The organism is Erwinia sp. JH02 (genome assembly GCF_013074405.1).
GTDB lineage: Bacteria > Pseudomonadota > Gammaproteobacteria > Enterobacterales > Enterobacteriaceae > Erwinia > Erwinia rhapontici.
This window is the reverse complement of the sequence record NZ_JABANZ010000004.1, coordinates 1-55786: the sequence shown is the minus strand read 5'-3', so window position 1 is coordinate 55786 and position 55786 is coordinate 1. Positions and strand designations below refer to the sequence as shown.

At 54.1% G+C, this 55786-nt stretch carries 58 protein-coding genes and 1 tRNA gene (1 of these 59 cut by a window edge); 25 read left to right on the top strand and 34 right to left on the bottom strand.

Annotated features, from left to right (window positions below; translation table 11 throughout):
- Together HHI26_RS12315 and HHI26_RS12310 are read left to right on the top strand one after the other, a co-directional pair.
- Nucleotides 1–109, top strand: the 3' end of a protein-coding gene (locus HHI26_RS12315) for a type IV secretion protein Rhs (protein WP_234472423.1). Its footprint begins 425 nt before the window's first position; 109 of the gene's 534 nt are visible here — the last part of the coding sequence; its start codon lies beyond the left edge, outside the window; its stop codon occupies nucleotides 107–109.
- A complete protein-coding gene (locus tag HHI26_RS12310) occupies nucleotides 109–564 on the top strand; it encodes a putative T6SS immunity periplasmic lipoprotein (RefSeq protein ID WP_171149182.1) in 456 nt (151 codons plus the stop codon). The genes HHI26_RS12315 and HHI26_RS12310 overlap by 1 nt, the downstream gene beginning before the upstream one ends.
- Nucleotides 565–811: 247 nt before the next feature.
- Here the strand turns inward: HHI26_RS12310 and fepB are convergent, their stop codons facing one another.
- Nucleotides 812–1858 carry a Fe2+-enterobactin ABC transporter substrate-binding protein gene (gene fepB, locus HHI26_RS12305; protein ID WP_171149181.1) on the bottom strand — a complete coding sequence of 349 codons (1047 nt, stop codon included), beginning with the start codon at nucleotides 1856–1858 and terminating at the stop codon, nucleotides 812–814.
- A gap of 139 nt (nucleotides 1859–1997) precedes the next feature.
- Entirely contained in the window at nucleotides 1998–3119 is a 1122-nt protein-coding gene (locus HHI26_RS12300; protein ID WP_171149180.1) for a Gfo/Idh/MocA family oxidoreductase, read from the bottom strand.
- A gap of 306 nt (nucleotides 3120–3425) precedes the next feature.
- Between HHI26_RS12300 and HHI26_RS12295 the strand changes: the two genes are divergently transcribed.
- Nucleotides 3426–3501: transfer RNA gene (locus tag HHI26_RS12295), tRNA-Asn, on the top strand.
- Nucleotides 3502–3681: 180 nt separating this feature from the next.
- On the opposite strand, the gene HHI26_RS12290 is transcribed toward HHI26_RS12295, so the two are convergent.
- Nucleotides 3682–4164: a cold shock domain-containing protein gene (locus HHI26_RS12290; protein ID WP_133841625.1), complete on the bottom strand. Its 483-nt coding sequence runs from the start codon at nucleotides 4162–4164 to the stop codon at nucleotides 3682–3684.
- A gap of 422 nt (nucleotides 4165–4586) precedes the next feature.
- On the opposite strand from HHI26_RS12290, the gene HHI26_RS12285 reads away from it, so the two are divergent.
- The 4 genes from HHI26_RS12285 (at nucleotide 4587) to HHI26_RS12270 (ending at nucleotide 7688) form a co-directional block, all read left to right on the top strand.
- Nucleotides 4587–5570 (top strand): DUF1852 domain-containing protein, encoded by a 984-nt coding sequence (locus HHI26_RS12285; protein WP_133841624.1) that lies wholly within the window; start codon nucleotides 4587–4589, stop codon nucleotides 5568–5570.
- A gap of 24 nt (nucleotides 5571–5594) precedes the next feature.
- Nucleotides 5595–6626: a methionine synthase gene (locus tag HHI26_RS12280; protein WP_133841623.1), complete on the top strand. Its 1032-nt coding sequence runs from the start codon at nucleotides 5595–5597 to the stop codon at nucleotides 6624–6626.
- A gap of 184 nt (nucleotides 6627–6810) precedes the next feature.
- The gene (gene yajD, locus HHI26_RS12275) at nucleotides 6811–7158 is read left to right on the top strand and encodes an HNH nuclease YajD (RefSeq protein WP_133841622.1); all 348 of its coding nucleotides are present in this window, start codon (nucleotides 6811–6813) and stop codon (nucleotides 7156–7158) included.
- Between the two features lie 92 nt (nucleotides 7159–7250).
- Nucleotides 7251–7688: a GNAT family N-acetyltransferase gene (locus HHI26_RS12270; protein WP_133841621.1), complete on the top strand. Its 438-nt coding sequence runs from the start codon at nucleotides 7251–7253 to the stop codon at nucleotides 7686–7688.
- Between the two features lie 7 nt (nucleotides 7689–7695).
- Here HHI26_RS12270 and HHI26_RS12265 read toward each other — a convergent pair whose 3' ends face one another.
- A complete protein-coding gene (locus HHI26_RS12265) occupies nucleotides 7696–8646 on the bottom strand; it encodes an AraC family transcriptional regulator (protein WP_133841620.1) in 951 nt (316 codons plus the stop codon).
- A gap of 107 nt (nucleotides 8647–8753) precedes the next feature.
- Between HHI26_RS12265 and HHI26_RS12260 the strand changes: the two genes are divergently transcribed.
- Nucleotides 8754–9989, top strand: coding sequence for an MFS transporter (locus HHI26_RS12260; protein WP_133841619.1), 1236 nt, complete (start codon nucleotides 8754–8756; stop codon nucleotides 9987–9989).
- 149 nt (nucleotides 9990–10138) lie between these two features.
- Here HHI26_RS12260 and HHI26_RS12255 read toward each other — a convergent pair whose 3' ends face one another.
- A complete protein-coding gene (locus HHI26_RS12255; RefSeq protein ID WP_171149179.1) occupies nucleotides 10139–11113 on the bottom strand; it encodes a quinone oxidoreductase in 975 nt (324 codons plus the stop codon).
- Between the two features lie 109 nt (nucleotides 11114–11222).
- Here HHI26_RS12255 and HHI26_RS12250 point away from each other — a divergent pair, with 109 nt between their 5' ends.
- Nucleotides 11223–12089, top strand: coding sequence for a LysR family transcriptional regulator (locus HHI26_RS12250; protein ID WP_133841617.1), 867 nt, complete (start codon nucleotides 11223–11225; stop codon nucleotides 12087–12089).
- Nucleotides 12090–12386: 297 nt separating this feature from the next.
- Here the strand turns inward: HHI26_RS12250 and HHI26_RS12245 are convergent, their stop codons facing one another.
- The 3 genes from HHI26_RS12245 to HHI26_RS12235 form a co-directional block, all read right to left on the bottom strand.
- Nucleotides 12387–12719, bottom strand: a complete 333-nt coding sequence (locus HHI26_RS12245; protein WP_171149178.1) for a hypothetical protein — start codon at nucleotides 12717–12719, stop codon at nucleotides 12387–12389.
- Between the two features lie 48 nt (nucleotides 12720–12767).
- On the bottom strand, nucleotides 12768–13304 hold the full coding sequence (locus tag HHI26_RS12240; protein WP_171149177.1) for a hypothetical protein: 537 nt from the start codon (nucleotides 13302–13304) through the stop codon (nucleotides 12768–12770).
- Nucleotides 13305–13547: 243 nt separating this feature from the next.
- The gene (locus HHI26_RS12235) at nucleotides 13548–14018 is read right to left on the bottom strand and encodes a DUF1203 domain-containing protein (protein ID WP_133842121.1); all 471 of its coding nucleotides are present in this window, start codon (nucleotides 14016–14018) and stop codon (nucleotides 13548–13550) included.
- A gap of 223 nt (nucleotides 14019–14241) precedes the next feature.
- Here HHI26_RS12235 and HHI26_RS12230 point away from each other — a divergent pair, with 223 nt between their 5' ends.
- Nucleotides 14242–15075: a hypothetical protein gene (locus tag HHI26_RS12230; RefSeq protein ID WP_171149176.1), complete on the top strand. Its 834-nt coding sequence runs from the start codon at nucleotides 14242–14244 to the stop codon at nucleotides 15073–15075.
- Nucleotides 15076–15157: 82 nt separating this feature from the next.
- Here HHI26_RS12230 and HHI26_RS12225 read toward each other — a convergent pair whose 3' ends face one another.
- The 4 genes from HHI26_RS12225 to HHI26_RS12210 form a co-directional block, all read right to left on the bottom strand.
- Nucleotides 15158–15640, bottom strand: a complete 483-nt coding sequence (locus tag HHI26_RS12225) for a glutathione peroxidase (protein WP_171149175.1) — start codon at nucleotides 15638–15640, stop codon at nucleotides 15158–15160.
- Nucleotides 15641–15650: 10 nt separating this feature from the next.
- Nucleotides 15651–16871: an MFS transporter gene (locus tag HHI26_RS12220; protein WP_171149174.1), complete on the bottom strand. Its 1221-nt coding sequence runs from the start codon at nucleotides 16869–16871 to the stop codon at nucleotides 15651–15653.
- 387 nt (nucleotides 16872–17258) lie between these two features.
- Nucleotides 17259–17609, bottom strand: a complete 351-nt coding sequence (locus HHI26_RS12215) for a DUF3147 family protein (RefSeq protein WP_133841612.1) — start codon at nucleotides 17607–17609, stop codon at nucleotides 17259–17261.
- A 132-nt stretch (nucleotides 17610–17741) separates the two neighbouring features.
- Nucleotides 17742–18098: a hypothetical protein gene (locus tag HHI26_RS12210; RefSeq protein ID WP_171149173.1), complete on the bottom strand. Its 357-nt coding sequence runs from the start codon at nucleotides 18096–18098 to the stop codon at nucleotides 17742–17744.
- Between the two features lie 152 nt (nucleotides 18099–18250).
- On the opposite strand from HHI26_RS12210, the gene HHI26_RS12205 reads away from it, so the two are divergent.
- Nucleotides 18251–18580: an NIPSNAP family protein gene (locus HHI26_RS12205; protein ID WP_133841610.1), complete on the top strand. Its 330-nt coding sequence runs from the start codon at nucleotides 18251–18253 to the stop codon at nucleotides 18578–18580.
- Between the two features lie 354 nt (nucleotides 18581–18934).
- On the opposite strand, the gene HHI26_RS12200 is transcribed toward HHI26_RS12205, so the two are convergent.
- Together HHI26_RS12200 and HHI26_RS12195 are read right to left on the bottom strand one after the other, a co-directional pair.
- Nucleotides 18935–19420: a GNAT family N-acetyltransferase gene (locus HHI26_RS12200; protein ID WP_171149172.1), complete on the bottom strand. Its 486-nt coding sequence runs from the start codon at nucleotides 19418–19420 to the stop codon at nucleotides 18935–18937.
- Nucleotides 19421–19453: 33 nt separating this feature from the next.
- A complete protein-coding gene (locus tag HHI26_RS12195; RefSeq protein WP_171149171.1) occupies nucleotides 19454–20227 on the bottom strand; it encodes a helix-turn-helix transcriptional regulator in 774 nt (257 codons plus the stop codon).
- A gap of 119 nt (nucleotides 20228–20346) precedes the next feature.
- Here HHI26_RS12195 and HHI26_RS12190 point away from each other — a divergent pair, with 119 nt between their 5' ends.
- From HHI26_RS12190 to HHI26_RS12175, 4 genes are all read left to right on the top strand, one after another.
- On the top strand, nucleotides 20347–21099 hold the full coding sequence (locus HHI26_RS12190; RefSeq protein WP_171149170.1) for a type 1 glutamine amidotransferase: 753 nt from the start codon (nucleotides 20347–20349) through the stop codon (nucleotides 21097–21099).
- Nucleotides 21100–21112: 13 nt separating this feature from the next.
- Nucleotides 21113–22015 carry a right-handed parallel beta-helix repeat-containing protein gene (locus HHI26_RS12185; protein ID WP_171149169.1) on the top strand — a complete coding sequence of 301 codons (903 nt, stop codon included), beginning with the start codon at nucleotides 21113–21115 and terminating at the stop codon, nucleotides 22013–22015.
- A 187-nt stretch (nucleotides 22016–22202) separates the two neighbouring features.
- A complete protein-coding gene (locus HHI26_RS12180) occupies nucleotides 22203–22676 on the top strand; it encodes an NUDIX domain-containing protein (protein ID WP_171149168.1) in 474 nt (157 codons plus the stop codon).
- Between the two features lie 197 nt (nucleotides 22677–22873).
- The gene (locus HHI26_RS12175; RefSeq protein ID WP_015697722.1) at nucleotides 22874–23311 is read left to right on the top strand and encodes a VOC family protein; all 438 of its coding nucleotides are present in this window, start codon (nucleotides 22874–22876) and stop codon (nucleotides 23309–23311) included.
- A gap of 93 nt (nucleotides 23312–23404) precedes the next feature.
- Here HHI26_RS12175 and HHI26_RS12170 read toward each other — a convergent pair whose 3' ends face one another.
- Nucleotides 23405–23923 carry a GNAT family N-acetyltransferase gene (locus HHI26_RS12170; RefSeq protein ID WP_171149167.1) on the bottom strand — a complete coding sequence of 173 codons (519 nt, stop codon included), beginning with the start codon at nucleotides 23921–23923 and terminating at the stop codon, nucleotides 23405–23407.
- A 442-nt stretch (nucleotides 23924–24365) separates the two neighbouring features.
- Here HHI26_RS12170 and HHI26_RS12165 point away from each other — a divergent pair, with 442 nt between their 5' ends.
- Nucleotides 24366–25871, top strand: coding sequence for a hypothetical protein (locus HHI26_RS12165; protein WP_171149166.1), 1506 nt, complete (start codon nucleotides 24366–24368; stop codon nucleotides 25869–25871).
- A gap of 20 nt (nucleotides 25872–25891) precedes the next feature.
- Entirely contained in the window at nucleotides 25892–26500 is a 609-nt protein-coding gene (locus tag HHI26_RS12160; RefSeq protein ID WP_171149165.1) for a glutathione S-transferase, read from the top strand.
- A 60-nt stretch (nucleotides 26501–26560) separates the two neighbouring features.
- On the opposite strand, the gene HHI26_RS12155 is transcribed toward HHI26_RS12160, so the two are convergent.
- Genes HHI26_RS12155 through HHI26_RS12130 form a run of 6 tightly spaced genes read right to left on the bottom strand, consistent with a single transcriptional unit; the run spans nucleotide 26561 to nucleotide 32853 of the window.
- Entirely contained in the window at nucleotides 26561–27424 is an 864-nt protein-coding gene (locus HHI26_RS12155) for a ribokinase (protein WP_171149164.1), read from the bottom strand.
- Between the two features lies 1 nt (nucleotide 27425).
- The gene (locus HHI26_RS12150; RefSeq protein WP_133841603.1) at nucleotides 27426–28283 is read right to left on the bottom strand and encodes a MurR/RpiR family transcriptional regulator; all 858 of its coding nucleotides are present in this window, start codon (nucleotides 28281–28283) and stop codon (nucleotides 27426–27428) included.
- On the bottom strand, nucleotides 28283–29254 hold the full coding sequence (locus tag HHI26_RS12145) for an ABC transporter permease (protein ID WP_133841602.1): 972 nt from the start codon (nucleotides 29252–29254) through the stop codon (nucleotides 28283–28285). Before HHI26_RS12145 ends, HHI26_RS12150 begins: the two co-directional genes overlap by 1 nt.
- 21 nt (nucleotides 29255–29275) lie before the next feature.
- Nucleotides 29276–30769 (bottom strand): sugar ABC transporter ATP-binding protein, encoded by a 1494-nt coding sequence (locus tag HHI26_RS12140; protein WP_133841601.1) that lies wholly within the window; start codon nucleotides 30767–30769, stop codon nucleotides 29276–29278.
- A 17-nt stretch (nucleotides 30770–30786) separates the two neighbouring features.
- Nucleotides 30787–31827, bottom strand: a complete 1041-nt coding sequence (locus HHI26_RS12135) for a substrate-binding domain-containing protein (RefSeq protein ID WP_133841600.1) — start codon at nucleotides 31825–31827, stop codon at nucleotides 30787–30789.
- Nucleotides 31828–31872: 45 nt separating this feature from the next.
- Nucleotides 31873–32853: a TIM barrel protein gene (locus HHI26_RS12130; RefSeq protein ID WP_133841599.1), complete on the bottom strand. Its 981-nt coding sequence runs from the start codon at nucleotides 32851–32853 to the stop codon at nucleotides 31873–31875.
- Nucleotides 32854–33172: 319 nt separating this feature from the next.
- Here HHI26_RS12130 and HHI26_RS12125 point away from each other — a divergent pair, with 319 nt between their 5' ends.
- The 6 genes from HHI26_RS12125 to HHI26_RS12100 all read left to right on the top strand — a co-directional run bounded on the left by HHI26_RS12125 (nucleotide 33173) and on the right by HHI26_RS12100 (nucleotide 40114).
- Nucleotides 33173–34258, top strand: coding sequence for an aldose 1-epimerase family protein (locus tag HHI26_RS12125; protein WP_238337003.1), 1086 nt, complete (start codon nucleotides 33173–33175; stop codon nucleotides 34256–34258).
- Between the two features lie 272 nt (nucleotides 34259–34530).
- Nucleotides 34531–35514: a substrate-binding domain-containing protein gene (locus HHI26_RS12120; protein WP_234472508.1), complete on the top strand. Its 984-nt coding sequence runs from the start codon at nucleotides 34531–34533 to the stop codon at nucleotides 35512–35514.
- An 88-nt stretch (nucleotides 35515–35602) separates the two neighbouring features.
- The gene (locus HHI26_RS12115; RefSeq protein ID WP_159336360.1) at nucleotides 35603–37087 is read left to right on the top strand and encodes a sugar ABC transporter ATP-binding protein; all 1485 of its coding nucleotides are present in this window, start codon (nucleotides 35603–35605) and stop codon (nucleotides 37085–37087) included.
- A complete protein-coding gene (locus tag HHI26_RS12110) occupies nucleotides 37080–38081 on the top strand; it encodes an ABC transporter permease (RefSeq protein ID WP_171149163.1) in 1002 nt (333 codons plus the stop codon). The genes HHI26_RS12115 and HHI26_RS12110 overlap by 8 nt, the downstream gene beginning before the upstream one ends.
- Nucleotides 38078–39118: an ABC transporter permease gene (locus HHI26_RS12105; protein ID WP_171149162.1), complete on the top strand. Its 1041-nt coding sequence runs from the start codon at nucleotides 38078–38080 to the stop codon at nucleotides 39116–39118. Before HHI26_RS12110 ends, HHI26_RS12105 begins: the two co-directional genes overlap by 4 nt.
- Before the next feature lie 135 nt (nucleotides 39119–39253).
- Nucleotides 39254–40114, top strand: a complete 861-nt coding sequence (locus tag HHI26_RS12100; protein WP_133841593.1) for a MurR/RpiR family transcriptional regulator — start codon at nucleotides 39254–39256, stop codon at nucleotides 40112–40114.
- An 18-nt stretch (nucleotides 40115–40132) separates the two neighbouring features.
- Here HHI26_RS12100 and HHI26_RS12095 read toward each other — a convergent pair whose 3' ends face one another.
- The 13 genes from HHI26_RS12095 to nac all read right to left on the bottom strand — a co-directional run bounded on the left by HHI26_RS12095 (nucleotide 40133) and on the right by nac (nucleotide 53152).
- Entirely contained in the window at nucleotides 40133–40990 is an 858-nt protein-coding gene (locus HHI26_RS12095; protein ID WP_171149208.1) for a PRD domain-containing protein, read from the bottom strand.
- A gap of 53 nt (nucleotides 40991–41043) precedes the next feature.
- Nucleotides 41044–42456, bottom strand: coding sequence for a glycoside hydrolase family 1 protein (locus tag HHI26_RS12090; RefSeq protein ID WP_171149161.1), 1413 nt, complete (start codon nucleotides 42454–42456; stop codon nucleotides 41044–41046).
- Nucleotides 42453–44342, bottom strand: a complete 1890-nt coding sequence (locus HHI26_RS12085) for a beta-glucoside-specific PTS transporter subunit IIABC (protein ID WP_171149160.1) — start codon at nucleotides 44340–44342, stop codon at nucleotides 42453–42455. The genes HHI26_RS12090 and HHI26_RS12085 overlap by 4 nt, the downstream gene beginning before the upstream one ends.
- A gap of 831 nt (nucleotides 44343–45173) precedes the next feature.
- A complete protein-coding gene (locus tag HHI26_RS12080; protein ID WP_133841590.1) occupies nucleotides 45174–46019 on the bottom strand; it encodes an ABC transporter substrate-binding protein in 846 nt (281 codons plus the stop codon).
- Between the two features lie 29 nt (nucleotides 46020–46048).
- Nucleotides 46049–46786, bottom strand: a complete 738-nt coding sequence (locus HHI26_RS12075; protein WP_133841589.1) for an amino acid ABC transporter ATP-binding protein — start codon at nucleotides 46784–46786, stop codon at nucleotides 46049–46051.
- Between the two features lie 3 nt (nucleotides 46787–46789).
- A complete protein-coding gene (locus HHI26_RS12070; protein WP_133841588.1) occupies nucleotides 46790–47548 on the bottom strand; it encodes an amino acid ABC transporter permease in 759 nt (252 codons plus the stop codon).
- A 6-nt stretch (nucleotides 47549–47554) separates the two neighbouring features.
- Nucleotides 47555–48256: an amino acid ABC transporter permease gene (locus HHI26_RS12065; RefSeq protein ID WP_133841587.1), complete on the bottom strand. Its 702-nt coding sequence runs from the start codon at nucleotides 48254–48256 to the stop codon at nucleotides 47555–47557.
- 28 nt (nucleotides 48257–48284) lie between these two features.
- On the bottom strand, nucleotides 48285–49037 hold the full coding sequence (locus tag HHI26_RS12060) for an SDR family oxidoreductase (protein ID WP_133841586.1): 753 nt from the start codon (nucleotides 49035–49037) through the stop codon (nucleotides 48285–48287).
- Nucleotides 49038–49142: 105 nt separating this feature from the next.
- Entirely contained in the window at nucleotides 49143–49916 is a 774-nt protein-coding gene (locus HHI26_RS12055; RefSeq protein ID WP_133841585.1) for a 5-oxoprolinase subunit PxpA, read from the bottom strand.
- Nucleotides 49897–50352, bottom strand: a complete 456-nt coding sequence (locus HHI26_RS12050) for a hypothetical protein (RefSeq protein ID WP_171149159.1) — start codon at nucleotides 50350–50352, stop codon at nucleotides 49897–49899. Before HHI26_RS12050 ends, HHI26_RS12055 begins: the two co-directional genes overlap by 20 nt.
- 19 nt (nucleotides 50353–50371) lie before the next feature.
- Entirely contained in the window at nucleotides 50372–51340 is a 969-nt protein-coding gene (locus HHI26_RS12045) for a biotin-dependent carboxyltransferase family protein (RefSeq protein WP_171149158.1), read from the bottom strand.
- On the bottom strand, nucleotides 51337–52008 hold the full coding sequence (pxpB, locus tag HHI26_RS12040; RefSeq protein ID WP_171149157.1) for a 5-oxoprolinase subunit PxpB: 672 nt from the start codon (nucleotides 52006–52008) through the stop codon (nucleotides 51337–51339). The genes HHI26_RS12045 and pxpB overlap by 4 nt, the downstream gene beginning before the upstream one ends.
- Nucleotides 52009–52228: 220 nt before the next feature.
- Nucleotides 52229–53152 carry a nitrogen assimilation transcriptional regulator NAC gene (nac, locus tag HHI26_RS12035; protein ID WP_171149156.1) on the bottom strand — a complete coding sequence of 308 codons (924 nt, stop codon included), beginning with the start codon at nucleotides 53150–53152 and terminating at the stop codon, nucleotides 52229–52231.
- A 320-nt stretch (nucleotides 53153–53472) separates the two neighbouring features.
- On the opposite strand from nac, the gene HHI26_RS12030 reads away from it, so the two are divergent.
- Nucleotides 53473–54681, top strand: coding sequence for an aspartate transaminase (locus HHI26_RS12030; RefSeq protein WP_167863662.1), 1209 nt, complete (start codon nucleotides 53473–53475; stop codon nucleotides 54679–54681).
- 12 nt (nucleotides 54682–54693) lie between these two features.
- Nucleotides 54694–55386, top strand: a complete 693-nt coding sequence (locus HHI26_RS12025) for an RraA family protein (protein ID WP_133841579.1) — start codon at nucleotides 54694–54696, stop codon at nucleotides 55384–55386.
- Nucleotides 55387–55786 lie beyond the last annotated feature (400 nt).

Here is a 55786-nt window from a genome sequence, read left to right as displayed (position 1 = left end):
TGATGATTGGAAATCGTATGGTTTATGCAGAAACTGTAGTGAATTGTCTGATGAAGAGCTATTGCGTCAGTATAAATACACGCTTCGATCCTTTCCATGGAGCCTGTAATGAAGATCTATAAACTCGCACTACCCGCCCTTCTCTCTTTATCACTAACAGGTTGCTGGTTAGGAGATCACTTCCCCTCGCTTGAGATCGGACAGGTTTCCAAAACTGAGAGCGGATTCTGTTTCCAGATTAACAATGCCGGAGACTATTACGCGCATTACCTTTCTATCAGAGACAGAGATGCACCGCCGAGGTCGGGTTTCAACAGGGATTTCCCTGCTTTAAAAATTGCTAATAATCAGCTATGCATCCCAGACACTTACTATCAATTTCCGGAGTCCGGTGAGATAAACGTGGAGATCTCATTACGTTCACCCACCGAGAGAAGGATGATGCGCCGCATTATTGTTTCTGAATTCAGGATGATAAAAGGTGTACCGCATCCCTTCGCACCGCGGGATTATTCCGTGATAACAGAGGATTATAGCCGGGAGAGTGAAAACAACGACGGCTGACCAGGCCCCTGATGAATCCCCACAAAAATGAGTGGCTGATCATTCGGCTTCAGGTCTGAGGCCAGTTTGAGCACGCCGGATCGGCAACTGCCGCATCCATGCGGGCCTCGGCACGCGACGTCCTGTCGTGTGACGTCCGGCTTACCTCAAACTGGCCCCATCCCCGCAGCACCGTTGCTCGCTGTTAGTTTTAAAACTGCCACAATATGGCGATCTCTGCGGTTTATTTGGGTGAGGACATCCCACCTTAGTGGGACTTAAAATGCCGCTCAATACTGTCCAGCATATTGCTGGCACTGTAATAATCCAGACGGAACGTATCCGGGCCCATTGCATAGACCCGCTCAGCCGTTACCGGCTCCAGATGCTCAAGGAAGGGATTGGCCCTTACGCGCCCCACCGTCTCGTCGTCTGCTGAGAACAGCAACATACTCTTCCCAGTGAGACCGGCCGCCATATTCTCACCTGACAGCTGAATAATATCGTTACGCTTACCCATGCTGGTGCCGCCCTGCACGTCCGCGGGTGGCATCGCCAGCGTAAAGCCCAGTTCAGACAGCAGCTTGCCCTGTGCTGATGCCAGGGTCCACAAATTCACACCGCGGCCATCTTCATAATAAACCAGCGCGGAAACCGGCTGGGGTGGCAGCGTGATCGCCTGCTTCACCGCCTGAACCCGTTGCTCAAAACGGTCAATCACGGTGCTGGCGTCTTTCTCATGCCCGGTGATCTCCCCTAACTGTACAGCAAGCTGTTGCCAGCTTTTATCACCGTAGTCGATCACCAGCGTCGGGGCGATAGCCGACAGCTGATCGTAGAGCTTTAACGCTGAGTCACCGCCCGTGGCGGAAATCACAATCAGGTCCGGCGCCGCAGCGGCAATCGCCTCGGCGTTCGGTTCAGAAATGTAGAGGGGTTTCAGCCTGGCCTGCTTCGCCACTGCACTCCATTGTTTAAAAAAACCCTGGTCATCCGATACCGTGCTGTTACGACTGGTGCCGCCGGAACCGACCAGCGGCGCATTGATTGCCAGCAGCGTACCGGTAATGGTCACGCTGGTGGAGACAATACGTTCCGGGGCCTTAGTCAGGGTCAGTGGCCCTTTAGGGGTTTGCAGCGTACGCGGCCAGCCCTGCTGTGCGCCTGTTGGCGCAACAGCTGCGGCCGCAGCCGGTGGCGAGGCGGGTTGCGACTCTGAATACTGAGTTGAACAGCTGCGGACGGATACAACAAAGATCAGTGCGGCAGCCACCAGCAGTGCACACAGCACCGGGAAGGAGAACAGTTTTTTCATCTTAGCCATTTCATTGAAAATGAGTCTTATTATCATACATTTAATGGCGGGGAATTTAAATCGCTTATGACAACGGAGAAGAGGCGGGAAAAAACGGCTTACGCTAAAAAGGCCGGGCAAGCCCGGCCTGAGTGAAAACTTACACTTTCATCCAACGCCCTTCGGCGGCAGAGAGGGCAATCGCCTCCAGCACTTTCGATACCTGCAAACCTTCAGCAAAGTCTGGCCACATACGGTCATTGGCGGCAATCCCGTTAATCAAATCGCGCACTTCCACCGTTTTCTGATCGTTAAAGCCAATACCGTGCCCGGCAGAAATACAGAACGCCGCATAATCCGGGTGCGCCGGGCCAGTCAGAATGGTTTTAAAGCCCTGGCGACCGGCCGGGTCATCATGGATATATAGCTCCAGCTCCGCCATGCGCTCCTGGGTGTAACGGATGCTGCCTTTGGTGCCGGTCACCACGTAGGTCAGGCCCATTTTGCTGCCGCAGGCGATACGCGAGGTTTCAATCACGCCGTGTGCGCCGTTAGCAAAACGCAGCAGTGCGCTGGCCTGATCTTCGTTTTCCACATCACGCAGCTGGGACAGATTTTTCGGGTCCGGGCGCTGCTTGATAACCGTCATCATATCGCCGCTAACCTCATCAATGTTGCCCACCAGATAGTGCGCCATGTTGACAATATGCGCGGCCAGGTCGCCCAGTGCGCCGAGGCCCGCCAGCGCTTTCTGACAATGCCAGTCCAGCGGGGTGTTCGGATTCGCCAGGTAATCTTCATTGTGCGTGCCGTAGAAGTGCACCACCTCGCCGATTTCGCCACGGGCAATAATCTCTTTCGCCAGCTGGCTGGTCGGGTTTTTCATATAGTTGAAACCCACCAGCGTTTTCACCCCGGCTTTTTCGGCTGCACGCACCATCTCTTCAGCATCGGCGACATCCAGCGCAAGGGGTTTTTCGGAGTAGACGTGTTTGCCGTGGCGAATGGCTTCCAGCGCCATCTCTTTATGCAGGAAGTTAGGGGCACAGATATCAACAACGTCGATATTTTCATCCGCAACCAGTTCACGCCAGTCTCCGGTTGAACGATTGAAGCCGAGTGTGGCCGCCTGCGCGCTGGCCAGTTCCGGGTTCACTTCCGCCAGCATCTCACGAACCAATTCCCCTTTCAGGTTGAACACGGTCGGCGCCTGAGAGTAGGCAATCGCGTGGCAGCGTCCGATATAACCGGTACCGATCAGGCCAATTCTGACTTTTTTCATGATAAATCCTTAGATGTAGGGAACAGGAAATGGAACAAAAATTCAATATTGATGAAATGTATATTTCGCAACACTGTGATTCAACGTCAAAATGAAACAAACGTGATCGCCCTGGCGAAAATGAATGTAACGCCGCTGCAAGTCCCACCGCATCCTGCAACGCAATACGCAAAAGCACGATTTTTGTGGTAAAAATCACATAGGCTTGTTCAGTATGCTGCTTTATTCAGCAGTTGAACCAAAAGCGTGAAAACAGCCTTTGACATCCCCTGCCCTGCTGGATATCATGCGCCCCGTTCCAACAATTCCTCTGTAGTTCAGTCGGTAGAACGGCGGACTGTTAATCCGTATGTCACTGGTTCGAGTCCAGTCAGAGGAGCCAAATTTAAGAAGCCCGCTCAGGGAAACCTGAGCGGGCTTTTTGTTGTTAATGATTTCGTGCCGCCGGATGACAGGCAGTGGGGAAATGTGTGAAGGGGACGTTCTCAAAGGCCGTCAGCGATGCCGAAATCCTTCCGCTCAATGGCGCAGGATTTCGGCACAGGGATCAGTCCGGATGGTGTCAGACCTTAAGCAACTTCACCGTGCTGTCGATGTCGATCTCATCTTCCGAGAAGATCAGGGTTGTTCCCTGGAAAGTGGTGATCGCCAGTTTTTTTACCGTACGCATTTCACCCGGCTGAGTGGCTGATTTTGGCCGGATGCTGTTCATCAGTATGCCCACAGATAGCACCGTATTTTCTTTATCAATGCGGGTTTCCGCAGGGACTTCTTCGCTGTACACCAGGTAAGACTTGATCGAGGTGAGCTTCAGGCGCTCCCCCGCGATATAGATGTAGGAACTTTCGGGTATCACTTTCACATCATAAGCTGACAGCCCTTTGCTGTTGGTGGTGGGCTCGAAAGTCACCGCCGCATCTTTCTTAATCAGCTCAGGATTGGCGATTTTAATCACATGGACATAACGGTTATCGCCGTTTTCATCTTTGATAAATCCAAAGCCTTTATCTTTAAACCAGGTTGTGATCGTGCCGTTCATCGCCATTGTCGCCTACTTAATCGTTAATCTACTCAATTTTCAGCGCGCAGTGTAAAACACAATGCCTGCGCAGACTATGCCTTTGCGGTAAGTCTGGACGATAAATTGCGGGTACGCGAGGAACGGCAGGCAGGTGACGGCGGATAAGAGGCAAAGTGGGACGTGGAATGTGAGTGAACCCGGAGCGGTTGGAGAGTATGATGAACTTCCGCTCACCTCTTTCCTTCTTCTACCCGCGATCATGAAAATCGCTCATGTTGCTGTGAAATTATATCACTTCCCCTCACCCAGTGACTCTGGCATAAAATATGCACTATAGAATGTGTGCAGACGGCTGAATGTTGGAACCTGAAAAGAAAATTGCAGCTTCATGAAAAGTGCAAGAAGTAAGCTCAGGTTTGTAGCGGAAATTAGGATACCAGATTACGATGAATAATAACTTTGCGTTTACCATAAAAAAAATCTGTTTCGATGAGAATTATAATCCATCCGAAAATACGCGTATCACAACCAACTTTGCTAATCTGGCCAGAGGTTCAAAACGCCAGGAAAACCTGCGCAACGCCTTAGTGATGATGAACAATCGCTTTAATTCCCTGGCGCATGGGGATAATCCCAAAGGGGATCGTTACGCTGTCGAACTGGAAATCATCTCCGTTGAGATGAATATTGCTGTCGAAGGCAATAACGATAGCTTCCCGGTGATTGAGATTTTAAAAACCAATATTATTGATAAGAAAACAGATGAACGCATTGAAGGTATCGTAGGAAATAACTTTTCCTCTTACGTACGCGATTATGATTTTAGCGTGGTATTGCCAGAGCATAATAAAAACCAACCCGAATTTAGCATCCCCGCTAACTTTGGCGACCTGCATGGCAATATCTTTAAACGCTTTGTGGATTCAGATATCTACAAAGAAAACTTCTCCAAAGCGCCGGTGATTTGCCTGAGCGTCTCAAGCAAAAACACCTATCATCAGACGGGTTATCAGCATCCTGCTCTGGGCATCGAATACCAGCAGAATGAACTGTCCCTGACCGATCACTATTTCAATAAAATGGGCTTACAGGCGCGCTATTTCATGCCTGCAAACAGTGTTGCGCCGTTAGCTTTTTATTTCGTAGGGGATCTGGTGAATGATTACACCGATCTGGAGCTTATCGCCACCATCAGTACGATGGAGACGTTCCAGAAGATCTACCGACCAGAGATTTACAATGCGAATTCTGCAGCAGGAAAGCATTATCAACCCAACCTGACGCAGCGGGACCATTCATTAACGCTCATTACTTACGATCGCGAAGAACGTAGCCAGCTGGCTGTTGAACAAGGAAAGTTCACTGAAGAGAAGTTCATCAAACCATATCAAACTCTTCTTGAACAATGGTCTGCTGATCCCGTTCTTTGATTAAACAAATACAAGGTTTCTATTATGAAAAAGTTATTGCCCACGTCCACGGCTGGCAGCTTACCTAAGCCTTCATGGATTGCACAACCTGAGCAACTCTGGTCCCCGTGGAAATTGCAGGATCAGGAATTAGCCGACGGCAAAAAAGATGCGCTGCGTTTGTGCCTGGACGATCAACAGCAGGCCGGTATTGATATCGTCAGCGACGGTGAGCAAACACGCCAGCATTTTGTTACTACGTTTATTGAGCACCTTGAGGGTGTTGATTTTGAGAAACGTGAGATCGTTAAAATTCGCGATCGCTATGATGCAAGTGTGCCCACCGTTGTCGGCCCTGTCAGCCGCAAGAAGTCGGTGTTTGTTGAAGACGCTAAGTTTTTACGTCAGCAAACCGATAAGCCGATTAAATGGGCCTTGCCGGGTCCGATGACCATGATCGATACGCTGTATGATAACCACTATAAAAGCCGCGAAAAACTCGCCTGGGAATTTGCCAAAATTCTCAACGAAGAAGCCAAAGAGTTAGAGGCTGTCGGCGTTGATATTATCCAGTTTGATGAGCCTGCATTTAATGTTTTCTTCGATGAAGTGAATGACTGGGGTATTGCCACCCTGGAACGCGCTATCGAAGGGCTTAAATGCGAAACCGCTGTCCATATTTGCTACGGCTACGGCATCAAAGCCAATACCGACTGGAAAAAGACGCTGGGCACCGAGTGGCGACAATACGAACAGATTTTCCCGAAATTGCAAAAATCTAATATCGATATTATCTCACTCGAATGTATGAACTCGCATGTTCCTATGGAGCTGATGGAACTCATTCGCGGTAAGAAAGTGATGGTTGGTGCCATTGATGTGGCAACCAATAACATTGAGACGCCTGAAGAAGTCGCCGCGACGCTGCGCAAAGCCCTGCAGTATGTTGATGCCGACAAGCTCTATCCTTGCACCAACTGCGGCATGATCCCGTTACCGCGTGGCGTTGCACGCGGCAAGCTGGATGCATTAAGTGCAGGCGCAGAAATCGTGCGTAAAGAACTGCTGGCGAAATAACGGCGTCAGGCCGTCGATCATTTGAAACAACGCAGTCCGGATTGGGCGATCTGATCAATCCGGACTGTGCCCTCCCCCCAGCGCCTCCCTGCACTTCCCTGTTTGATTTCTCCTTCGCTTCGATTATGGGATATATTGAAGGCACTCTCGTTAAATGCTCCCTTTAGAACAGGTAATATCGGCAATGGCTCTGATCCCCAAAAACTACGCACGGCTGGAAAGCGGCTACCGTGAGAAAGCACTCAAAATCTATCCGTGGGTCTGCGGGCGCTGCGCGCGCGAGTTCGTTTATTCCAACCTGCGCGAATTAACGGTTCACCATATGGATCATGATCACACCAATAACCCGGAAGATGGCAGTAACTGGGAGTTGTTGTGCCTGTATTGCCATGACCACGAACACTCGAAGTACACCGAAGCTGACCAGTACGGCACCACCGTTGTGGCAGGAGAAGATGCGCAAAAAGACGTGGGTGCTGCCACCTATAATCCTTTTGCGGATTTACAGTCGATGCTGAATAAGAAGAAGTAACAGCTGACCCGTTAGCTTTTGGAACCCTACGGACTGCCAGCATATTCAATGTGAGCGAGCAGTCCGATCATTTCACCGGATGAATAATGATAATGAATATCACTATCCGATCAGCGCGAGTTTCTGATGTAGAGCGTATTTTCGACGTCAGAACCTCGGTTATTGAAAATCATCTGAGTCGTGAAGAAATGCGCCAGATGGGGATCACTGAAAGCCTGGTGGCCGATATGATTCAGAACAGCCCTTGCGCCTGGGTTGCGGTTGAAAGCGAAAAAATCATCGGTTTCTCCATGATTTTGCCGGATGAAGGCTGCCTGTTTGCGGCATTTGTTCTCCCGGAATATGAAGGCAAGGGAGCGGGACGCAGACTGGTGATGGCCGCTGAGCAGGAATTATTCAAACACCATGGTATCGCCTGGCTGGAAACCGATAAGAACAGCCGTGCTGCGAACGTTTATCTGCATCTCGGCTGGGGTAATAAAACGGATATTAATGACACTGATATCCGTTTAGAAAAGGCCAGAGGATAACGCTCTGTCAGTTAAGGATACGCATTGCGCCGGGAGACTTGCCTGTTACACGCTTAAAAGCCCGGCTGAAAGCGGCCTGTGAGGAGTAGCCCAGCCGCTGGGATACCAGGTCGACGGTGATTTTTTCTGACGATAACCAGCGGACAGCGAGGTGCATCCGCACTTCCGTGGCATACCGCAACGGTGGGATTCCGATCGTGGTCTGAAACCTTTCGGCGAAGGCGGATCGGGATATATGCGATTCAGCGGCGAGTTCTGCCACGCTCCAGTCGCGGCCCGGTTCGCGGTGAATCGCCAGGATGGCCCGAGCCAGACGCGGATCGCGCAGTGCTGCAGCGAGCCCCTGGCTGGTGCCGCAACCGCCTTCGACCCACCCTCTGATAAACATCGCCGCAACCACATCGGCCAGCCTGGCAAGAATCCCGGCATAGCCCACGCGCCCGGAACATATCTCACGCTTCATCGCATCCAGGATATGCATCAGTCCCGGCCAGTTAGCCTCCTTCGCATCAGCACGCATAACCTCAGGCATCACGCCTGCCAGTCGTTGCATGCTTCCCAAATCAATTTCCATGCAGCCAAAGAAAAGCACAGCACCTGGCGTTTCCTGGGTGCTGGGACAGGTATCAATCCCACTCACGTTTTCATCCAGGGGTACCGTTTCAAAGTCATCGATATCCATCACGTCAGCGGCTGTTGCCGACATTAGCTGGTGCTCTCCGCCGTGGGGAATAAACAGGGCTTCCCCGGCTGAAAGTGAGAAACAATCGCCGTTTGCAGTCTGAAGCACCGCATCCCCCACCGCGACATAGTGCAGGTAAGCATGGCCGGGGCGGCTGGGGAAATTCAATCCAAACGTATTGCCCGTTTGAATACGCTGATACCGCACACCGTTAAGTCGCAGGCCAGAAAGCAGTTCACTGATCAGTTCAGATGAGAGGGCAAAAGGTGAAGTCATAACCATATTCGGGTTTTCGGGTAATAAAGGAGGCTTTTAGAGCATAGCTCATCCAGCGACACCTGAATAGACTTCATCCTTTAACCCCTTTACCTGGAAACTCAGTCATGACCAATGAAGCCTCTATCAGGCAGCACAAAGCCGTATTAACCACCGATGAGCCAATCCGGCCCGCCTGGCGGGCGGTGTTTTCGTTAACCATGGGCGTTTTTGGCCTACTCACCGCTGAATACCTGCCTGCCAGTTTATTAACCCCGATGGCTCAGGATTTTGGTGTGTCCGAATCTCTTGCCGGACAGGCCGTCACGGCGACGGCGGTCATTGCGTTATTTGCCGGATTACTGGTCCCGCGATTTACGCGTGCGTTTGACAAGCGCGCCGTACTGTTGAGCTTCACTGCGTTGATGGTCTTTTCAAACCTGCTCGTGGCGCTCTCTTCAGGCATTGTCATGCTGCTGGCAATGCGCGTCTTGCTGGGTATCGCACTGGGTGGATTCTGGAGCATGGCTGCGGCGGTGGCGATGCGCCTGGTGCCAGAAAGGCTGGTGCCGCGCGCCCTGTCGATCATTTTTAGTGGTATCGCGGTAGGTACGGTGGTTGCCGTGCCGCTGGGAAGCTATCTGGGGGGGATTTGGGGCTGGCGTAGCGCCTTTATTGCCGCTGCCGCGGTGGGTGTCGTCACTTTGCTTTTCCAGTATTTCACGCTGCCCGGAATGCCACCGCTGATTCGGAGTAAAACGGCATCGGTCTTTTCTCTACTGCGACGGCCTGGTGTTAGCATCGGTATGATGGGGTGCGTGCTGGCACACACCGGCCAGTACGCGCTATTTACCTATATACGGCCTGCGCTGGAAGGTCTCGCACAGGTGGATGCCGAAGGGCTGGCGTTACTGTTGCTCGGATTTGGGCTGGCTAACTTTTGCGGGACGCTGTCGGCGGGATGGCTGATGGAACGCAGCTTGCGTTTGACGCTCATCATGATGCCCGCTCTGGTGGGTGCAGCCGCACTGGGCATGATCATCATGCCACTATCGATAGTGGGGCTCACGATGCTGGTGATGCTGTGGGGTCTGGCATTTGGCGGCGTACCGGTGGCGTGGTCAAACTGGGTCGCACGGACGCTTCCAGATGAAGCAGAGAGTGCGGGAGGTATGGTGGTCGCCGCCGTTCAATCCTCCATTGCTGCCGGTGCGGCCATCGGTGGCCTGATATATGGCATCAACGGCGTGACGGGGGTATTTATCACAGCGGCATGCATCATGTTCAGTGCCGCGCTGATTATTGCCTTCCGGGTCAGAGTCTCTTCATCACCGACAGAAACACAAAGCAGGACATTTCACTGACACGTTAACCACGCCGGGGACATCGCCTCCGTTCAGCTAGCGGAGCAGCCCACAAGCCGTTATCAATGCGGAAAATCACAGACATCTTTTAATGTAATGGGTAAAAGCAGAAGAGGCGGGTTCTGCTTTTACCCTTGTAACAACGGAATCTACACGGTCAGTATCACACTTCCTGTTGTGCGTCCGGCTTCGAGGTCAGCGTGTGCTTTCGCCGCCTGCGTCAGGGAATATTCCGCTCCGACGGGATTTTCCAGTCCATTCTGCAGGGCCGCCATGAGGTCGCTGGCCCCCTGTCTGTAGAGATCGGCGTCGTCAGCATAGGCAATGGAACTTGGCCGCATCAGTGCAATTGAGCGGGCGAAGCCAAGATCCTCTACACGCACCGGTGGAATAGGCCCGGCAGGCTGACCCAGGCTTGCGACGATGCCAAAAGGACGCACCACGCCGAGCGTTGCAGCAAGCATGTTTCCTCCAATCCCATCAATGGCAAGATGCACTCCGCGACCCTCCGTCATTTCGCGCACGGTTTCCGCCCATGCCGCATCGGTGTGAAGCAGCACTTCAGCAGCCCCTGCATCCTGCACAATGTTCACTTTAGCCGCGGACCCCGTTGTCCCAATCACCCTGGCACCTTTCATGGTTGCCCAGCGGGTAACAATCTGGCCCAGACCGCCCGCTGCAGAATGAACCAGCAGCCAGTCACCCGCTTTAACCTCCCTTACCTTGTGAAGCAACATATGTGCGGTAAGCCCCCTCAGCATCGAGCTTCCGGCGGCCCGAATCGTTACCCCATCGGGTATTTTAATGAGCCGACTGGCAGGAATATTCCTGAGTGCTGTATAGGCTCCCATCGGGTTCCCGGTATAAGCAACGCGGTCCCCGGGGATAAATGCGCGAACGTTATGCCCCACGGCCGTTACCACCCCGCCCCCTTCAAACCCGGGCACTGTCGGGGAAGAGGACAAAGGGTAAAGCCCTGAACGGAAGTAAATATCCACAAAGTTGACGCCGATCACCTCATGCTGAATCTGAACTTCATCGGGGCCCGGTTCATTCAGCGTCATTTCAATGGCTTTAAGGACGTCGGGACCGCCCGGCTGACTGATAACGATGGCTACTGACATATTGCTGTCCTCACTGTTTACGTGAGAAAAATTATAAAGTCGTTTATGTCAGGAAAAATACGGGTATAAAAGAACCATGTATGTGTAAAAATGCACAAGGAAAGAGTGAATGGACTGGCAGGATTTACATTACTTTCTTGCTCTGGCCCGCTGGGGTTCCATGTCCGCTGCGGCAAAAGAGCTTCACGTTGACCATGCCACCGTAAGCCGCCGCATCGCCGCCCTCGAAACTTCGCTCGGCCTTCGTCTTACTGAACGATTGCCCCGGCGTACCGCGCTGACGGAACAAGGCAAAGTCATCGCCTCTTTGGCTGATGAAATGAACAGGATTGCCGACCGGGTGGGTATACAGGCGAAGTCGCTGTCTGCTGCGCCAGCGGCGGCTGTCAGGATCAGCGCATCCCCGGCGGTGGCTGCACAGCTGATTGCACCGGCCGTGGCTGAGTTTACGCAGCGTCACCCGACTATCTCACTCTCATTATCAGGCGTATCCCATCATGTTCAACTGAACAAAGGCGAGGCTGATATCGCGGTCCGTCTGACAAGACCGGATGATCCCGATTTGCTGACGCGCCGTATCGGGACGATGCGTTTCGGTCTGTATGCTTCACCTTGCTGGCTGGATAAGCCGCCCGACAGTTGGGTATTCATTGCCTACGAGAACTCGCTGGATCATGTGACGCAGCAGCAATGGCTGGAATCCCTGCTGGACGGAAGGCGGATTATATTCAGGGCCAGCGACCTGATGGCACAGCAGCAGGCTGCAAGGAGTGGGCTGGGCGTGGTGACGTTACCCTGCTTTATGGGGGACAATGACAGCTCGCTGATAAAACTGCCTGTCAGTTCGCGCCCCCCAGGCAGGAGCATGTGGCTGGTTGCCTATCCAGAGTACAGACGCGATCCCTTCGCGGTGATGGTCATGGAATTTCTGGCTGATGTTATTGGCAAGGCATGTCCGCCTGACAGAACGCCCTGAACCGTGATGTGGGTGACTTCTTCCATGGAGTATATTGACCAGCCCCCGGGTTATTAACGTATCGCGATGTTGGCTGTGAATTCAACCGATGGATCCAACACAATAAACCGTTGAACTCACATAACATTTGAGACATTAATAACAATATCCTCCCAACTCCCTGCCCGGACGGGCCATCAGCCCAACTTCTTTAACCAGCATCGCCGAACCATCAGAAGAGGCGTTTCGGGCCTCTGCGGAGGGGTCTTATGGCAAGGGCACAGAGCTTAGATGCGCAGCTCTGTTAACTCTCTCAGGTTATGACTCAAGAGTGCCTCCGAACATGCGCATAGTATTGAGCTGATCGATGCTATAAGGCCGGGAAATCCAGTCACTGTCGAACTGCTCAACGCCGAATTCTTCATGATTAATACCATTTATGGCAATAATTCGACCATTAGGAAGTTCAACCTGATAGTTAGGCCTGACGCCTGTTCCTGACATACCGATACGTATACAGATATTCTTGTCATTTACTTTCGGATCTTCAGATTTTCTGCGTCGTTCCGCAAGATCGCGTGCAGCCGACTTCATCTTTTCGAAATGATCTAAAGGGATATCCTTAAAATTACCGTCCCATGACTTATCCATACAGCCTCCTAAAACTCAGATTAATGCGCCGCATTTGCAGCAATGTCGTCAGGCGCGAATGATAACTTCAATACTATCGACTGAAACCTCATACTTTTTAGATAACAGTATCTTCGCTTGCTGAATTGTTATCCCTTCTGGGAAAGGATCTTCCTCAAGTACAGCCTTAGGTGGCTCAATCGTCACTTCAGGCATCTTTTTGAATTTTAGTTTATTTTCCTCAATACCCAATTCAAAAAGTGATGAGTAAGCAACGGGGTTTCGAGCGCCATCCCACATGTCCGGGTATGCTACTTCAGCGTACTGGCTGACTTTGACTAGCCATCTTTTAGGATGCTTTCCATCCCATTCAGGGGAAAGTAGGACGTCCGATATCATGCCAACAAAAAAGGCGTATTTGTGCGGGGCGGTTACGGTTCCCCAGTCGTCATTATGATTATCAGCAGGGTCTCTGTTCTGTACACAAACCACGTATTTACAACGCGATGCACGTTTTTCACTGAGAACCCAGGCGCTAGATCCTCCATCACTTATCAGACGATCAAGACCACGGGCAGTGAATACAACCAGAGCTGAATCGCTCATATACATCTCCTTAGTAAAGTATTAGTCAACTATATACATAAAAATAGATAGTCAACATAATGCAATAAAAAGTATATAAATGCATGTGAAAGTATCTTGGAGCAAGCCATTAAACTGGTTTTAAGCAGGAGTTCTGGACGTCGTGGTTAGAATTTGTGGGTTTCTGACACTTACCGTCAGACTCGTAAGCTTCACTGAACCGACAGATGCGGCGTTTCAATCTGGTGGCAGAGGTCTGAAGGTTCATTCAGAACGCTCAGCGCAACAGGCATAGCATCCCTGTTTCGCATTGTGTATCTGGATATAACTAATCAGCGGATCGGCAAAAAAAAGGCCAATAAGATTTTCAGAAAATTGTCCCTCACAGATATCTGCCCGTCTTAAAAAGTGATTTTCATCATAGGCCCGCAATGACAGCACTCTGGTTTTCATCACCTCAGGTAATTCATTGAGGTAAATGCCTTGTTGGGTACATCCCTCCCATATATAGATGGCATGAGAGCCGAAATAAGGGGTATCTGCAGGCTGGTAGATGTGGTTGATCAGAAGCGCGGTTTCGCCAGCAGGGATATCGCACAACGAGATTCTGTCGGGATAGCCGGGGTAGCTCACTACCGTTTTTCTGATGGCACCGTATCTTTTTAGATAGGTATCGCTCTGTCCAAAAAGATGGGTAAACTGCTCGGCTCTCAGGCCAGAAATTCTGTATTTCATCATGTCTCCTGTGGTTTTCAGCATGACATTAGCGGTTATTTGCAGGAGGAACTCGCTGTTATCGGTCAGGGAAATTATCACTTAGCTTTAACCGAGGCGCGGACATCCCCTTCTTACCGTCCCTGCCCTACGCTTTCACTCATCAATGATGTACTCAAATTTTTGGATGACATCATTGTGAGCGACTGGCACAGGCCCAACGACAGACTTTTCGGAAGCCATCATGGACAAGAAAGCAAAGAACATACTGTTCAAAACATATTGGAGCAGCAGCGGCTGGCTCTCTGAACAAAAGACCGCCCCCGACGACTTCGCTTATGCCAAATCCCAGGGGATGATGTTCGATCCGGTCAACGTGACCCACGACGAATGTCTGGAGAAAATCCTGGCGATGGCGAAACGGATGTCGCCAACCAAAGCGGCACACGCCTTTCTGGCCAGCCTGTCGGCAAAAAGACTCGACTGGCGGTCAGGCATCGCCTCATACAACCTCGCCCGTCAAATGGTTCCACATCAATACGCGCCGGTTATCAGCGGGCAAAGTTTTCGGCCGGACGGTTCCATAGAGAGTACGAGCCATACCTGCAGCGTTTGCCGGGATGTCGTACCCGGCCTCACGATTGGCGCTGAGCGCTATGAGAATGAGGATCTCAACGTCCTCAATTTCGAACGCATTAAGTGGGGCGGCGTCCGTCACGGTCAGCTGATCTATACGTGGTTTGATCTGCAAGAGTTGGAACGCGCCGATATTCCAGAGCCGACGGAGGAGGACATCGTAATCCTCCAGAGCATCCTCTCGACCATCGAATCAAGCCAACCGACCGACCATGCCGGTGCGCTAGAAAAGCGACTGGCTGCCGCCGTTAAATCGTCGAAGGACGAACGACGTACAATCATCGACATCCTTGCCCACCTGGACGTGCTCAGGCCAGCATCCTTTGATCGCCCGATTCACGGCAAGAGCGACTGGTCAGCGGCGGCCGCAGCATGGCGTGGCGAGGACAAATATGACAGGGAGGCTGTTCGCCTCTACTTTGGGGAATGGTTGTATCGCTGATTCAGGCTCTGTCGCGTTAACGGATGAACGATGAAAATCGGGGTCGTCGTCGTTTTAGACGACCAGCAGATAACAGGAGCCCTTAGCTTTCAAGTGCAGCCAGGATAGCGGCTTCCATTTTCTCGGGGGGGGTGAACGGGGCAAAACGCTTTAGCGGTTTGCCGTCGCATCCGATCAGAAACTTAGTGAAGTTCCACTTGATCCGCCCACCCAGCACGCCGGGCAAGGCGTCTTTCAGATAACGAAACAGCGGGTGCGTAGCGTTTCCGTTGACCTCCACTTTCCCGAACATCGGAAAGCTCACGCCGTAGTTGATATGACAGGTCTGCGCGATGTCGTCGGCACCGCCGGGTTCCTGCTTACCGAACTGGTTGCAGGGGAAACCCAGCACCACCAGCCCCTGTGCAGCATACTTCTTGTAGAGCGCTTCAAGGCCTGCGTATTGTGGCGTGAAGCCGCAATGGCTGGCGGTATTCACCACCACAACCAGCTTGCCAGCGTAGTCGGCCATCGGGATGAGCTCGCCACCCAGACTGGTGGCGGTAAGTTGGTGAAAGGCGGTCATATCGGGATCCTCAGATCGTCTCTTGTTCAGGCTGACGTGAATTAAAAACGTACCGGCGAAACATCAGCCAGATGAAAAGAGCACAGAGCGCAATGCCTGCCAAAATCATATAGGCGAAGCTCCATGACGTATGGCTTACGATGACGCCAGCCAACGCCGGACTGAATGAGGCACCCAGCCCCTGGAGTAACATAACCAGCCCAAGCGCTGCGTTGATATGTCCTGAGCCATTAAACAATGAGGCGATAAGTCCGGGTACGGCCACGCCCAAAATTCCCGCACCGACACCGTCTAACGCCTGGACTGGAAAGATAACAAATTCATTGCCCCAGAAAGACGCAATCGCGGCACGAACAGGTAATACGATCAACGCAATGACGATAAGCCTGGCATAGCCATACTGTGCGGCATATCTTGCCGTGAGCAATGCAACAGGGATCATCACCGCCTGAGAAATCGCGACCGTCAGGGCGGCATAGGTGCCAGGCGTAAACAGGGAACCCGAGGGAGAGGAGGCGACCTGCATGCTTAACATCGGCAGTTGTGCCGCATTGGCCAGGTGGAAGAGGAGCAGTGTCACCCCCGTTACCGCCAGTTCAGGTCGCTTTAGCAACGCCAGAACAGAGACCGAAACCGTCGGACCTTCGTGTTTTTCCACCCCTCTCGCGACATCATGGTCAATATCGTTTTTATTAATCGCTAATGTACACATCACGGCGCATACCGCCATCGTGGTCATCAGTAAAAACACGGAACCCGTGCCCCAGACCCAGCAGGTTATCGCTGCCAGCACCGCCACCGCCATATTACCGCTATGGTTGAAGGCTTCATTTCGGCCCATCTGCGACAAAAAACCTTTCTGACCGGCGATGCCTAAGGTGATGCCGGCAATGGCTGGCGCGACGATAGCGGCCGCGATACCGGTAATGATTTGCGATAAAATCACCACGACGGAAGTCGGAAAATACCAGAGGGCAAGCGCGCTCAAGGTGATGAGCAGGGATGAAGTGATAATTAACAGACGTTTGTAACGCGTGGCATCGACGATCATCCCTGAGGGGAACGTGGCTAACAATCCGGCCAGGCCCCCCACCGTCATCACCAGACCAATTTCTTCTGCCCGCCAGTGATGGGACACCAGAAATATACCTAAAAACGGCCCCAGCCCATCGCGGACATCCGCGATAAAAAAGTTGAGCAAACAGAGAACTTGCAGTGAACGTAATCTCATCAACATTCGCCCCAGAAAGAATCGTCATCACGAAAACACCGGCACGATGGCCCGGGTTAATTTGCCTGGCTTTTGATTGTTCAGTACTTGAAGAGCCTTGCTGTTTATACGCGTGAACCCGGCTCAAAAATAGTGCTCATCTCCTGCCCCGTCAACGTCATTGCCACCATGGGACGAGGAGAAGATTGGGGCGGGATGGCGTTCAGGGTCAAGGGGGCATGGGGAATGTCATCGGAACAAGGTGCATTCCGCCGATGGAGAGGAGAACTAAAGGCCAGCGTTGAGTGAAAAGCGGACGTGCCACCTTCACATCCGGGGGGCACCTTATCTGCTGGTAACCTGCAAAACCACCCGGATTGAACATAACATCCGCCGTTGGTACCGGTGTTACATGAGATCTATACCGAAGCGGCGAAGCACAAGCGCATACCCCCAAAAAATCACCACAGTCATGAAGCAGGACGCCAGCAGCGCGACCCAGAATCCCCACCGCTGATACATGAGGGGGAAGCAAAGAAACATCGGAAGCGTCGGGACCACATACCAGAATGTATACCACGCATGGCTCGCAATCTTTTCCTGCGTTTGCCCCTCAATCTTCATCCATATCAGCACTAAAACAGTGACCAGCGGCAATGCCGCCAGCAGACCACCGAGCCGGTCGCTTCGCTTTGCCACCTCAGAGACAAGCACAATCATTCCTGCGGTCAGCGCATATTTCACTATCAGCCAGAGCATTTTATTCCTCTTTCCCCGGTACCTCCGATTTACCATGACATTTGCCTGAAGAACTTTAGCGCACTCGTCATGGACGGTCTTCGACCCTCACCCCTCAGCCCCAGATAGACTCAGTCACGCTTGAGTAACAATTTAATCCATATCGCTTTTTTTGAATTCATCATCAGAAATGGCAACGTCATTTTCGACCAGAAATTCCAATAAGTTAAACTGTATTTCTATACGTCCAACCTCACCCAATTTCTCACTAATGAGCATATTTTTTATCAACTCACGAGTGACGACATGGCGAGGATGCTTTCTCAGCGTATCGAGCCATTTGGGCATTTTATTTATAATTTCTTGTTGCCTTCTGATTGGCAGTGAATCAATCCCTCCGCCAGCACCCACAGGCATCACTTTCTTTGAATGCTGTAGTTCTTCAAACACGTTAGTGAGTTTTGTCAGCGCATTACCAAGCGCGATTTGTGATAAAAACCTGAAAACCATTTTTTACCTCGAGTAGATGTTACCAGATACAGTGCTCCGGTTTTTGGTACCCGCAGACCATTGGTATTTACCATACCACCAGTTCTGGCAAGCCTCATGGTTCCACGGCACAATAATTCGCTATGATGATAAAAATGAACAGGATATCGAAGATGAAAACAGTCGAATTTTTGCTGTACACCCTAAAACCCGGCACAGGGAAAGACTTCCACAGGATAATGACGGAGGAGAGTGCTCCACTTCACCGTTTAGCGGGTATGGATATCATTTCTTTTGGTATATCAGCCCATGACGACGATGCTTACTATTTGATCAGAGCTTATGACAGCCTCTCCCAGCTGAAATCCTCTCAGGAATCTTTTTATAACAGCGAAGAGTGGCGTCTTGGCCCGCGGCAGGCCATTGTCGACAGAATCAGCGTCAGCGTTAAATCCGTGCTCATGCTTAGCAACAATGCCATTGAGAATTTGCGATCCAGCTGATTGTTCAGCGTGGGCTGACTGCCCATCACAGCTATAAAGGATGGAACTGTCGTCACATTGTTTGCGTGGCGAAAGGAAGTCTGATTGACGTCCGTATGGATGATCACAGAGTCGACAATACGGGGCTGACTTTCCGATGGAAAAATGGAAACATCCTACGCTAAGCCTATTTCTTAGGCAGGCATGACAGGCAACTTTGAGCGACAAGCGGACATATATCAAGGGATACATGTCCCTATATTTAACGTAAATCAGAATGTAAAATTATAAAAAACCCCAATCACAACCATAGAAATAAATCTCATTAAAGACTGATCCTGGACAGTAATAAATCGGGTAACAAAAAATTATTGACTATATTGCTCGCTGTAGAATTTCACCTGGCAAACCATCAAAATCCCTGAACTCAACGGAAACGAAATCATGGTTCGTCAGAATTTTTCTCGAAGCCGCATTTGCAGGATCAATAATGGCGATGAGTGTGGATATTTCAAGATTTTTACTGGCTTTCTCAATCAGTAATCTGGTGACACGGCTGGCGATACCGCGCCCCCAGAATTCAGGTAATAGCATGTAACCAAGCTCGGCGGTCTGAGGTTTTTCACTAATCTGCACCAGTTTAGCGAGGCCGATAAAATTACCTTTATTAGCATCTACAATCCTGAAACAGCCTAATTCTGCATTCCGTGCATTGTCATTAAGCATCTTTTCAAAATCATGGCATGCCTCATCATAGGGAATCGCACGCTCTGTGATCATAGCCATAACTTCTACGCTACTGACAAGTCTGAAATAATCGGGAAAACACATTTCTGTGAAATCTTCAAGTAAGATATCCATTTAACGCCTCATAGAACAGATTGCAGATAATTGTTAAGTAAGAAAATGGCGTGGTGTTGAATCCAGAATGGAACGAAAAGCTGCGGTGAATGCAGCCGGGCATGAGAAACCCAGTTGGTATGCGACCTGCTTAACTGATATGCCATTGGCGAGAAGATCTAATGACGCACAAATTCTTGCTCTTTGCTTCCAGGTTCTGAAGCTGAACCCGGTATCTTTAATGAACAGTCGCGAGAAAGTGCGTTCAGACATGTTAGCAATATAGGCCAGATCACTTAGCGACGCTTCCCAGCGGTGGCTGACCAATAACTCGTTGGTTGCCCGACATAAGCGCTCATCACGCGGCACAGGAAGCTCCGCGGCCAAAGGTGTTGCCTCACTAAGAATTTCCAAAATCAACAGCGCCATTTTACGTTGGCTCGGTGCACTGTAGTTGGCACTGAAAAGCCCGGCTATCAGCTCTTTCACCAGTGCTGTGGCTGTAATCACATGCACATGGCTACTCTTGGTAAAATTTTGGCATTCTTCGATAAGACTGCGACTGAAATAAATGGCTCTTAAGTCAGTCTGTGATAGCAGGTTGTAGCTGTGTATCTGGAGAGGCGGTAGCCATAATGCACGTTGAGGTGGTATCACCCAACGATTGCCCTCTGTTTCAACCAGCATAACGCCTCTGGTAGCAAAAAGTAGTTGTCCTTCAATATGATGATGGGGAGGGTCTGTCTCTCCGCGTTGATAGCCTATGGAGGTGCCAGACCACCCGGTCGCGTCATCATGTCTTGGCGCTTTATCTATGCTACCTGGCATCTTAAATTCAGTTCCTGCCTTTATCCTGACTAAGTAGGACTCACCCGCTCCAGAAACATCCTGGCAGGGTAACACTTGAAACAAACTCATTATCATAAGCATAACAGGGGCATATGCAAATGCGCGTACATTTCCTTATCCATGAAAGTTTTGAGGCACCTGGCGCCTATGAGGCCTGGGCCAGAGGCCAGGGCCATCACGTAACCTGTACACGGGTTTATGAAGGCGAGTCGCTCCCGTCCAGCGTGGATGACATTGATATTTTGATCGTCATGGGCGGCCCACAGGATCCGTCCACCACGCCTGAAGAATGCCCCCATTTTGATGCGAAGGCTGAACAAGCCATCATCGCTGCCGCGGTCCGTGCCGGAAAAGCCGTTATCGGTATCTGCCTGGGTTCCCAGCTGATCGGTGAAGCACTCGGTGCTCCCTTCAGCCACAGCCCGGAAAAAGAGATTGGTAAATTCCCTGTTTCCCTGACGGAAGCCGGGCGCCAGCATGCGCTGTTTACGCATTTCGGGCATACGCTTGAAGTCGGACACTGGCATAACGATATGCCTGGTCTGACGCCGGATGCAACAATCATCGCCTACAGCGAAGGATGCCCGCGACAGATCGTGGCTTACAGCGATCTGGTCTATGGTTTTCAGTGCCACATGGAGCTGACGCCGGAGGTGGTCGAACTGCTGATCGCCCACTCCGAAGAGGATCTTAGCCGTGCAGCCAAATTCCGCTTTGTGCAAACCCCAGCGGAGTTGCGTACACATGATTATCGGGAGATGAATCAGACACTGTTTACTTTCCTGGATAAGCTGGCTAAACGTTACCGTCAGAGCCGCCAGTCACCCTCTCCCCGCCTGTTCGTCAGTTAACGGTGAGCGAAAAATGACAATGAAAGCCCTCTTGCGCTATCTCGGTTTTATCACTGTTTTCCTAGTGCCAGGTTACGCCCCCGCGGCGGTTGCTGCTGGCATCGTGGTTTGCCCGGTTGCGCACGCGCTGTCTGAATGCATTAAGCGGGTGGCCGATGCCGGTGGCGGCACCGTGCAGCTCGGCAACGGTACGTGGTTTCAGGACAGCAGTCTGTTGCTGAGCAGCAATGTGGCACTTGAAGGCGCGGGGCCGGGTACGGTTATCACCTGGAGCCCTGAGGTCAGAAGCAGCATTAATGCCCCGCTGCTTTATGCCACTGCCGCGAGCCACGTCACAATAAAGGATGTGAAACTGGTCGGCACCATTGACCAGCATGTTGACAGCCAGGATCTGAGAAATAATCAGATTGGCCTCTTTTTTAACTGCAGTGGGGACCCAACTATCGGTGAAAAAACCGGCTGCAGTGATATCACCCTGCAGAATGTTGAGGTGGAGAACAGCAGCGACGGGGTCCACATTAAAGGCGCCAGTCGTGTCACGGCGACAGACCTGAAGCTGCATAACAACGGCAACACCGAAAAGGACTATTTTCATAATATCTACCTTCGTCGGGTGGCAGAAATTCGTTTGATCCAAACCGAAAAAAACAGCGGCGGTTTTTATGCCAGCCCGCGTGGCCACGGCATTCGTGGTTCGCACCTGATCAACGTGTATATGAGTGATCTGGAGGTATATGACAATGCCGATTACGGTATCCATATGGACACCGTCTTTAATGTCAGACTCCATAACATGCACGTTTATCACAACTGCCTTAGCGGGAAGCCAGGCTGCCAACAGATAAAATGCTTTGGCCCTCAGTGTGATGTAGAACTCAATGCACCCGCTGAAGCAGCGCACGTCATCTCCGAATAGTTTCTGCCCGCTTCTGACACTAAGCAGCCAGAAGCGGGACCTGGTCTGCTGTCTGCCATGGGCGAGGAACGGACGTTGAGTGAGATTAAAGCTGTAAAAAAATGCAGACCTATAGGCCGACTCAGGCTGCAATTTATGTTTAGATAAATATCGAGAATGAGTATTTAAGCTTTTTTAAGGAGGGTACGTGCGCATTCGACCATCATCTCGATTGATCATTCTTTCGCCTGAAAATCACGTCCTGCTCTTTAGGTTCTGTCATAAAGAGGGTGCTCTGAGAGGAAAAACATACTGGGCAACGCCGGGCGGAGGGCTTGAAAAAAATGAATCTTTCGAGCAGGCCGCTATACGCGAATTATTTGAAGAAACGGGTTTGACAAGAACATTAACCGGACCACAAATAGCGTCCCGAACCTTCACAATGATGCTACCAAGTGGGGAGACGGTACTTGCTGAAGAACGTTTCTTTATGATTAATGCAAATACAGTCGATGTCGACCGATCAGGGTGGAGTCGCAATGAAAAGGAAGTCATTCGCGATCATCATTGGTGGACAATAGAAGAAATCATACACACCAATGAGACAATTTTCCCACGCGACTTAATCATTAACATCCTTGAAAGCAAGTCAGCCGGATCTTCGACGTTAACTGCATCATGATATCCTGAACGTTCCCTTCTGGCACTCAGCAGACAAGCACGTGAAGCTGAAGGTCCGCTGAGAGCGAAAGCGGACATTCGCAATTTATCGATAAAAGATGCAGGCTTGTAAAACGGTCGCGCATTTATCTTGTAGAAATAAAGCAGGCTTTCTATATAGTTGGATGATGAACTTTTCAAATATCAGCAGGTAATTGCATGATCTTAAGTGTTAATCACGTTGGTTTTTCAGTTAAAAACATTGAAGACTCATTATTTTTTTGGACTCAGATTCTTGGAGGTAAATTATTACGTGAAGGAAAAATGTCCGGACCTATAATCGATGAGGTAACAGGTGCAAGGGGAGCTGATGTACGAATGGCTTTGCTTGAACTGGCTGATATTCGAATTGAATTACTACAATACAATAACATTGAGCAGCCAGAAGAACCTTCAGCGCCCTATATCCCAGGCTACGCTCACCTTGCTTTTAATGTAGAGGATCTTGATACGCTCTTGGGCAAAGTATCGGACTACGGCTGGAAGACGCCGGGTAAACCTCAGACAGTATTGTCAGGCCCCATGCAGGGAACCAGAGTAATATATTTACAAAGCCCTGATGGTCAGACGCTTGAATTGATGGAACGCAGTCAATGAGGCCCACATATCATGACCTGTTATCCTCTAATTAAAACAGAGATGTTTGCAAAGTCCGCTTTTGGGCACGAAGCGGACGTTGTCACATCCCCATTACGATTCAGCGCGCTGAATGCTCAGCTCATAGACTACGCAGGGCACATCGTAATGCTGTTCTATTGCTTTGTAAGTCATGCCTAATCGCTGCATCACGCGCTGAGAGGGAGTATTTTCAGGATCGGCAACAGCCACTAAATACGTTGCGCCTGTCTGCTCTGCCGCGAAATCAATAATCGCTTTCGCCGCTTCTGTTGCATAGCCTTTGCCATTCTGTTCTGGGACGAGCCGCCAGCCAATCTCTAAGGGTGCACCCTCAACGTTTGCCAGGTATTGGAGGCATGCTGCGCCAACGATGGCCCCGGAAGCCTTCTCTTTGATAGCCCACCACGAAAATCCGTATTTATGCCATCTGGCCTGAACACGCCTGATACTTTCCCAGGTCTCTTCTGGTGTTTTAACAATCCCCTTGCTGATATACCGCATCACGCCGGAATCGTTATCCATCACCCTTAAGCCTTCGTAGTGTGAGTCATGATAGGGTTCAAGCCTTAAACGCGCAGTTTCTACATTCATCTGACAATCCTATTTACTAGAAGGTATGACTTTCGGTGAATTTCTCCACATAAATCAACATAGCACGATGTAAGTAATGTGCGCTTCTGACATAAAGCAAACCGTCTAAGCGGATGCCCCTGACAACCAGAAGTAAAGCCTCGCCTCACAACGAAAACTCTCTCCTGGATGATTTCAGTCAGCTACGATAGAGCTGGCTATCGTGAAGAAACCTGAGTGGTTTCAGCATCAACGTCAACCCCCCTCTTATCCCGATCGCTAATCCTCAGAATCGTAAGTCGGCACTGTATACTCATCCGCAGTGAAGGGCTGCGGCACGCCCTTCACCATTCTGAATTCAGACCCGACAACGCTTTCTCATTGTCTGTCACGCCCCTCCCCGGCATACTGAAATCACACCCCTTCACTGCAACAGCCACCTAACCTCAGGGAAAGACAGGGAATGAAACCCACGCCAGGCGATATCTATTGTGTTTTTTATCCCAAGCTTCAGCAGTACGTAGCCTGCCAGATCACTGCGCTAAAAGAGGGCAACCTGGTCGCGGTGCTGGATCTCGACTGGTCAGGAGAAGCCTTACCCGATGAGGCTGCGCTGGTCGCGATGCAGCCGCTGCGCTGTGATTACTTTTTCTGGCGGGGCCGCTACGATCACACCTTTCTCTCCGACAGTGTCCCATCATATTACACTCGGGTCGGGAATATTCCGCCTCTGGTGAATGAAGAGGTGAACAGCTACGGCGGCGGCTGGAATGTTGGCAGCAGCCTGTATCAGCAGCGCAGCTGGGATCGGATTGACGCGGAAAAGCGCGCACGTTTTAAAGCCGCGTCCCGCGACCGTCAGGTGACTCTGCCCGCAGGCGTACTGCCTGAAAATACCAATAAAATTGGCGATACTTTCCTGCAGGGCATCACGGATTATGCTGAACTGGACCGGCTGCCTTGCCTCACCTCACTCGACACGACGGAGGGCAACGCCAGGCTGGCGGAGTACGTTAATCAGCATGCCTTTATCTATGAACTCCACTGGGCATCCTCCTGCGTGACAACGCTCGACCTCAGCGGCAGCCAGCTGCAACGCCTGATCGTTGACCCTACGGGGCTGGTATCCCTGTCGCTCAACGATGGCCTGAAGCTGCTCTCTTTCACCCGTCCCCCGGCGGCGGAATTGCAAATCAACAGCCGCTATCTTGGCCGTGACCTGACCGTTCAGCACAGGCAAACGCTGGCTGAACTCCAGGGGCTGGAAGCGCTGGGCGGGTTGCATTTAACCGAGGTGGCAGAAGTGGATATCGCCGCGATTGCCGATCGTTACCCGACGTTAAACACCCTGCGCCTGTGGGGTAAGCCGGGCATGGTGAGCAATATGGCCAGCCTGTCACGCCTCGCGGATTTGCAAATGTTCACCACCGTTGATCTGTTTGGCTTCGGCCCGGAGGCGTTTCCTGCGCCGCCGCAGTTACCGCATCTCTCGCTACTGTGGATGAACAGTCTGCCTGCTGACGCGGCGAGTGCTATTAAAAAAGCCTGGAAGAAAGCCGCGTTATCGGGTGTGGATCTGGCGATCAAACAGGCGCGTAAACCGGCATGGCTGGCAGAAAACCTGAATAACCCGTTCCGGGACTGGGATGGCCGTGAACATATCAGTGCCGCCAACGCGAAAAAGGCCGCCACGCTGTATAAAAAAATGCTGGCCTCGCTGCGCACTATTGATGCCTCCAGCGAGGCGGCCAGTGTTACCGCCCTCGCTGAAGCCATGGTGCGCAGTTACACCGAGGCGTTTAATGCCATGGATCGCCGCAGCAACATCATTGAAACGATAGAGCGTGAAGAAATTGGTGAGGTGCTTTATGGTCTGTTATCCCTGATTGAGCAGCAAACCGCAGGGGCGTCGGAACCGTTTGATAAAGACCCGATGATGAATTTGTTCGATGAGTTACGTGATTTTTAACCTGACGATGAGGAGTTGAAATGAAGCTGATCGGTATGCTGGATTCGCCGTATGTACGGCGTGTAGCGGTTTCACTGGCGTATTACGGCGTGGTATTTGAAAACCAGCAGCTGTCGGTTTTCAGCACGTTTGACGCGTTTGCCCAGCTTAATCCGGTGGTGAAAGCCCCCACGTTGATTCTCGACGATGGCACGCAGTTGATGGATTCGTCACTGATCCTCAGCTATTTCGAGGCACAGGCTGACGCACAACATCAGCTACTTCCCTCTGCACCTGCCGCGCTGGCAACCGATTTAGCGCTGCTGGGTGTGATCCTGGCTGCCAGTGAGAAAGCCGTGCAGCACGTCTATGAGCACAACCTGCGCCCGGCGGAGAAGCAACATCAGCCCTGGACCGATCGTGTTACCGGGCAGTTGCTGGCGGCCTGTCGCAAGTGGGAAGCCGCGCTGAGCACCCGCTCCACAGCGCAGGAAAAACCCGACCAGGTGGCGATCACCAGCGCCGTCGTATGGAGCTTTATTCAGCTGATGATACCTGATGTGGTGAAAGCAGATGCGTTCAAGGCGATTGCCGCCTATGCAGAGAAGTGGGAAGCGCTGGACGCGTTCAGACAATACCCGCAGAAATGATGCCATCGTCGTGGTGGTGTTAAAACCAACAGCGAGCACTCATTCTGCGGGGCACTACCTTTACAACGCAGGGCGTGAGACGTGCTCGGCCGCCGCACGGTTAGCGTTGCTGACGGCAGTCGCCAGCGTCGCGCCCTGTAATAACGTGGTGCACAGCATGCCCATAAAGCAGTCTCCTGCACCGTGGGTGCTGACCAGCGTCACTTTCTCTGCCGGCAAGGACTGGCTGGCACTGCCTTTCTCACAGAACGCCACGCCATGTTCGCCAGCGGTTACCACCACGGCCGGGAAGCTCTGCCCCAGGCTTTCGGCAGCAAGGCACGCCGCAGACAGATTCGGCACCGCAATCTGGCTCAGGTCGCGCGCTTCCACCGCGTTCACCACCAGCAAATCAACGCTTGCAAGCATCTGTTCGCTGACCTCGCGCGCCGGGGCAGCGTTATAGCACACCAGAATGCCGCGCTTCTTCGCTTCGGCAGCGGCCTGATGATTAACGGCGTCCGGCACTTCATTTTGCAGCAGCAACATACTCACCTGTTGCCACAAACGGTCATCGCTGAGGGCATCGGGAGCAATCAGGTTATTGGCGTTGGACACCACCACCGCGCCGTAGTCGCCCTCTGCATCCTGAATCGCCACGCTCATCCCGGACGGCACACCCGCTTTCACCGCCACATCCGCCGTGTTCACGCCATGTTGCTGGAGATACGTCAGCAAAAACTGCCCTTGCGCATCATCCCCCACGGCCCCGGCAAAACGCACCTTCGCGCCTGCCAGCGCCGCCGACACGGCCTGATTACCGCCTTTGCCGCCAAATTTATAGGCACAACTGCTGCCAATCACCGTTTCACCTTTTTCCGGGCGATGGTGTGCCGCCAGCATAATGTCGTAATGGAGACTGCCGATGACTAAGATGTGACTCATATTAGTATTCTCTGAGATCCTGGACTGCCTGCTGGGTTTTCTTCAGGTTCTTCTCCGCCGTCTTCAGATCCTTCTGCGCTATCGCCACAAACAGTGCATCCAGAATATTTAACTGGGCAATGCGTGACGCGGCGTTTTCCCCCAACAAATGCGAGCCCTGAGAGGTTGAATTGAGCACCACATGCGCGCTGCGCGCAATGGGCGACTCGGCATAGTTCGTAATCGCAATCACTTTGGCTCCGTTACGTGCTGCCAGTTTTATCGGGTCATTCACCGCACGCGTGGCGCCGGAATGACTGATGGCGATCACTACGTCGTCATCCGATAACACTGCCGCTGACATCAGCATAATATGCGCATCATCGTACACCGTGGTTTTAATCCCAATCTTCAACATCTTATGGGATAAATCCCGTGCAACGGCGGCAGAGCCGCCGACGGCATATAAATCGATATGTCGCGCCTTAAAAATAATATCAGCCGCCCGGTTGAATTCAGACACATCAAGAATAGAGCGTGTTTCTTCTATTGCCTGAATGGAGGTTCTGAAAACTTTTGCCAGTAATTGCTCCGACGAGTCATCCGCTTCAATTTCCGCATGCATCCCGGCGACTTCAGAATAGTTATAATAAATCAGACTACTTCTGAAATCTCTGAACCCCGAGAAGTTTAATTTCTTGGCTATTTTCACCACCATGGCTTCGGAAACATTATTTATCTGGGCAATTTCTTTAATCGATGTTTGCTCAGTTAAATCTGTTTTCGACGTAACGGAATCCACGACTTTCCTTTCCAGTGGCGTCAGGCTGGGTAAACGCATGCGTATTTGAGCGCCTATGGCTCGCGGGTCTTGCTTCATTACTTGCCTCGTGTCGCTCTGTCAATCAACATGGCTATGATAATAATAAGGCCTGTAGCAAGCAATTGATAAAACGCCTGAATATTGAGAAGCGTCAGACCGTTACGTAATGCACCGAGGATGACCGCCCCGATCAACGTACCGATAATACTGCCCTTTCCGCCCATCAGCGACGCTCCGCCAATGGCCGCAGCGGCAATCGCATCCAGTTCCCACAGGTTTCCGATAGTCGGTTCTGCGGCCCCCAGGCGGGCAATCAGGATCAGTGCAGCCAGCGAGGCCAGCACCCCGGAAATCACAAACACAGTCACTTTGGTGCGTTTAACGGGCACACCGGCCACACGCGCCGCTTCTTCATTGCCGCCCACCGCCAGAATATATTCACCCAGCGGGGTTTTGTTCATCACCACCCACAGGAAAACGGCAATCACCACCACCACCACAATCGGCGTGGGCACGCCAAATACAGTACTGTTGATCAGATTACGGAACTCCATCGGAATCCCAAAGATCGGGTTGCCGTTGGTGAAGATCAGGGCTAAAGCACGGAACAGGGACAGCCCGCCCAGCGTCACGATAAACGGCTGTAATCCGGCATAGGCTACCAGCGTACCGCTGAACACACCGCACAGTGCACCAACGCCCAGCGTGGCCATTACCGCCAGCGGAACCGGCACCCCGGCCACCATCAGCGTGGCACCCAGTACGGCTGAAAGTGCCGCCGTCGGCCCCACGGAGAGGTCAATCCCGCCGGAAATAATCACCAGCGTCATACCAAGGGCAATAATGGCATTGATGGAAGACTGCTGAAGAATATTAAGCAGGTTAGGCAGCGTCCAGAATACCGGTGACAGCAGTGAAAACGTCACCACAATAATAAATAAACCAATCAGTGTTCCCGCATCGCGCAGATTAAATTTAAACAGCGCCGCTGACGGCACGTTAGGTTGCGTTTTATCTTGCGTCATCATCTTGATTACCTTCATTCGTTCTTAAGCCAGATCGTTAATCGCATAACGGGCGATGTTTTCTTCGGTGATAGCCTCACCGCTCAGTTCTCTGGTGATTTTCCCTTCACGCATAACCAGTACCCGATCCGAAATACGCATAATTTCTGGCATTTCAGAAGACACCACCACAATGGCTTTTCCCTGGCGGGCTAATTTTTCAATCAGATTATAAATTTCTGATTTGGCACCTATATCAATTCCCCGTGTTGGCTCATCAAAAAGAAACACTTTATTATCCGCGGCCACCCAGCGTCCGATAATCACTTTCTGCTGATTACCGCCGCTCAATGTGCCAATCGGCTTTTCAATATTCAGGGGGCGCAGGTTGAGGTCGGTCATTACCTCCAGCGCCACTTTATCAAGCTGGCGCTGACGCAATATTCCCGCGCGGGTAAATTTCATCATCGATGGCAGCGCCATATTCATTTTCACTGCGCGCTGCTTAATGATGCCCTCTTTTTTACGATCTTCCGGCACCAGACCGATGCCGGCCTTAATGGCGCTACTGACATTGAGATTTTTCACTGCCACACCGTCAACCAGCACGCTGCCGCTGGTACGGGTATCAATCCCGGCAATCAGCTTCAGCAGTTCGGTTCGCCCTGCCCCGACCAACCCGGCAATCCCCAGCACTTCACCGGCATTTACGCTGAAGCTGGCAGGCTGAACCGCACGGTCGCGCCCCAGCCCCTCCACCCGCAGCACCTCTTTATCGGTGATATGCGACTGATGATGTACCTTCTCAATTTTGCGGCCGACCATCTTGGTGACAATGGTCTCTTCCGTTTCATCAGAGATGTTCACCACGCCAACTTGCCTGCCGTCACGCAGAATGGTGGCGCGGTCGCAAACCTTAAAAATCTCGTTCATCTTGTGTGAAACGTAAATCAGCGCCACGTTCATCGACTTCAAATCAGAAATCAGTTCGGCCAGCCGGTCAAACTCACGCGGTGTCAGGCTGGACGTCGGCTCATCCATCGCAATGATTTTGGCTTCATCCAGCAAGGCACGGGCGATCTCGACAATCTGCTGCTGCGATACCTTCAGATTCTTAATCGGCTCGTCCGGGTCGATGCTCGGATCAAGGCGGCGCAGAATGGCGATCGCCCGCTTACGCTGCGCCTTACGGTCAACAAAGCAGCCTTTGAAACGCGTCAGCGGCCTGCCGAGAAACATATTTTGGGCAACGGAGAGCTCAGGAACATGCTGCAACTCCTGGTGGATCATGGCAATCCCGGCCTGCCGCGCGGACAGTGGATTCTTCATCTGCACCACCACGCCGTTGACGCTGATCTCCCCGGAATCAGCGGAGCGCACGCCGGAGAGGATATTCAGCAGCGTTGATTTCCCCGCGCCGTTCTCACCGATTAATGCGTGAACTTCTCCGGGTCTGACGGAAAAATCCACACCCTGTAGAGCGGCCGCACTGCCGTAGGTTTTATTGATGCCGCGCATCGTCAGGCAAAACTGTTCCATACACCCTCCTGCCTTGATTACTGCTGAGCTAACAGCTGGCGCAGCTTGTCGTTATCTTTTGTCGAGAAGGCATCGGCATTATCTTTGGTGATCAGCGCCTGCGGAGTGGAGACCACGCGTGACAGCTTCTGACCATTAATCAGACGCAGCATCACTTCCATCGCCACTTCCCCCGTCAGAACCGGGAAGCTGTCGACGGTGCCGGTCAGCTCGCCGCGTTTGATAGAGGCATAGGCATCTGAAATCCCGTCGGTGCCAAACACCGCAGTCTGCGCCGATTTGCCCTGTGAACGCACGGCTTCCACTACGCCCAGCGCCATGCCGTCATTGTTAGCGTAGAAGCCAATCAGATCCGGGTGCTGTTGCAGAATGGTTGAAGCGGCATTGTAGGCATTTTCACGGCTCCAGTTGGCCGGAACGCTGGCTACCAGGCTGAATTTGCTGTTTTTCGCGATGGTTTCACGGAATCCTTTGGTACGCTGCGCGGCGGCGTAAACCCCAGGCTGGCCTTCAATCACCGCCACTTTGCCGCCCTTCGGATAGTGCTGGATAAACCAGTTCGCCACGCGTACGCCGTTGTCTTTCTGCACGTTACCGACGTAGTTCGCCACGTTTGGCATCACGGCATCATTAACGTTGACCACCGGAATGCCTTTGCTTTTCGCCACTTCATAGGCGGGTTGCATGTTGGCGTCCGTTTGCGGGGACACCAGCAGGCCATTGAAGCCCTGAGAGATCAGGGTTTCCGCGATTGACAGTTGCCCCAGTTGATCGTCCTCGTTAGCGGCCGCCTGATACTCCACGGTGAAACCGTATTTCGCCGCGGCGGTTTTGTAGCCCTCACCCAGCGAACGCCAGTATTCGTTGGTCAGCGTTTTTGATACGCCGCCAATTTTCAGGGCTTTGTCCGGTGCCGGCAGTGGGCCGTACTTTGCCGTGAGCTGCGTCCAGTCGGTGCGGTCGGGTTCAGTATCCGACTGCAACGGCGGCAGATCAGCGGCATAAACGGTTGAGCAGAACAGCGTAGCGGTGAGTACAGAGAGCAAGTGTTTTTTCATAATCTATCCTGTTATTTTTATAGGGTTTAACACCCGGAGAGACGTTTATTGCGCCAGCATAATGTCGTTAACAATCTGCTGGGAGGTGACGGCATCCTGACGGCTGATGGCGTCCAGCAAGGCAGGGTTATTGTCGAGCTTGTCGCACAGTTTCAGTAAACGGGTCACGGTGGCGATGTTGGTTTCGGCTTCACGCACCGGGTCAAGGCCGCTGGCATCCGGGAAGGTGTCGAAGTAATAGGCGCCGTTGTAGCCGTCACGCTTCATCTGCCAGAGGAACTCCAGCGTGGCACGCGGATTCACCGCAGCGACCATCAGGCCGTCATCGCGCTTGCCCCAGCCATCATTCAGGTCCAGGCCCAGCAGACGGGAACGGCGGGCAACCATCGCGGCAGCGTAAGCCGGGATTTCATTGGCGTAGAGCACATGTGCGAAGTCGAGGGTAATCCCCAGGTTCGGGCAATCCGCTTCTTCCACCGCCAGCAGACAGGTGGTCACGTTCGGGAAAATGGCAAATGCACGCGGCTCATTGGGTTTGTATTCGATGCTGACATCCATATCCCCGGCGTATTCCGCCACTTCACGCACTGCGCTTACCGCATCTTCCCAGATTTTTTTGTAGTCAGCCTGGAAGCTGTAATCAAACCCGTCCTGCCCCATCCACAGCGTCATGATGCTGGCACCAAATTCACGACCGGCATCAATGCCGCGTTTGGTCAGCTCAATCGCCTGGCGGCGGATTTTGGCATCCGGGTTGGTGTAAGCACCGATTTTGAATTCCGGTGCATCCCAGCGCATCTGCATGCCGTTTACCGCCAGGCCGACATCTTCAATTTTCTGACGCATGGTTTTCACGTCGTCGGTGATGTGCTGAGGGTAGTTCAGATCCAGATGGGTCAGGCCTTTCGCTGTGGCAGCGCGCTCGATCATTTGCAGCACGGAAGGCTTGCCTTTCAGTTCAGGCCAGTAGCGAAAAGCGCCGGAAGCAAAGGAGTTAAGGCGTGTGGCAAATTTAAGTTCTGACATAGTTGATGTCCCTGGTCGTTGGCTCGTAAATTACTTTACAACTTCACATTTATTTGTGAATAAGTGCACTTCTATCATTAACGATAATTTGCCGCAACACAGCGTGCGGTTTTAATCAGCAATTTGAGACGCAATTCACGAAATTTTGACTGGCGCGGCAGGGAAAACAAAAAAGTCTCGCAACTGTGTGACAGGTCGCATTTTGCGCAATTAACACAGAGTGAGCGGCCCCCTTCCCGTTGTGTGATGCAAACGAAAGATTTACTGTTCAGTTAATAACAGTAAATTATCAGCGCACCCGCACAGGATGGAGACGTCAATGCAGCAATCCAAAATCACCCTCAGGAAATCCTTTTTCAGCACCACTCCGGTGGACATCGTCAGCACCGATGGCTGCCGTGCCGAACTGTTCACCTTCCCTTCCGGTATTGAAGCCGTGCGCCTCAGCAACCGGCGCGGGCACCTGATTATCCTGCCCTGGTACGGGCAGATGATCTGGCAGGCGGTGTTCGATGGCGTCGACCTCACGATGGAGAGTCGCTTTCGCGAGCCACGCCCGGCAACGGATGTCGTTGGCACCTACGGGTGTTTTATGTATCACTCAGGCCTGCTCCGTAACGGCAACCCCGGCGAGCATGACAGCCACGCCCTGCACGGCGAGATGCCGCTGGCCCCGATGGATAGCGCCAGTATTGAAACCGGCGAAGATCAAGACGGCCCGTGGATGGCGCTGGCCGGTGAGCGTGAATACCTGATGGGCTTTGGCGACCACTATATGGCACGTCCGCGTGTGGTGATCCGGCCTGACGATGCCACCTTTGGGATTCATATGGCGGTGGAAAATCTCGGTCAGGATACGATGGATTTGATGTACATGTGCCACGCCAACTTTGCCTTTGTTGAAGGAGGCCAGATCGTGCAACCCACCGGCTTCAGTCGTGAGGATCTGGTGGTGCGCACCTCGGTGCCCGCCATCGTCAAGTCTGATGACAACTACCTTCAGCAGTTAGCAAAAATGCAGGAAGACCCCTCTGAGACAGCGGTGATCAGCACGGCTCTCGGCGTGGACCCTGAGCTGGTTTTTTATCTGAAAAACCTGAAGACAGCGCAGGACGGAAAGGTGCACGTAATGCTGCGCAGACCAGCAGGTGATGCATTCACCGTGAGTTACTCCCCGGATGAATTCTCGCATCTGGTGCGCTGGATTCTGGCTAACAACAAGCAAAAAGTGTGCGCCTTTGCCATGCCGGCCACCTGCGGCGTTGAAGGTCACTTCGCAGAACAACAGCAGGGTAATGTCCGATCGCTGGCCGGGGGTGAGCACGCCCGTTTCCACGTACAGCTGGGCTATCTGAATGTCGCTGAGGCGAAGATGAAAGACGCGATCATCCGCACTTCGCGTTAGCGTTTTTGCCGAAATTGCAAAACGGAGGTGTGAGCTGAATCAAATAAGGACACTTTGGTAGAGCAATAAATTTACTTTGAAAGTTTTTTCAGTAAAGTCGATGTCGTCAGACGGACATTTAATGCGGTTTGTTCCTGGCACAAAGAGAAGACGTGTTCGTTTTTGCCCTACACGCTAACGACGCGCACAACTCGTCCTGAAAGGTTAATTTTTGCCGATATCAACAATAAATAAGTGGGTTAAAAATGAATCGTCGCATCCTTGTTAAATTAATGAGTTTATCTGTCCTGATATCCATGACCGCAGGGATTGGCTGGTCAGGCATCGCTGCCGCTGCCGAGACAAAAACCATGGTTACCGTCGTGAAGACCGTGGGCGTTCCGTGGTTCAACATCCTCAACCAGGGGCTGGAGGAAGGCGGCAAACAGTTCAACCTCAAAACCTCCATGGTCGGCCCGACCCGTGCCGACCCGGCACAGCAGGTCAAACTGATTGAGGACCTGATCGCCAAGAAAGTGGACGTAATAGGGCTGGTCCCGCTGGATACGAAAGTGACCGCGCAGGTGGTAAAACGCGCACGAGATGCCGGGATCATGGTGATCACCCAGGAAGGGCCAAACCAGCCGGGGAAAACCTGGGATGTGGAGCTGATGAGCGCCCAGGCCTATGGTGAAGCACAGATGAAAGCGCTGGCACGTGAAATGGGTGAAAAAGGGGATTATGTCGTGCTGGTCGGCACGCTGACCACCACCGGCCATAACCAGTGGGCTGATGCCGCCATCGCTTATCAGAAAGCGCACTACCCTGATATGCGTCTGGCCGCCGACCGTTTCCCGGGGGCTGACTTTATCGATGAGTCTGAGCGCGTCACCCAGGATATTTTGAAAGCCTATCCTAAAGTCACCGGCATTATGTCGATGGGGTCCAACGGGCCGATCGGTGCAGGTAACGTGCTGAAAAAACGCCATTTAGAGAAGAAAATCGCGCTGGTGGGAACCACTATCCCTTCCCAGGCACGGGCCTACATTCTGTCGGGCGTGATCCGCGAAGGCTTCCTCTGGAACCCGAAAGAAGCCGGGCTGGCGATGACATCCGTGGCACGACTGGCGCTGGATAATACAAAATTTGAAACCGGTATGACTATCCCGGGCCTGGGTAAAGCCACGGTCGATACCGAAAACAACGTGGTGATGGTGGATCGAATTCTGATGATCACCAAAGATAACATCGCGGACCTGATCAAGCTCGGACTCTAAAACACACCGTTAATTATTGACAGGCATCGGGCTCCAGGGAGCCCGATGCCGATTCCTTGTACCCTAAATTAATGAAAGGGGTAGCCTGATGTCCGTTTTTTTACAGCTGAATGGAATATCAAAAATATTTGGCGGGGTTCATGCCCTGTCGAACGTCAATCTCACGCTAGAAAAAGGCGAGGTACACTGCCTGTGCGGGCAGAATGGCTGCGGTAAATCCACGCTCATTAAAATCATGTCCGGGGTGCATCAACCTGAACCCGGCGGGCACATTACCATTGCCGGGGATCGCATCAGTCACCTGACGCCGGTAGAAAGCACCCGCCTTGGCGTTCAGGTGATTTATCAGGATCTGTCACTGTTTCCCAACCTGACCGTGGCCGAGAACATTGCCATTGGTCTGCACGCGGGGGGCCTGCGCCAGGTGAACTGGAAACAGGTTCATCAGCTCGCCCGCGATGCCATGCAGCGCATCGGCGTTTCGCTGCCACTCGGCGACAAAGTGGCCGATATTTCTATCGCGCAACGCCAGCTGGTCGCTATCTGCCGGGCAATGGCTGCCGATGCGCGGCTGGTGATTATGGATGAACCCACCTCCTCGCTGACGCGTCACGAAGTGGATGCCCTGCTGAAGCTGACACTGCAACTGAAAGAACGCGGTATCACCATCGTTTTCGTCAGTCACCGTCTGGATGAAGTGCTGGAAATTGCCGACCGGGTTACCGTGATGCGCGATGGCAAAATGCTCGGCACTTATGATGCCAGAGAGATGTCCGACCGCAAGCTGGCCACCCTGATGACCGGTAAAGAGTTCAGCTACCAGTGTGCTGCCAAAGATCGCCCGGAAACCGACACCGTGCTGGAGGTTCGCGGGCTGTCTCGCAAAGATGAATATCACGACATTACCCTTGATGTCCGCCGGGGCGAAATCCTTGGTCTGACCGGGTTACTCGGCTCCGGGCGCACTGAGCTGGCGCTGTCGCTGTTTGGCCTCACCCGCCCTGAACAGGGTGAGATTATCGTGAATGGTGAAGTCGCAGTAATGCGATCCAACAGGGATGCCATTCAACGCGGCATCGCTTATCTGTCAGAAGATCGCCTGGCACTCGGGCTGGTGCTGGAACAGTCCATCAGCACCAATATCACCCTGTCGGTGATTGAAAAACTGGTCAACAAAATCGGTTTTATTCGTGATGATCTCTATGCAGACACCGTGCGTCACGGCATCGACGCCCTGACCATCAAAGCAGGCAATCCTGAGAACAAAGTGAAAACGCTGTCCGGCGGCAACCAGCAGCGCGTGGTGCTCGCCAAATGGCTGGCGACGAACCCCAGCCTGCTAATACTCGACAGCCCGACCGTCGGCGTGGACATCCACGCCAAAGACGGAATTTACGCCGTAATCAGAAACCTTGCCGCACAGGGCATTGCCATCATCATGATTTCGGATGAAATCCCGGAAATTTACTATCACAGCGATCGCGTGCTGGTAATGCGTGCCGGGCGGCTTAACGGCGAATATATTCCAGGTCGCTGCTCGGAAGAAGAATTGAAGGAGGCGGTCAATGCGTGATTTTTTCCAGCGTTTCATCCACACCCACGAGTGCCGGTTGCTGATTGTTATCACGCTGATGGTGATCTTCCTCACCCTGTTCACCCCGGAGTTTGCCTCGCTGCAAAACCTGGTGGATGTCCTTGGGGCAACATCATTTATCGGTATCCTCGCCGTCGGCCTGCTGGTGGTGATCATCACGGGAGGCATTGATATCTCCTTTGCGGCCACGGCCTCGATTACTCAGTTTGCCGCACTGACGGTGGCCAACTACTACGGCATCGGCTGGGTGGGGGTTTTCGCCATCGCTGTCGGGCTCGGGGTCGCACTTGGGCTGATTAACGGCCTGCTGGTGAATTCGCTCAGAACCTCGGCGCTGATTATCACCATCGCCACGCTGAACGTGTTCTTTGGCATTTTACTGACCGTCACCGGCGGTGCTGACATCTTTGCCCTGCCGGACTGGTTTACGGCGGGCTTTGAATTTGTTTTTCATACCGATGCTGACGGCATTCCTTACGCCGTGAACTTCCAGATTATCGCCATGTTCCTGGCCTTCCTGCTGACGTGGCTGCTGCTTAACCGCAGCAATGTAGGCCGTCAAATCTATGCCATGGGCGGCAATCCTGATGCGGCGCAGCGCGTGGGGTTTAACGTTTACCGATTGAATATGCTGGTATACGGCTATATGGGGGCGCTGGCAGGCATTGCGTCACTGGTGCAGGCGCAGCTGGTGCAATCCGTATCGCCTACCGCGCTGGTCGGGCGCGAACTGGATGTGGTGGCGGCCGTGGTCATTGGCGGTGCCAGTCTGACCGGCGGTTCCGGTACGGTGCTGGGTACCGTACTCGGGCTGGCGCTGATCGCGATTCTGCAAAATGGGCTGATCCTGCTCGGCGTCTCGTCGTACTGGTCGCTGTTCAGTACCGGTCTGGTGATCATCACCGCGATGATCATGATGGCGAGAGAAACGCGCAAACGTCACAAGCAGGCAGAACCCGGAGTGGCATCATGAAAAATCATAACAACAGCCTGTTAGATAACCTGCTTCACCGCGTGGGGGCCACCAATGCCCGCCTGCTGGTGATGCTGGCCCTGATGGTCATCGGCCTTGGCCTGCTGGAAGGCAACAAACTGTTTGGCATCGCCGGGCTGCAGTCAATGGGCTTTCAGCTCCCCGAGCTGGGATTCCTGGCGCTGGCCATGATGATCCCGATGCTGTCTGGCGGTATCGACCTGTCGATTATCGCCACGGCTAATCTGTGCGCGCTGACGGTGGCCTATATGCTGGCCGCTCTGATCCCTGAAACTCAGGGTGTGGCCTGGGGCATGGTCCAGTTTGCGGCGATCGGTGCCGGGCTGGTGGTCGCCGCGCTGGTAGGTTTGCTCAACGGCATACTGGTGGCGTACGTGCGAGTGCCACCGATGCTGGCCACCCTCGGCACCATGACCGCGGCAAAAGGGCTGGCGATTGGTATCAGCCATGGCAATGTGATTTCCGGTTTCCCTGAGCCGATTGTCTTTATCGGTAATGGCACGCTGCTCGGCATTCCCGTGGCGCTGCTTATCTTTGCCGCCGTCATCGTCCCGTTAAGCATATTCGTCAATAAAACCCCGCTGGGTAATGCTATTGCGATGATAGGTTCCAACGAGCGGGCAGCACAGTATTCCGGCATCAATACACGACGCAGTCTGGTCTGGGTCTATCTGATCGCTTCCCTGTTAGCCGGTATCGCAGGGATCATCATGATGGCACGCTTCGATTCGGCTAATGCGGCCTATGGTGAAAGCTACCTGCTGGTGGCGATCCTCGCAGTGGTGCTGGGTGGTGTAGATCCCTTAGGGGGATTTGGCAGAGTGAGCGGCGTGATCCTGTCGCTGCTGATCCTGCAACTGATGTCGACAGCATCCATACTGCTCGATCTCAGCCAGTTTATTACGCTGGCGCTGTGGGGGGCGATCCTGCTGCTGGCCTCCGGCGGTCTGGTGCTGAAAGAGTGGATGTCTGAACGCGCGAAAGCGAAGACGGCGACACGGGCTTATAAGGTCTGACGCCCCCTCATAGACGTACAGATGACCCACATTGATCGTCACCCGATCAATGTGGGAAATCATTACATTAGCCCCACTCTATGGGTCATGATATGTTTACGCGTTAACACACTGAGTAAGGAAATAAGGTGTCTCATGGTCAACTCTGCCGATGATGCAAGTTCGATTGGCCCCCGGTTACGCATGATGGTGTCGCTGCTGACCCCGCTGGAAACGAAACTGGTCAACGCGGTGCTCTCAAACGACTTTCATGAACGGGTTGCCCTGAAAGACGTGGCCAGCCAGTGCGACATGTCTGAAGCCATGGTGGTCAAAACAGCAAAAAAACTGGGCTTCAGTGGCTTCAGAGAGTTGCGCAGTAAAGCGGCGGAATATAATCGCCTGCCGATCACCGAAATGCATCAGGAAGTCTCCCCGACGGATACGGCAGCGGAAATTGTCACCAAGGTGTTTCGCACTTCGGCGCAGGCGCTGGAAGAAACCCTGGCGATCCTCGATATGAAAGCCTTTGAACGTGCTGCCGAACTGCTGGCGAAAGCGCAACAGCGTGATTTTTATGGCTTCGGAGGGTCAGCACAAATCGCCCGCGATGCGGTGCATAAATTTCTGCGTATTGGTGCGCGCGCCACCGCCTGGGATGATCCCCATATGATGCTGATGTCAGCCTCATTACTGGGTAAAAATGATGTGGTGCTGGCGATTTCGCATTCCGGCCAGACCAAAGATATTCTCGAAGCCGTTAAAGCCGCACAGGCCAACCAGGTGCCGGTGATCGCTATTACTAATTATTCCGGCTCGCCGCTGGCCAATCTGGCCGATACGGTATTGTGCTCCACGGCACGGGGGTCTCCACTCACCGGTGAAAACGCCGCCGCACGCGTCGCCCAGCTCAACATTCTGGATGCCCTGTTCGTGGTGGTGGCGCAAAGTGATTATGCTCATGCCGAGCAACAGCTCAACCGCACGATGATGTCTGTCGCCCACAAAAGAAAATAATCCGGCCGCTAGCCGGACTTATTCTGTGTGGGGCAGATCCTCATCCGGCGTCACAATGCGCACCAGATGAATAATCAGATACAGCAGCTCATCGTTGGTTAATGATACCTGCAACAGGTTAAACACATATTCGCCAATCAGCTGACTGGCGCGATAGTGATCGGGATATTCAGCCTTAACCTGGGTGAAAATAAAATCGTCTTTATTGGCGATCTGCCGCCCCTCCACCATCCGTTGAATAAAAAATTGCAGGTGGGTCAGGAAGCGCTGGTAGTTCAGGGAGTCCCGGTTGATCTCCACGCGAAAGTGGTACTTGATGATATTGAAAATATCTTTCAGCATCTTCACCGACAGCAGCGTGGTTTCCATGTTTTGCACATCGGTTTGCCCGTTAACCAGATGGAAGGCAATATTCCCGGCCTCCTCTTCCGGCAGGTCAATATTCAACTGCTGGTTAAGCTGCCGCACCGCCTGTTGCGCCACGGCAAACTCACGCGGATAAAAACGTTTTACCTCAAACAGCAGCCGGTTCTGGATGGCAATCCCTTTTGTAAAACGCTCAACAGCAAAGCTGATATGGTCCACCAGCGTAAAAAACAGCTGCTCACTCAGCCGGCTGTTTAACTGGGCGCTGGCACGGTCGAGCAGCTCCTGCACCAGCGGCAGCAGAGACTCCGGCGCATTTTCAATCACCCGCAGATAGTCGCGGCGGGTCTGGCTTCCCTGCACGATAAAGATCTTCTCAATCTGTGACGCATCCAGCGTATCGCCCACCTTGCTGTTAAAGCCGATGCCCTTCCCCATCACGATGACTTCGTCATGGTCAGCGGTGCTGGAGAGCACCAGACTGTTATTCAGCACCTTTGCTACGGTCATTTTATCCATCGTGCTGCCATCCGGCCCCTGTGCTGCTGATTGTGCGCTCTGTTTTACCGGGTCGCGCCGTTGCTGGCAATCACCCGCTGATACCAGCCGAAGCTGGCCTTGCGGATACGCCGTAGACCTTTCACGTCATGCTCGCCGCGATCCACATATATAAAGCCGTAGCGTTTACCATAGCCCTGATGCGTACTGACCACATCAATGGCTGACCACGGGCAATACCCCATCAGCGGCACGCCATCCGCTATCGCCAGCTGCATTTGCGCGATGTGCTGACGCAAAAAATCGATACGATAATCATCGGCAATGATATCGCCTTCCTCCAGCACATCCGGCGCGCCCATCCCGTTTTCTGTGATCAGAATCGGCAAATGATAGCGTTCCCAGGTTTTACGCAACGTCAGACGCAGCCCGACCGGATCAACCACCCAGCCATACGGCGTTTTTTCCACCCAGGGATTTTCGGCTGCCCGATACACACCCGGTTCGCCCAGCATGATTTGCTGGTCACCGGCACGTGCGCTGATATCCGACGCATCGCCCTGGCTGGCGGCGATGGTGGCGGTCGAGTAGTAGTTAATCGCAATAAAATCCGGTTTACCCTGGCGTAAAATCTCAGCATCCCCGGCGGCCATCTGTGGGGCAAGACCGCGATCCTGCAGATAATGCCAGGCCAGCGCGTTATAGCGCCCGTGCACCGCCACATCAAGAAAACTCCAGCAGCGCAGGGTTTCCCAGTTATGCGCGGCGATAGCATCTTCCGGGCGGCATGTGGCCTGATACATTGACGTGGTATTGATCGCCGGGCCAATTTTGCTGTCGGGCAACATCTGATGACACAGCGCCATCACCTGTGCCTGGGCCAGCATCATATGATGATTTTGCTGCCAGAGGGACGCTGGCGACGGCAGTTCACCACCGGGCGGCAGACCAATGGCGCCCGGATGCAGGATCATGGTGTTCTGTTCGTTGATAGTCAGCCAGTGTTTCACTTTGCCGCCAAAATGACTGAACAGCGTACGCGCATACTCAACAAATGCCGCTATCGTTGCGCGGTTCTCCCATCCCCCCTGTTCCTCCAGGCACCAGGGCAGGTCAAAGTGATAAAGCGTGGCAATCGGCTCAATACCGTGACGGTTTAGTTCATCAATCAGTCGCTCATAGAACGCCAGCCCCGGCGCATTCACCTCACCGACGCCGCCGGGAATGATGCGCGTCCAGGCGATGGAGAAGCGATAGGCTTTCAGTCCGAGTTCGGCGAAAAGCTGTACATCTTCGATGCAGCGATGATAGTGGTCGCTGGCAACGGTAAAATCTGCCGTCTCCTGCGGGTGCTGGCACATATCGATAATCGACGGGCTTTTGCCGTCTTCATTCCATGCCCCTTCCACCTGATAGGCAGAGGTGGATGCCCCCCACAAGAAGCCATCCGGGAAAGGCTGGGATTGTTGATAAATCATGATACGCTCGCTTGTTGTTTTGGGGTCAGGGCCAGCAAAGCTGAGCCGCCATTGACATGGTCTGTAGCCAGATTCTGCACGATCTGATAGTCATCACTGTTGACCACCAGCACCGGCGTAATCAGTTCATATCCCGCGGCGGTAATGGCTGCGCAATCAAAGGTCACCAGCACACCCCCCGTCTGGACACGGTCGCCCACCTGTAATGAAGAGGTGAAATACGTGCCGTTCAGATTGACGGTATCGATTCCGACGTGGATCAACACCTCTGAACCACTGTCCGACAAAATTCCCACGGCATGCTTCGACGGCAGAAAGGTCACGACCACCCCATTAACCGGCGAGAGCAGTTCACCGCGATCCGGCACAATGGCCACGCCCTGGCCTAACAGCCCCTGAGAAAAAACGTCGTCCGGTACTGCCGACAGCGGCAGCACACGCCCGCTCAGAGGGCTGTGCAGGGTTTCACTCACCTGAGTCGATGGCGAGGCACCTGCTGCCTGCACCGGCACAGGTTCGGCAGTCGCTTCATCCGCGGCTTTAGGATCATCAAAACCCAGTATCCAGGTCAGCGCAAAGGCGACGACCACCGCGATCAGGCAGGTCACCAGCGCATGCACAATATTCATCGGGTTTTCACCAATAAACGCTGGCAACGCCGCCAGGCCCGGTGAGACGAAGGCGTAGCGCACCAGCCCACTTAACCCGGCATAGATTCCGGCACAGCCGCCGCCGATCATCGCGGCAATCAGCGGGCGTTTTAACTTCAGCGTCACCCCGTATAACGACGGTTCAGTAATCCCCAGCAGCGCGGTAAAACCGGAGGACGATGCCAGCTGCTTCAGATCTTTATTTTTGGTTTTCAGTGCAACACAGAGCGTCGCCGCCCCCTGGGCAATATTGGAGGCCAGCATACCGGGGCCGTTAATCGTCTCAAATCCCTGGCGGGTCAGCTGCATGGTGGCAATCGGTGTCATCGCCCAGGCAGTGCCGGTGATCACCAGGAAGGGTTGCAGCCCGCCCATCAGCATTGGAATCAGCCAGCTGGCCTTGCCGTTAATCGCCGACGCGCCGCTCGCCACCAGGTCATTGAGTAAAATCCCAAACGGCCCTATCGCCACCAGCGCCAGCGGTGCCGTCACCAGCAGCACAATCATCGGTTTGATAAAGAAAGTGATCATCGACGGCGACACGCGTTCAGCGAAACGTTCCACCCATGACATGATCCACACGGTAAAGATGATGGGCAGCACGGAGCCGGCATAATCGGCCAGACGAACGTCGATCCCGATAAAGGTGATCTCCCCGCCTTTCGCCAGCATTTGCGCCAGGTTGGGGTGCAGCATCGCCCCGGCAATCGTCATGGCAAGGATGGGGTTGCAGGAAAACTTAATCGCCGCACCGTAGGCCAGCAGCACCGGCAGGAAGAAGAAGGCGGCATCAGCAATGGTATCCAGTAGCTGATAGGTGGTGCTGCTGACGCTGATCAGCCCGCACAGTTTCAGAATCGCCAGCAGGGCTTTGATCATCCCGGCGCCGGTGATTGCCGGGATAACCGGGGTGAACGTGGTGGAAATCACGCTGATAATCTGGCTGAAAATTCCGCCTTTTGCCGCCGCAGGTTTGCCGCCTGGCGCGGCACTGCCAATAGCATCCAGCATCGTACGGTAGGTCTGCTGCACCTGGTTTCCCACAACAATCTGGAACTGGCCGCCGCTTTCCACCACGCCGATCACGCCCGGAAGCTTCTCAATTTCCGTCTCCTGTACCTGGCTGCGGTCGCTGAACTCAAGGCGCAGACGTGTCGCACAGTGAGTGAGCCTGCTGATGTTATTTTTGCCGCCGCTGAGTGCTAAAATCTCATGGCCGAGTTTTTTATAATCCACGGTATTCCCTCAAAAAAAACCAAAAAAAAAGACCAAAATAAAAATGCGCCTCAAAAAAGAGGTCATGCATTTTTATTTTGGTCTTGCCTGCTTTACCAGTGACATGCCGCAATAAAAAATGGGGGCAACCTGTAAAGCCGTTGCGCCGCGATTATCATCATTTCCGGCGTTAACTGGCAATGACTCCCATAACAGAATGGGATCTGGCTCTCATGTTTTAGCGAATAAACGTCGAGGTGCGCCTCTGTTCCGGCAACCTGCTGACCTCAGGGGACCCCACAAAAATGAATGGCTGGCAGTCTGGCTTCAGGTTCGGGGCCAGTTTGAGCACGCCGGAACGGCAACGGCCGCATCCCTGCGGGCCTCGGCACGCGACGTCCTGTCGTGTGACGTCCGGCTTACCTCAATCTGGCCCCTTCCCCGCAGAACCGTTGCTCGCGGTGGGTTTTAAAACTGCCACGACATGGCGCTCTCTGTGCATTGGTTTGGATGTTGACCTGGGTTTTGACGTTGAGGCGGCAATTAAGCAGCGCTGAGGAAGCGCAGTGAACCAGGACGAACCACCAGGACGGCGGTGAGAGGGAGAGCCGGCACAGGGATGTGCCGTCACGACCAGTCCGTCGGTGAACGGAGCTGACGATGGCACCCGCTGAAAGCGGGCGATGCGCCTGCCGCAAGCCCGGATTCCAAAGGGCGGGGCGACTGCCGCCCTTTGGTCGCTTCGCCCGCACAGCGGGAAAGCGAAACGCCCTTGACGTTGACCTTAACGTTGACCTTGACGTTGACCGTCATGCAGACCATCCCCCCGGGTCAGGGGAAGTCCCTCCCGTGCTACTCCAGCGGCACGAACTTCAGCTCACTCAGCGGCTGCACTTTCTCTTCACGCACCATTTTGTATTCGGTGTCCGGCCCGAGCCAGCGGTTCCAGATGCGGTCAATTTCACCACCCTGCTCCATCGCCATCAATCCGGCATTCACTTTGGTCAGCAGCGCCTCATCGCCTTTTTTCATCCCAACGGCGACCGGTTCCAGCGCCATCGGCTCTTTGATCATCGCCAGCTTGATATTGTCAGCCGCAGCGCGGTTAACCAGCTGGGTGGCGGTCATACCGTTGGTGACAAAACCCACGGATTTATTCTGTTGCAGTGCTAAGTAGGCCGATGCGGTATCCTGGAACGTCACCGGCTTAGCCTGCGCCATGCGAATGGATTGTTCTGAGGTGGAACCTTTCGTTGAACTCAGGCGCTTGCCTTTGAAGTCTGCCGGGGTTTTATCGGCATTGGGGCTTTTCACCACCAGCACCTCTTTCGCAATGTAGTACGGATCGCTGAACTGGATCTGCGCAGCACGGCTTTTGGTGTAAGCGAGGTTGGCGATCAGTACATCCACGCGCCCGGTCGTCAGCACCGCGATACGGGCTTCGACGGAAACCGGCATCAGGTTCACCTTGACTCCCAGTTGACCCGCCAGCGCCTGGCACAGGTCAACATCCATCCCCACCAGCTGACGGGTTTTCGGATCCGGTGAGGAGAACGGCGGGACATCAGCGTAAACGCCACAGTTAAGCTGACCACGGCTGGCAATATCAGACAGCGTATCAGCCTGCGCAGACAGGGTGGCACTCAGCAGTAAGGGCAGGCAGATCGCCCACGACAGCGGAAGTTTCTTATTCATCATCGACAGACTCCGTTAATGTGCAGGTGAGATCAGTGCTGACGCAGATCGGTCAGGAAACGCTGGGCGCGCTCATGTGCGGGCCGGGTAAAAAAGTCTTCAGGTCGGGCTTTTTCGAGGATCTTTCCTTCATCCATAAACCAGACCGTGTCCGCCACTTCGCGGGCAAAATTCATTTCGTGTGTCACGCACATCATGGTCATGCCATCCCGTGCCAGACCGCGCATCACGTTCAGCACTTCCCCGACCATTTCCGGGTCAAGCGCCGATGTCGGTTCATCAAACAGCATCACCGGGGGCTTCATTGCCAGCGCCCGGGCAATCGCCACGCGCTGTTGTTGCCCACCGGAGAGCTGAGCGGGCCAGGCATTGGCTTTGTGTGCAAGACCCACGCGGTCGAGTAAAGCCAGCGCCTGTTGCTTCGCTTCACTGCGCTTCATCCCCAGCACTTTCACGGGTGAAAGCATCACGTTGTCGACCACCGACAGATGCGGGAACAGGTTAAAACTCTGGAACACAAAGCCAATGCGCGCCCGCAGCTTGTTCTGCTGCATGCCGCTGCCGTGAATATCATGACCATCGAACACGATCTGCCCCTCCTGGATCGGCTCCAGGCGGTTGACGGTGCGGATCAGGGTAGATTTGCCAGAACCGGACGGGCCACACACCACCACCACCTCACCGCTGTTCACTTCCGCGTTGAGATCGGCCAGAGCGTGATACGCGCCATACCACTTATTAACCTGATTAAACCGGATAATCGGATGCATGCCTTACTCCTCAATAACGGGTTTGGTCACCAGCAACGTGCCGGACTGTGAAGAGGCCACCGGATGGCTGCGATTACGTTTCTGCGCAATGCGCCGCTCCAGCCAGTTCGCCAGCCACGTCAGACTGAAACAGATGATGTAATAGCTCAGTGCCACAATGGCAAACACCTGGAAAGGTTTAGTCAGCAGCTGGTTGTTGACCTGGTTGGCCGCAAAGGTCAGCTCAGGAACGTTGATCACATAGCCCAGCGTGCTGTCTTTAATAATCGAGACCAGCTGGCTGACCAGGCTTGGTAACATGTTGTAGAGCGCCTGCGGCAGGATCACCAGACGGAAGGTGCGGGTGTAGCTCATGCCCAGCGCACGTGATGCCTCGTACTGCCCCGGCGGCAGTGCCTGGATACCGGCACGGACGATCTCCGCGATATAGGCACTTTCATAGATCACCAGGGTGATCAGCATGGTGCCGAAGCCGCTCAGGGTGTGCCCCAGTAACAGCGGCAGACAAAAGTAGGTCCAGAACACCACCATCAGCAGCGGGATGCCGCGCAGCACGTACACCCAGGCAGTCGCTGGCCAGCGCAGCCAGCGGTAAGGTGAAACACGTGCCACGCTCAGCAGTACGCCGAGCGGCAGCGCAAACACAATCGCCAGTACTGACACCAGTAAGGTACAGAGCACCCCGCCCAGCGGGCCGTTCGGATACTGCCCCATCAGGAACAACATGCCGTTCTGCTGTAAAATCGTCAGCATTTCCGTCATCAGACGTTACCTCGCATAGACACGTTGGAAACGTTGCGCCAGCAGCGCACCCGCGCCCATCAACAACAGAGAGAAGAACAGGTAACAGAGCGTCGACACCAGGTATGCTTCAAAGGTACGGAAGGTGTAGTTTTCGATTTCCCGCGTCACGTAGGTCAGGTCTGCCACGCCAATCACCATCGCCAGACTGGTGTTTTTAAACAGCAGCACCGTGTGGTTAATCAGCGCAGGTAACGCATTACGAATGCCCTGCGGCAGAATGATCAGATGCATCGACTGCATATATCCCATGCCGAGGGCGCGGGCGGCTTCCGTCTGCCCCTCCGGCGTGGCACGCAGGCCGCTGCGGATGTCCTCGGAAAAATACGCCGCCTGGCACAACCCCAGCGCCACCAGTGAGAAGACAAATTCGGCGTTGAAATCATTCAGCCACATCTGCACCGATTCCGGCAGCAGCGTGGGAATGGCGAAATACCACATCATCAGCTGGATCAGCGTGGGCACATTGCGGTGATACGAGACATAAGCGGCCACCAGCCACTGCAATACGCGCAGGTTACTGAGGCGGATCACCACCAGCAGCATCGCCAGTACCATCGCCAGCAGCCAGGAACCCAGCGCCAGTTGCAGCGTCAGCAGCATGCCGTCGATGATCATCTGCCCGTACTGGCCATGCAGAATGACGCTAAAATCAAGTGAACCGTTCATTGTCGCTTGCCCTCAGTTAATCGGCTTGTCAGCGGATGGCATCACCAGGACGCATGGTCGACAACCCACCCGGCACCTGAAGCGTCGGCGTGATCTCGATATGACCGATATTCACCGCCACCGGGGCGGCCAGCGCGAAGGCGACGGTATCGGCGATATCTTTGGCCTGCGGCAGTTCGAAGCCGTCGATAAACTGGCGGCGTGCCCCCTCTTTATCACCGGACACGTTACCGAAGATATCGGTCGCCACCCGGCCAGGGCAGATTTCGGTGATACGCACACGTTTGCCATAACAGTCGACGCGCAGCTGACGCGAGAGCGCATGCACACCCGCTTTGGTGGCGTGGTAAATCGAGTTGCCACCGAAGTTGTAGATCGCTGCAATCGACGTAATGTTGATCACATGCCCGCAGTCGCGCTCCATCATGCCCGGCACCAGCAGGCGGCAGAGATGCAGCACCGCACGCAGGTTCACATCCACCTGGGTGTCTACATGCTGTTCTTCGGCACTAAGAATGGAGCCAGGATGTGAAACACCGGCGTTGTTGACCAGAATATCGATCGGCAGGTCGCGGCAGACCTCGGTCAGTGCGTTAACATCCGCAACATCCACTACGTGGGGAATACAACCGGTCCGGGCGGCCAGGCGCTCCAGCTCATCACTGCGGCGTGCCAGCGCATGCACCACAATGCCCTCTTTGCACAGGCGCTCGACGATGGCTTCCCCCATGCCGGCGGATGCGCCGGTGACCAGGGCCGTTTTGTAATCTGAAAAAGGCATAATGCACTCCTGTTATTCTTCTGGTGTTTTGACTCTATCCCCCTGGGCTTACCAGGGGGTAAGAGGTAAAGCCTTTGTGGCAATAAGCCACTCTTATAACCGGGCTTAACGGGCTTTTTGTTGTGACAGCGATCTGATTTCTCCGCCATTTGCCTGGATATCCCGGCGCAGACGCGCAATCAGTGCCAGCGCCCCCGGCGTGTCACCGTGCAACAAAATGGAGGACACATTCATCGGCAGCCGTGTGCCGTCGATGGCCGTGATGGATCCGGAGGTCAGCAGGTCGATCACCCGGCGACTCACCTCTTCCACATCATGAATAACGGCCCCCGGAGACCCCCGTGGCACCAGCAGGCCATTGGCCTGAAAAGCCCGGTCGGCAAGGAAGGTGCAGGCGACATGCAGCCCCAGCTCGCGTGCGCAGCGTTCAACGGCATTGCCCGGCGTGGTGCTGATAATCAGCGCGGGATCAAAAGCCCGTACCGCCTGTAACAGCGGCCGTGCCAGCGCCTCCTCTTCTGCCGCCATATTGCCCAGTGCGCCGTGAAAACTCATGTGCGTCAGCGGATAGTGGGCAGCACGGGCAAAGCCGGATAACGCCCCCAGTTGATAGGTGACATCGTGTGCAAGCCGGGCCGGATCGATCTGCATCCGGCGGCGACCAAACCCCTGTAAATCCGGGAAACCAACGTGGGCACCCAGGTCAACACCGTGCTGTTTCGCCAGCGCAACGCTGCGAGCCATGATCGTGGCGTCGCCCGCATGAAATCCGCAGGCCACGTTCGCCGAGCTGATCAGTGCCATCAGTCCGGCATCATCCCCGAGGGTGTAGTCGCCAAAGCCTTCGCCGAGATCGGCGTTAAGATCGATGCTGCGCATGGCTCTGTTCCTCTGTCTGTGGTTTTTCCTGCGGCAGCAATTGCATCAGCGCCTGGGCGTACTCCACTGCCTGACCTTGTGTCGCCTCAATGCTAGTCAGGATGCCGTCCTGCGGCGCACGGACCGGCAGGCAAAGCGGCCCGGCCTGAACCAGCGCCAACAGACAGCCTGCTTCCACCGGCCCGGAAACGGGGCCGACGTTTTTACCGCTCAACGGGTCCTGTAACCAGAGGCGGCCCGGCATCGGTGCCGTGACGCCAACCGGCATGACGGGCACCGCTATGGCAGCAACCGGTTCGGGGGCAGCGACGGGCCGCTGACTTCCCGGCTGACAGGTCATGCGAATGGCATAGTCCGCGCTGTTAATTTGCAGGCTGGTCAGGCCGCTACGCTGCATCTGATTGACCAGGCCCTGTAACTCTCGAAATGCTAACATTCGTTCTCCTTTTATCGGGTCAGCCCGCGCTGCGGCGGTAACGTTCAATCTGATGACACAGGTTATCCAGCCAGCGGTCCTGCTCCTGCTGTGCCTGCTGCGCCTGAAGCAGATCCACTTCCACAAAACGTACCTGGCTGCCCACCGGCACCTGTCCCAACAGCCACATGTCGGCGTCTATCACCGTCCCCAGTTTCGGATAGCCTCCGCTGGGTTGCGCATCACGCATCTGAATAATCGGCTGGCCGCTATGGGTGACCTGGATAACGCCAGGGATGATGCCGTGAGAACGCATCTCCAGCGGCACTTTTGCCACCAGCCCTTCGCCTTCCAACCGGTAGCCGTAGCGGTTGCTTTGCGGTGTGATACGCCACGACTGCTGCCAAAAGCGCTGGACAGATTCCGCCGTGAAGCGGGTGTATTCGGCCGCGGGCAGCACGCGGATGTGCGGCACCTGCAATGAGCCTGCTTGCAACGTCAGTCGTGGTGAGGGAATACCGAAGTCAGAGGCACCACGATAGTCAGGGGTGCGGGCGTTCAGCCGGTCGCCTGCGCTGAGGCCCCGTCCCTGCCAGCCGCCAAATTCACCGCGTAACTGCGTGCTGCGCGAACCGAGCACCCGGGGAACATCCACCCCACCCGGCAGGTGCAGATAGCTGCGGGCGGAAAAACGCGAGGCATTGAGCGTCAGCACTTGGCCTGCGCGGGCGTGTGCCACCCACCATGCGGGAACCGGCTTGCCGTCCAGCGAGGCCTGGCTGTCACCGCCGCTGAGCGCAAACAGGCCATCGCTATGAAAACGGACACGGAAAGGAAACAGCGGGACTTCAATCACTGCGTCGTCCGGGTGATTACCCAGCAGCGCATTACCGAGGCGCAGCGCCAGAGGGTCCATCACCCCCGCCGTACCGACGCCGTAATGCAGCGCGCCGAAGCGACCATTATCCTGCACGCTGGTGAGCGGTGTGGTGCGTTCAATTTCGATCATGCCAGCACCTTTTCCACGCGAAAACGAATGCTGTCACCGGGCTGCAAACGCACCGGCGGTTCAGCGTGGGCATCAAAGAAGATAAAATCCGTGCGGCCGATGGTGTTCCAGCCGCTCGGTCCGGCGGAGGCGGAAACGCCCGTCTGCACACCGCCAATCGACACTGAACCACCGGGAATGCTCTGCACCGGGGTACTGCGACGTGGCGTGGCGATCTGCGGGTCCATATTGCCGAGATAGCAGTAACCCGGATGGCTACCGAGGGCATAAACCGGATAGAGGGGTTCGCTGTGACGCTGAACGATTTCCTGAATCGTCATACCGGTGTGTTCCGCCACATCGCAGATATGCGGCCCCGGTTCGCCACCGTAGATGACGTTCAGTTCGATGATGCGCCCGGAGAAGGTTTTACTCTCCCCCCGCTCCCACTGGCGCAGCAGCTGTTCCGGCAGCGATTCGGCCCCGCACCACTGTGGGTCGAACACCAGCATCAGGTTGTTCATCCCCGGAACCACGCCGCGAATACTGTTCAGCCTGGCACTGTAGTCTGCCAGCGCCCAGATGCGCTGCTGGTTCACTAGTGAAAGTGCCCCCGGCGCTTCAAACAGCAGCGCGTGGGTGCCCAGCCAGCTGATTTGCGGTGCCTGTAACTGACCTGCTGGATCCATTCCTCATCCTCAACATCATATCCGTCAACGGAAAGCCCGACATAAGGCCACTGTAGCCCGGTCGTTCTGCCAGTCTGTAAGAGGGTTTCGCTTTAGGGGGATAAGACAGACTTATTACTCTTAAGATTTTGCGTGCATGAGGTGCATACCATCAGCACGGGTCGATCGAAAAAGATGATCGACCCCTACAGAGTATCGCCGCCTCCTTCAGAAGATGACCTTACCCCACCAGCGTCAGTGGGCGATTGTCCTGAGTACGTTCGGCCATCAGCGCCAGCAGGATTTTTTTCACCGCCTCGGCAGGCTGGGAAAGCGGCAGGTGATCCGAGGTACAAAATGAGAGTGGCGCCTGAATGCCCGGGTCGACAATCTTCGCCATGCGTGCATGGGCCTGTGCCACCATGTTGCGCGCAATGGACTCCGGCAGAATAGTGGCACCGAGGTTATTATCCAGCGCCAGTGCCAGCGTGGAAGCTGACTCAATTTCACATTTTACGCTGTAAGAGAGGTTTTTCTGCACGAAGGCTTCATCGACCAGTTTGCGCATAATGTTGTAAGGACGCGGCAGGAACAGCTCCAGATGTGCAATCTCTTGCAGGGTAACGGTTTTACCAAAGCTGGCGGTGGCCTGCGGCGTCACCAGATACAGGTCCTCTTTCATCAGCGGGATAAACGCCAGCCCGTGCACCTGACGGTTGCCATACAGCACCGCCATATCCATACGCCCGCTCATGATCAGTTCACTGAGGGTGGTGCCGAAGCTTTCATTAAAATAGAGCAAAATGCCCGGGTGCTGTTTACGCACTTCTTCCATCAGCGGCAGGGCCAGCAGCGAGGCCGCCGTACCGGGCGCCAGCCCGACCGACACCTGCCCACTCAGTGCCTGCCCGGCACCATCAATGGCACTCTGTGCCTGTTCGCACTGGCGCAGGATCGCCTGGGCGTGCGCATAAAGAATATTGCCCGCCTCGGTGGGCGTGACGCCGCGTTTGGTGCGGATCAGCAGTTGCTGTTTGACTTCGCCTTCCAGCGATGCGAGCTGCTGGCTGAGTGCAGGCTGCGCGATGTGCAGAATATCAGCTGCCTGAGTCAAACTGCCGACATCGACAATTTTGATAAAGTATTTGAGCCGCCTGAGATTCATCGTGACCTTCCTCTTCTGCACTGCGCTGCGGTAACAATCGGGTGAAGGGGAATATAGCAAGATCCAGACCACTCTAAGGGTGAGCGCCGACACATCAAGAAAGTTAATATGTAAAACAGTGAGATAGATCGCTATTTTAACCGTTTTTTAACATCCTTTTTCTCCGTTCTGTGATGCAGCGCTGCACCAATAAATGGCTTTTGCTTATGGCTCTGCCCCATCCATAAGCTTTCGCTCTTGAATCAGAACAAACTCCTCTTAGCCGAAGCGCGCCGGTGTTCGTAACTTAAGGCTATTACGCCACCGACCGGAGTGTTGCCATGAGTGCCATCCATATTGCTAATCGCGTTACCCGCATTAAACCCTCGCCGAGCAGTACCGCTTCCGACCGCGCCAATGCGCTAAAACGTGCCGGAAAATCGATTGTTAATCTGGTGGTGGGTGAGCCGGACTTTGACACGCCCGCGGTGATCCGCCAGGCCGCCAGCGCCGCGATTGAGCGCGGTGAAACGCGCTATACACAGAATAACGGTACCCCGGCACTGCGTGCGGCGATCGCAGAGAAGTTCCTGCGTGAGAACCGCCTGACGGTAAATGCCGATGATGTGATTGTCACCAACGGGGCCAAGAGCGCCATTTTTAACGCCTTTGCCGCTACGCTGGAAACCGGCGATGAAGTGCTGATCCCGGCACCTTTCTGGGTTTCCTATCCGGATATGGTGCTGGCCTGCGATGGCCGCCCGGTGATTGTCACCTGTAGCGAGCAGGACGGGTTCAAACTGACGCCGGAAAATCTGCGTGCGTCGATTACCAGCCGCTGCCGCTGGCTGCTGATTAACTCCCCTTCCAACCCGAGCGGTGCCAGCTATACGCGTGCCGAGCTGCGCGCGCTGGCCGATGTGCTGCTGGATTACCCGCACCTGGCGATCATGACCGACGATATCTACGAGCATATCCGCTATGACAATGCGCCGAATGTGCATCTGCTGGAGGTGGAGCCGCGCCTTGCTGACCGTACCCTAATCGTCAACGGCGTGTCGAAAACCTACGCTATGACCGGCTGGCGTATCGGTTATGCCACCGGGCCTAAAGCATTGATCGCGGCGATGGGCACGCTGCAATCGCAGTCCACCAGCAACGCCAGCTCCGTCAGCCAGGCTGCGGCACTGGCGGCGCTGAACAGCGGTACCGAATTTATCACCCACAGCCTGGAGGTTTACCGCCAGCGCCGTGACGATATGGCCGCACGTCTGAATGCTATTCCCGGGCTGAGCTGCCGTCTGCCGGAAGGCGCCTTTTATCTTTACGTCAACTGCGGGGGGCTGCTGGGGAAAACCACGGCGGAAGGGCAACGTCTGTCCACGGATAACGACGTGGTGCTGTGGTTGCTGGATACCGCTGGCGTTGCGGTGGTGGCCGGGGCTGCTTACGGCCTGTCGCCTTATTTTCGCCTGTCGATTGCTACCGATTTACCTGCCTTGCAACAGGGCGCGGATCTGATTGCCGCTGCCGTTGCCAGCCTGAACTAAACGAGGATTGTTATGACTGTTGGTAACCGTATTTTCTTACAACGTGATTTACAGGCCGCGCCCTGGGTTGAGGCGTTCCGCACCCTGCCTGCGGCTGTAGTTGCAGACTGCATGAGCCGTCTGCCTGCACTGGCCTGCGATATTCGGCTGATGAGCAATCCGTCCCATTCCACCATGTGCGGTCTGGCGGTCACGGTCAAAGCCCGTTCCGGTTGTAATCTGATGCTGCATAAAGCGATGGATATGGCAGGTGCGGGTGATGTCATCGTGGTGTCGAACGAGGGCGATCGCAGCCAGGCGCTGATGGGGGAAGTGATGACCACCTGGGCACGCCAGCGCAATATTGAAGGACTGGTACTGGACGGCGCGATCCGTGATATTGAGGGCATCAGCAAAATGGATTATCACCTGTACGCTGCCGGCGTCACGCCCGGCGGGCCGTTCAAAGATGGCCCTGGTGAGATCAATGTGCCGATTGCCTGTGGGAATATTCATGTCTCGCCGGGCGATATCATTCTCGGCGATCACGATGGCGTGATAGTCATCCCCAAAGCAGATGCCGCGCAGATTCTGGAAGCCGCGCAGGCTTATCTGATTGTTGATGAGCGCAATTTTGAACTGGCGAAGCGCGGAGAGCTGGAACGGGAGTGGATCGACCCCTGGCTGGCCGGTAAGGGCGTAGAAGTGATTGACGGGCAGTATTAAGCTTTTGCGATCTGTCGCAGGCTCTGCTGATCTGCACGATTGTCCAGGTCAACGTCAACGTCAAGGGCGTTTCGCTTTCCCGCTGCGCGGGCTGAGCGACCAAAGGGCGGCAGTCGCCCCGCCCTTTGGAATCCGGGCTTGCGGCAGGCGCATCGCCCGCTTTCAGCGGGTGCCTTCGCAAGCGTCGTTCACCGACGGAGCGGTCGTGACGGCACATCCCTGTGCCGGCTCTCCCTCTCACCGCCGTCCTGGCGGTTCGTCCTGGTTCACTGTGCTTCCTCAGCGCTGCTGAATGCCGCCTCAACGTCAAAATCCAGGTCAAAACCCGAACCCATCCCAAAGCCCAGAATTCTGATTCCAGTCAATCCGCAGAGATCGTCACGTTCTGATGCTTTTAAAA

What these genes read in the sequence shown, in the direction of transcription:
- HHI26_RS12165 (WP_171149166.1), top strand. Translation starts at nt 24,366, where the DNA reads ATGAAACCCACGCCAGGCGATATCTATTGTGTTTTTTATCCCAAGCTT.
- HHI26_RS12225 (WP_171149175.1), bottom strand. Translation starts at nt 15,640, where the DNA reads ATGACCGCCTTTCACCAACTTACCGCCACCAGTCTGGGTGGCGAGCTC.
- HHI26_RS12025 (WP_133841579.1), top strand. Translation starts at nt 54,694, where the DNA reads ATGACTGTTGGTAACCGTATTTTCTTACAACGTGATTTACAGGCCGCG.
- HHI26_RS12205 (WP_133841610.1), top strand. Translation starts at nt 18,251, where the DNA reads ATGAAAACAGTCGAATTTTTGCTGTACACCCTAAAACCCGGCACAGGG.
- HHI26_RS12240 (WP_171149177.1), bottom strand. Translation starts at nt 13,304, where the DNA reads ATGAGCGATTCAGCTCTGGTTGTATTCACTGCCCGTGGTCTTGATCGT.
- HHI26_RS12075 (WP_133841589.1), bottom strand. Translation starts at nt 46,786, where the DNA reads ATGCATCCGATTATCCGGTTTAATCAGGTTAATAAGTGGTATGGCGCG.
- HHI26_RS12150 (WP_133841603.1), bottom strand. Translation starts at nt 28,283, where the DNA reads ATGAAGCAAGACCCGCGAGCCATAGGCGCTCAAATACGCATGCGTTTA.
- HHI26_RS12140 (WP_133841601.1), bottom strand. Translation starts at nt 30,769, where the DNA reads ATGGAACAGTTTTGCCTGACGATGCGCGGCATCAATAAAACCTACGGC.
- HHI26_RS12285 (WP_133841624.1), top strand. Translation starts at nt 4,587, where the DNA reads ATGAATAATAACTTTGCGTTTACCATAAAAAAAATCTGTTTCGATGAG.
- HHI26_RS12110 (WP_171149163.1), top strand. Translation starts at nt 37,080, where the DNA reads ATGCGTGATTTTTTCCAGCGTTTCATCCACACCCACGAGTGCCGGTTG.
- HHI26_RS12185 (WP_171149169.1), top strand. Translation starts at nt 21,113, where the DNA reads ATGACAATGAAAGCCCTCTTGCGCTATCTCGGTTTTATCACTGTTTTC.
- nac (WP_171149156.1), bottom strand. Translation starts at nt 53,152, where the DNA reads ATGAATCTCAGGCGGCTCAAATACTTTATCAAAATTGTCGATGTCGGC.
- HHI26_RS12300 (WP_171149180.1), bottom strand. Translation starts at nt 3,119, where the DNA reads ATGAAAAAAGTCAGAATTGGCCTGATCGGTACCGGTTATATCGGACGC.
- HHI26_RS12280 (WP_133841623.1), top strand. Translation starts at nt 5,595, where the DNA reads ATGAAAAAGTTATTGCCCACGTCCACGGCTGGCAGCTTACCTAAGCCT.
- HHI26_RS12090 (WP_171149161.1), bottom strand. Translation starts at nt 42,456, where the DNA reads ATGATTTATCAACAATCCCAGCCTTTCCCGGATGGCTTCTTGTGGGGG.
- HHI26_RS12105 (WP_171149162.1), top strand. Translation starts at nt 38,078, where the DNA reads ATGAAAAATCATAACAACAGCCTGTTAGATAACCTGCTTCACCGCGTG.
- HHI26_RS12190 (WP_171149170.1), top strand. Translation starts at nt 20,347, where the DNA reads ATGCGCGTACATTTCCTTATCCATGAAAGTTTTGAGGCACCTGGCGCC.
- HHI26_RS12070 (WP_133841588.1), bottom strand. Translation starts at nt 47,548, where the DNA reads ATGACGGAAATGCTGACGATTTTACAGCAGAACGGCATGTTGTTCCTG.
- HHI26_RS12115 (WP_159336360.1), top strand. Translation starts at nt 35,603, where the DNA reads ATGTCCGTTTTTTTACAGCTGAATGGAATATCAAAAATATTTGGCGGG.
- HHI26_RS12175 (WP_015697722.1), top strand. Translation starts at nt 22,874, where the DNA reads ATGATCTTAAGTGTTAATCACGTTGGTTTTTCAGTTAAAAACATTGAA.
- HHI26_RS12120 (WP_234472508.1), top strand. Translation starts at nt 34,531, where the DNA reads ATGAGTTTATCTGTCCTGATATCCATGACCGCAGGGATTGGCTGGTCA.
- yajD (WP_133841622.1), top strand. Translation starts at nt 6,811, where the DNA reads ATGGCTCTGATCCCCAAAAACTACGCACGGCTGGAAAGCGGCTACCGT.
- HHI26_RS12270 (WP_133841621.1), top strand. Translation starts at nt 7,251, where the DNA reads ATGAATATCACTATCCGATCAGCGCGAGTTTCTGATGTAGAGCGTATT.
- HHI26_RS12145 (WP_133841602.1), bottom strand. Translation starts at nt 29,254, where the DNA reads ATGATGACGCAAGATAAAACGCAACCTAACGTGCCGTCAGCGGCGCTG.
- fepB (WP_171149181.1), bottom strand. Translation starts at nt 1,858, where the DNA reads ATGAAAAAACTGTTCTCCTTCCCGGTGCTGTGTGCACTGCTGGTGGCT.
- HHI26_RS12155 (WP_171149164.1), bottom strand. Translation starts at nt 27,424, where the DNA reads ATGAGTCACATCTTAGTCATCGGCAGTCTCCATTACGACATTATGCTG.
- HHI26_RS12215 (WP_133841612.1), bottom strand. Translation starts at nt 17,609, where the DNA reads ATGCTCTGGCTGATAGTGAAATATGCGCTGACCGCAGGAATGATTGTG.
- pxpB (WP_171149157.1), bottom strand. Translation starts at nt 52,008, where the DNA reads ATGGATCCAGCAGGTCAGTTACAGGCACCGCAAATCAGCTGGCTGGGC.
- HHI26_RS12135 (WP_133841600.1), bottom strand. Translation starts at nt 31,827, where the DNA reads ATGAAAAAACACTTGCTCTCTGTACTCACCGCTACGCTGTTCTGCTCA.
- HHI26_RS12210 (WP_171149173.1), bottom strand. Translation starts at nt 18,098, where the DNA reads ATGGTTTTCAGGTTTTTATCACAAATCGCGCTTGGTAATGCGCTGACA.
- HHI26_RS12235 (WP_133842121.1), bottom strand. Translation starts at nt 14,018, where the DNA reads ATGAAATACAGAATTTCTGGCCTGAGAGCCGAGCAGTTTACCCATCTT.
- HHI26_RS12100 (WP_133841593.1), top strand. Translation starts at nt 39,254, where the DNA reads ATGGTCAACTCTGCCGATGATGCAAGTTCGATTGGCCCCCGGTTACGC.
- HHI26_RS12060 (WP_133841586.1), bottom strand. Translation starts at nt 49,037, where the DNA reads ATGCCTTTTTCAGATTACAAAACGGCCCTGGTCACCGGCGCATCCGCC.
- HHI26_RS12095 (WP_171149208.1), bottom strand. Translation starts at nt 40,990, where the DNA reads ATGACCGTAGCAAAGGTGCTGAATAACAGTCTGGTGCTCTCCAGCACC.
- HHI26_RS12220 (WP_171149174.1), bottom strand. Translation starts at nt 16,871, where the DNA reads ATGAGATTACGTTCACTGCAAGTTCTCTGTTTGCTCAACTTTTTTATC.
- HHI26_RS12260 (WP_133841619.1), top strand. Translation starts at nt 8,754, where the DNA reads ATGACCAATGAAGCCTCTATCAGGCAGCACAAAGCCGTATTAACCACC.
- HHI26_RS12310 (WP_171149182.1), top strand. Translation starts at nt 109, where the DNA reads ATGAAGATCTATAAACTCGCACTACCCGCCCTTCTCTCTTTATCACTA.
- HHI26_RS12195 (WP_171149171.1), bottom strand. Translation starts at nt 20,227, where the DNA reads ATGCCAGGTAGCATAGATAAAGCGCCAAGACATGATGACGCGACCGGG.
- HHI26_RS12245 (WP_171149178.1), bottom strand. Translation starts at nt 12,719, where the DNA reads ATGGATAAGTCATGGGACGGTAATTTTAAGGATATCCCTTTAGATCAT.
- HHI26_RS12255 (WP_171149179.1), bottom strand. Translation starts at nt 11,113, where the DNA reads ATGTCAGTAGCCATCGTTATCAGTCAGCCGGGCGGTCCCGACGTCCTT.
- HHI26_RS12055 (WP_133841585.1), bottom strand. Translation starts at nt 49,916, where the DNA reads ATGCGCAGCATCGATCTTAACGCCGATCTCGGCGAAGGCTTTGGCGAC.
- HHI26_RS12160 (WP_171149165.1), top strand. Translation starts at nt 25,892, where the DNA reads ATGAAGCTGATCGGTATGCTGGATTCGCCGTATGTACGGCGTGTAGCG.
- HHI26_RS12170 (WP_171149167.1), bottom strand. Translation starts at nt 23,923, where the DNA reads ATGAATGTAGAAACTGCGCGTTTAAGGCTTGAACCCTATCATGACTCA.
- HHI26_RS12290 (WP_133841625.1), bottom strand. Translation starts at nt 4,164, where the DNA reads ATGGCGATGAACGGCACGATCACAACCTGGTTTAAAGATAAAGGCTTT.
- HHI26_RS12230 (WP_171149176.1), top strand. Translation starts at nt 14,242, where the DNA reads ATGGACAAGAAAGCAAAGAACATACTGTTCAAAACATATTGGAGCAGC.
- HHI26_RS12050 (WP_171149159.1), bottom strand. Translation starts at nt 50,352, where the DNA reads ATGTTAGCATTTCGAGAGTTACAGGGCCTGGTCAATCAGATGCAGCGT.
- HHI26_RS12250 (WP_133841617.1), top strand. Translation starts at nt 11,223, where the DNA reads ATGGACTGGCAGGATTTACATTACTTTCTTGCTCTGGCCCGCTGGGGT.
- HHI26_RS12065 (WP_133841587.1), bottom strand. Translation starts at nt 48,256, where the DNA reads ATGAACGGTTCACTTGATTTTAGCGTCATTCTGCATGGCCAGTACGGG.
- HHI26_RS12080 (WP_133841590.1), bottom strand. Translation starts at nt 46,019, where the DNA reads ATGATGAATAAGAAACTTCCGCTGTCGTGGGCGATCTGCCTGCCCTTA.
- HHI26_RS12125 (WP_238337003.1), top strand. Translation starts at nt 33,173, where the DNA reads ATGCAGCAATCCAAAATCACCCTCAGGAAATCCTTTTTCAGCACCACT.
- HHI26_RS12265 (WP_133841620.1), bottom strand. Translation starts at nt 8,646, where the DNA reads ATGACTTCACCTTTTGCCCTCTCATCTGAACTGATCAGTGAACTGCTT.
- HHI26_RS12200 (WP_171149172.1), bottom strand. Translation starts at nt 19,420, where the DNA reads ATGGATATCTTACTTGAAGATTTCACAGAAATGTGTTTTCCCGATTAT.
- HHI26_RS12030 (WP_167863662.1), top strand. Translation starts at nt 53,473, where the DNA reads ATGAGTGCCATCCATATTGCTAATCGCGTTACCCGCATTAAACCCTCG.
- HHI26_RS12045 (WP_171149158.1), bottom strand. Translation starts at nt 51,340, where the DNA reads ATGATCGAAATTGAACGCACCACACCGCTCACCAGCGTGCAGGATAAT.
- HHI26_RS12130 (WP_133841599.1), bottom strand. Translation starts at nt 32,853, where the DNA reads ATGTCAGAACTTAAATTTGCCACACGCCTTAACTCCTTTGCTTCCGGC.